Origin of the sequence: Pseudomonas haemolytica, assembly GCF_009659625.1 — a bacterium.
Classification (GTDB): Bacteria; Pseudomonadota; Gammaproteobacteria; order Pseudomonadales; family Pseudomonadaceae; genus Aquipseudomonas; species Aquipseudomonas haemolytica.
Genome location: NZ_VOIW01000007.1, coordinates 111740 through 169410, shown reverse-complemented (window position 1 = coordinate 169410; position 57671 = coordinate 111740). Strand labels below are relative to the sequence as shown.

Below are 57671 nucleotides of genomic sequence, written 5' to 3'. Positions count from 1 at the left end.
CGCGTTGCAGGCACTGGTCGCCGCGCTGTCCGTGGCAGTCCACGAGGAACATCACGCGCCGGTCGTTGCCACCACGCCTCGCTGGGCGAATACCGAAGCCAATGTGCTGCAAGGCGTATGCGCGGCACCGGGCCTGGTGTGCGGGCCGCTGTTCCGCCTGGCGGGTATCGAGCTGCCGGAAGACACCGGCACCCATAACGTCGACGAACAACTGCAACGCCTGGATGCGGCCCTTGAGCAAGTGCGCGGCGAAATCCGCAACACCCTGGACCACGCCCGCCGACGCAAGAACGTCGAGGAAGAAGAGATCTTCGCCGCCCACCTCGCCCTGCTGGAGGACCCGGCATTACTCGACGCGGCCACCGCGGCCATCGAACAGGGCAGCGCCGCCACCCACGCCTGGCGTGATGCGATCCAGGCCCAATGTGCCGTGCTGCTGGCGTTGGGCAAACCGCTGTTTGCCGAGCGCGCCAATGACCTGCGTGACCTGCAACAACGGGTGCTGCGTGCGTTGCTGGGTGAAGCCTGGCATTTCGAATTGCCGGCCGGTGCGATTGTCAGTGCCCACGAACTGACGCCCTCGGACTTGCTGCAACTGAGTGCGCAACGGGCGGCAGGTATTTGCATGGCCGAAGGCGGCGCGACCTCCCATGTGGCTATTTTGGCCCGGGGCAAAGGCTTGCCTTGTCTCGTCGCACTGGGCAGTGAAGTACTCGACGTGCCCCAAGGCCAACGGGTGGTGCTCGACGCCGCCAATGGTCGCCTTGAACTGGCCCCCAGCGACGCGCGCCACGCCGAAGTTCACCAGATTCGCGAAACGCAAAAACTACGGCGCCAGCAGCAACAAGCCCAAGCCCAGCAGCCGGCGCACACCACCGATGGCGTGAGTATCGAAGTCGCCGCCAATGTCGCCTCCAGCGCCGAAGCCCAGGTGGCGTTTGACAACGGCGCCGATGGCGTCGGCCTGCTGCGCACCGAATTCCTCTTCGTCGACCGCCGCACCGCGCCGGATGAGCAAGAGCAACGCCAGGCCTATCAAGCCGTGCTGGACGCCATGGGCGACAAGTCAGTGATCATCCGTACCATCGACGTGGGTGGCGACAAGCAGCTCGACTACCTACCGCTGCCCGTCGAGGCCAACCCGGTGCTGGGCCTGCGCGGTATTCGCATGGCCCAGGTACGCCCGGAACTGCTCGACCAGCAGCTGCGCGCCCTGCTGCAAGTCTCGCCGCTGGCGCGGTGCCGCATCCTGCTGCCGATGGTCAGCGAAGTGGATGAACTGCTGCAGATTCGCCAGCGCCTGGATGAACTGTGCGTGGAACTTGAGCTAACGCAGCGCCCCGAACTGGGCGTGATGATCGAAGTGCCCGCCGCCGCGCTGATGGCTGAGCAGTTGGCCAGGCACGCGGACTTTTTGTCCATCGGCACCAATGACCTGTCCCAGTACACCCTGGCCATGGACCGCGACCACGCCGGCCTGGCCGCCCGAGTCGACGCCCTGCACCCGGCGCTGCTGCGGCTGATCGCCCAGACCTGCATCGGAGCGGCCAAGCATGGCCGTTGGGTCGGTGTCTGTGGCGCCCTGGCGTCCGACCCACTGGCCACGCCGGTGCTGGTCGGCCTGGGCGTCAGCGAGCTGTCGGTGAGCCCGCCGCAGATCGGAGAAATCAAGGACCGCGTTCGCCACCTGGACGCGGCGCAATGCCGGCAACTGAGCCTGGAACTGCTCGACCTGAGCAGCGCCAAGGCGGTTCGCCAAGCCTGTCAACACCACTGGCCGCTGAGCTGAAAACAACAAGAATAGGGAGACACGCCATGTACCAACACTTTATCGAAGGCCTGCAACGCCTGGGCCGCGCACTGATGCTGCCGATTGCGATCCTGCCAATCGCCGGCCTGCTGCTGCGCCTGGGTGACACCGATTTGCTCAACATCGCGGTGATGCACGATGCCGGGCAAGCGATCTTCGCCAACCTGGCGCTGATCTTCGCCATTGGCATCGCCGTGGGCTTTGCCCGCGACAACAACGGCACGGCTGGCCTGGCCGGGGCGATTGGCTACCTGGTAATGGTATCCACCCTCAAGGTGATGGATACCTCCATCAACATGGGCATGCTCGCGGGCATCGTCAGCGGTTTGATGGCGGGCGGGCTGTATAACCGCTTCAAGGACATCAAGCTGCCGGAGTACCTGGCGTTCTTTGGTGGGCGACGCTTTGTGCCGATTGTCACCGGCTTCAGCGCAGTAGGTTTAGGCGTAATCTTCGGCCTGATCTGGCCACCGATCCAGCACGGCATCAACAGCTTCGGCGTGCTGCTGATGGAAAGCGGCAGCCTGGGCGCATTCGTATTCGGTGTATTCAACCGCCTGCTGATCGTCACTGGCCTGCACCATATCCTCAACAACATGGCGTGGTTTGTATTCGGCAGCTTCACCGACCCGGTAACCGGCGCAGTGGTGACGGGCGACCTGACCCGCTATTTCGCCGGCGACCCCAAAGGCGGCCAGTTCATGACCGGCATGTTCCCGGTGATGCTGTTCGGCCTGCCCGCTGCATGCCTGGCGATGTACCGCAACGCACTGCCGGAACGACGTAAGGTGATGGGCGGGATTTTCCTGTCGATGGCGCTGACGTCGTTCTTGACCGGGGTGACCGAGCCGATTGAATTTGCGTTCATGTTCCTGGCGCCATTCCTGTACCTCATCCATGCGGTGCTGACGGGCCTGTCGATGGCTGTCACCAATATGCTGGATATCCACCTCGGGTTTACCTTCTCCGGCGGGTTTATCGACATGGTGCTGGGTTGGGGCAAGTCCACCAACGGCTGGCTGGTGTTCCCGGTTGGCTTGGCTTACGCGCTGATCTACTACTCGGTCTTCACCTACTGCATCCGCCGCTTCAACCTGAAGACGCCGGGCCGTGAAGATATCCAAGTGGTACAGGCTGAAGCGATGAGCGATAACCAGCGCGCCACGGCTTATATCCAGGCCTTGGGTGGTGCGCAGAATCTGCTGAGTGTCGGTGCGTGCACCACGCGCCTGCGCTTGGATATGCTTGATCGCAACAAGGCAGTGGATGCTGAACTCAAAGCGCTGGGCGCCATGGCCATCGTGCGCCCGGGCAACGGCGGCAGTTTGCAGGTGGTGGTTGGGCCGATGGCGGACAGCATTGCCGATGAGATTCGCTTGGCGATGCCAGGGTTTGTTGCCGTAGCGCCTGTAGCGGTTGCACCTGTGGATAAGCCCGCGGCAGTGAATGTTCAAGAGGCCGAGAAATGGCTGAGTGCCCTGGGTGGCCGCGGGAATGTGCGCCATCTGGAAGCGGTAGCGATCACCCGGTTGCGGGTGGAGCTGGGGGATGATTCGGTGTTGTCTGAAGCTCAGCTCACTGCGCTCGGCTGCCAAGGTGTGAGCCAACTGGATAGCGGTGTTTGGCACCTATTGATTGGTGACAAGGCGTCCGGGTTAGGTGAGGCGCTGGAGCGGTTGGTCGGCGCTCAGCAGATCGGGGCGGGAGCTTAAAGCTTCATCGTTTGAAAAGGCCTCTTCGCGAGCAAGCCCGCTCCCACATTTTGAATGTATTCACAGATCAAAATGGGGGAGCGGGCTTGCTCTCACTCAGTACTGCCCACCGATGCTGATAGCCACTGCGTAGTGGTAGGGCTGACTGGCCGACGCGTGGGTAATCGCTGAGAAACAAAGCAACGGGGCCGCACCGGTGGAGACGATGGTGTGTTCTCTTTGAGCCACGGTATCCGGTGAAAAAGAGAAGGCTTGGTATTTTTTCCTCACTTTGAGCGAGGTGGAAAATTCAAAGGATTGGTTGCCACTTGTATAGGTAAAACTGTGCTTTGCCTCGGTCGACGCTCGCCCTCGGGCAAAGTAGGGTATTTCTGCCCGCAACACGAACGTCAGATAGCTCCACGGGTGTATGACGTATTCCTCTTGCACTGCGCCGATGTCCCAACTGGCAGCAGCGAGTTCAAATGTTTGTGCAGTGCCGTTCAGGAAGCACAGCGCAACATGGCTGTTGGAACTGACTTGTTGGACTTTATTCCAGATGGCGGTTTCGTCTTGCCTGGCCTCTTTAAGCGTTTCTTGAAAGTCACTTTCGCGATTGAGGTGTTCGGTATCGTCCATGAAGTTTGACTCAGCTTAACAATGATCCGACCAAGCTAATGGGGCTGCTTCCGAGCGGCAACCGCTGGCGGTTGTCGGAAAAAACCGAGGCGCCTGGGCGGGCGCCATCGGGGGCAAGCCTCTCCCATTGGCTGCATTCCAACGTTGGAACTCGGTCAACTGTGGGAGGGGGCTTGCTCCCGATGAGGCCCTTGCAGCCAACAAAAAACCCGCTGGCCAAACTGGCTCAGCGGGTTTCTTGTTAATGCAGTATGCGAATCAGAAATCCGCCAACTGCCACACCTCATACGCCGGTGTTTCGTACGGGTGACTCAGTTTGAGCGCAGCCACTACAGCCACCATCAACTCATCCGCCACCACCAACTCAACCTTCCATTCTTCAACCACTTCAACCTGGCCCACCTGCCCGATAAACGGCTGGCTGCCGTCCAACGCGCGGAACTGGCCCTGGCCCAGCACTTGCCAGGCGCAGTTGTCGTAGTCGCCGATGCGCCCGCCGCCGGCTGCGAAGACGGCGGTTTTCACCGTCTCCACATGGCTGTCGGGCACAAAGAAGGCGAGCTTGTACACGGCCTTAGTTCACCCACACACGAGCGTTGCGGAACATGCGCATCCAGGCGCCGTCTTCGCTCCACTCTTCCGGGCGCCACGAGTTTTGCACGGCGCGGAATACGCGCTCCGGGTGCGGCATCATGATGGTCACACGACCGTCGCGGCTGGTGAGGCCGGTGATCCCGCGTGGCGAGCCGTTCGGGTTGGCCGGGTAGCTCTCGGTGACCTTGCCGTGGTTATCGACGAAACGCAGTGCCACGGTGCCGGACAAGTCGGCTTCGAGCAGTGCTTCTTCGCTGGCGAACTCGGCGTGGCCTTCACCGTGGGCGATGGCGATAGGCATGCGCGAACCGGCCATGCCTTGCAGGAAGATCGAATTGGATTCCTGCACCTGCACCATGGCGACACGGGCTTCGAACTGCTCGGAACGGTTGCGCACAAAGTGCGGCCAGAACTCGCTGCCCGGAATCAGTTCGCTGAGGTTGGACATCATCTGGCAACCGTTGCACACGCCCAGGGTGAAGCTGTCGTTGCGCTCGAAGAAGCCCTGGAACGCGTCGCGGGCACGGCTGTTGAACAGGGCCGACTTGGCCCAGCCTTCACCGGCACCCAGCACGTCGCCGTAGGAGAAACCACCGCACGCTACGAGACCTTTGAACTCATTGAGGTCAACGCGACCGGCGAGGATGTCGCTCATGTGCACGTCGATCGCGTTAAAGCCGGCACGGTCGAAAGCCGCTGCCATTTCCACCTGGCCGTTGACGCCCTGCTCGCGCAGCACGGCAACCTGTGGGCGGATGCCTTTCTTGATGTAAGGCGCGGCGATGTCCTGGTTGACGTCGAAGCTGAGCTTGGTGCTCAGGCCCGGGTTGTCTTCTTCCAGGATCACGTCGAACTCCTGCTCGGCACAGTCGACGTTGTCACGCAGGCGTTGGATCTGGTAGCTGGTCTCGGCCCACTGGCGTTGCAGCAGGCGGCGCTGGCCGGCAAACACGGTGTCGCCGTTGAACGAGATGTTGATCTCGCCGTTGTTGATCGGCTGGCCGATCACGGCCACGCAGTCGTCCAGGCCGGCGGCGCTGAATTGTGCGAGCACGTCTGGCGTAGCGTCCTGGCGCACCTGGATCACGGCGCCCAACTCTTCGTTGAAGAGGATGCCGTTGATCTCGGCAGCATCCTCGGCAACGCTGTCGAGCACGATGTTCAGGCCGCAGTGACCGGCGAAGGCCATCTCGACAACGCTGGTCAGCAGGCCGCCGTCGGAGCGGTCGTGGTAAGCCAGCAGGTGGCCGTCGGCATTCAGGCCCTGGATCACGGCGAAGAAGGCTTTCAGGTCTTCGGCGTCATCCACGTCTGGCGCGTGCTTGCCGAGCTTGCCGTGGGTTTGCGCGAGGATCGAAGCGCCCATACGGTTCTGGCCACGGCCCAGGTCGATCAGGATCAGATCGGTGGTGCCCTTGTCCATGCGCAGTTGCGGGGTCAGGGTCTGACGGATGTCGGTGACCGGCGCAAAACCGGTGACGATCAGCGACAGCGGCGAAGTGACGCTCTTGTCAGTGCCGTCTTCGTTCCAGCGGGTGGCCATGGACATCGAGTCCTTGCCTACCGGAATGGTGATCCCCAGCTCAGGGCACAGCTCCATGCCGACAGCCTTGACGGTGTCGTACAGGCGCGCGTCTTCACCCGGGTGGCCGGCAGCCGACATCCAGTTGGCCGACAACTTGATGTCGGACAGCTTGCCGATGCGCGATGCGGCGATGTTGGTGAGGGTTTCACCAATGGCCATGCGGCCTGACGCCGGAGCGTCCAGCAGGGCCAGCGGCGTACGCTCGCCCATGGCCATGGCTTCACCGGTGTAGACGTCGAAGCTGGTGGCGGTGACGGCAACGTCAGCGACTGGAACCTGCCATGGGCCAACCATTTGGTCACGGGCCACCAGGCCGGTGATGGTGCGGTCGCCGATGGTGATCAGGAAGCTTTTGCTCGCTACGGCCGGGTGGTGCAGTACGCGTTCGATGCTGTCGGCCAGGTCCAGCGCGCTTGGGTCGAAATCATCGCCCAGTTCGGTTTCGCGTACGGCTGAACGGTGCATGCGCGGGGCTTTGCCCAGCAGCACTTCCAGTGGCATGTCCACCGGGCTGTTGCCGAAGTGGCTATCCGTGACAGTCAGCTGCGGCTCGGCAGTGGCTTCGCCGACTACGGCAAACGGGCAACGCTCACGTTCGCAGATGGCCTGGAAGCGTGCGAAGTCTTCAGGGCCAACAGCCAGTACGTAACGCTCCTGGGATTCGTTACTCCAGATTTCGTGCGGGGCCATGCCCGGCTCGTCGTTTGGAATGTTGCGCAGTTCGAAGCGGCCGCCACGGTCGCCATCGTTGACCAGTTCCGGGAAGGCGTTGGACAAACCACCGGCGCCGACGTCGTGGATGAAGCTGATCGGGTTCTTGTCACCCAACTGCCAGCAACGGTCGATGACTTCCTGGCAGCGGCGTTCCATCTCAGGGTTTTCACGCTGTACGGAAGCAAAATCCAGGTCTGCCGAGCTGGTGCCGGTCGCCATGGAGGAAGCCGCGCCGCCACCCAGGCCGATCAGCATCGCCGGGCCGCCGAGGACGATCAGCTTGGAGCCGACCAGGATCTCGCCTTTCTTGACGTGTTCTTCGCGGATGTTGCCCATGCCGCCGGCCAACATGATCGGCTTGTGGTAGCCGCGCACTTCATCGCCACGGGGAGTGGTGATGGATTGTTCGAAGGTACGGAAATAACCGGTCAGCGCCGGGCGCCCGAACTCGTTGTTGAACGCGGCGCCGCCCAGTGGGCCTTCGATCATGATGTCGAGTGCGGTGACGATGCGCTCGGGCTTGCCGTACGGCACTTCCCAAGGCTGTTCGAAGCCCGGGATCTGCAGGTTGGACACGGTGAAACCGGTCAGGCCCGCCTTTGGCTTGGCGCCACGGCCGGTAGCGCCTTCGTCACGGATTTCGCCGCCGGAACCGGTGGCTGCGCCCGGGAACGGGGCAATCGCGGTCGGGTGGTTGTGGGTTTCAACCTTCATCAGGATGTGCACCGGCTCCTGTACCGCGCCGTACTGGCGGGTTTCGGGGTCCGGGAAGAAGCGGCCGGCGACGGAGCCGACGATCACCGAGGCATTGTCTTTATAAGCCGACAGAACGCCTTCGCTGTGCATCACGTAGGTGTTCTTGATCATGCCGAACAGGCTTTTTTCCTGGCTTTCGCCGTCGATGTCCCAACTGGCGTTGAAGATCTTGTGACGGCAATGCTCGGAGTTGGCCTGGGCGAACATCATCAGTTCGATGTCGTGGGGGTTGCGCTTCAAACCGTTGAAGGCGTTGACCAGATAGTCGATCTCGTCTTCGGCCAGGGCCAGGCCCAGCTCGGTGTTGGCCTTCTCGAGGGCGGCGCGGCCACCGCCGAGCACGTCAATCGCGGTCAGCGGCTTGGGTTCGGCGTGGCTGAACAGGCCGGCAGCCTGTTCCAGCTGGCTGACGATGATCTGGGTCATGCGGTCGTGCAGGCTGCTGGCGATCAACTCGGCTTCGGCATCGCTGAACTGGCCGGCAACATAGAAAGCGATACCGCGCTCCAGGCGCTGGATTTTGTCCAGGCCACAGTTGCGGGCGATATCACTGGCCTTGCTCGACCAGGGCGAGATGGTGCCGAACCGCGGCAGAACCAGGAACAAGCGGCCGGTCGGCTCTTGAACAGGAACGCTTGGGCCGTACTTCAGAAGGCGTGCCAGCACTTGCTGTTCGTCGGCGGTCAAGACGCCGGTTACTTCGGCGAAGTGAGCAAATTCAGCGTACAGGCCTGTAACAGCTGGAACCTTTTGGCTCAGTTGCTCTAGGAGTTTGCTGTGGCGAAAGGCAGAAAGGGCAGGAGCGCCGCGCAGGATCAACATCTTCGGGACAGCCTCGGGAAGGGGTGTGCTTTGAGGCCGTGCATTCTAGCGTAAACCATCGCCAACGGCACCCGAAACGCTACCGGTGGCCGCTGCCGAACGTCAGTTGGCAAGGTTTGCACGCGATCAGGGTGTTATCCACGGTACTGGGCGCAGTTATTTTAACCGTCATAATCGCTCGCCAAGCCACGTTTCTGCGGGCTGCAGCACAGTTTAAGCGGCGCTAGCAGACAAGTCCGCCGCTGTCGAGATATGGCGCCATGGGCCGTTTGCGTATACTGCGCAGATGTTCTCCCCAACTGTTTTGCGCCCGCGATGGGTCAAATGGCTCATCGCCACCTCGCTCTTCCTGATGCTCAGTGCCTGTGTTGATAAGCCCAGCACACTCGAGCGAATCAAGGAGGATGGCGTATTGCGGGTGGTCACCCGGAACAGCCCGGCCACGTATTTCCAGGACCGCAACGGTGAAACCGGTTTCGAATACGAACTGGTCAAGCGCTTTGCCGACGAACTGGGCGTAAAGCTGGAAATCGAGACGGCCGATAACCTCGACGACCTGTTCAACCAACTGGGCAAGCCTAACGGCCCGGTGCTCGCCGCCGCCGGCCTGGTGAGCAGCGAACAGCGCCAGCAGCAGGTGCGCTTCTCCCACCCGTACCTGGAAGTGACCCCGCAGATCATCTATCGCAACGGCCAGTCACGCCCGACCAACGCGGCCGACCTGGTGGGCAAGAAGATCATGGTGCTCAAGGGCAGCACCCACGCCGAGCAACTGGCGGCGTTGAAAAAGCAGAATCCTGCAATCGAATACGAAGAATCCGACGCTGTTGAAGTGGTCGACCTGCTGCGCATGGTGGACGAGGGGCAGATCGACCTGACCCTGGTGGACTCCAACGAAGTGGCGATGAACCAGGTGTACTTCCCCAACGTGCGCGTGGCGTTCGACCTTGGCAATGCCAGCCACCAGAGCTGGGCCGTGGCCGCAGGCGTTGACAACAGCCTGCTCAATGAGATCAACGGTTACCTGGACAAGGTCGAGAAGAACGGCACGTTGCAGCGCCTGAAAGATCGCTATTACGGGCACGTCGATGTACTTGGCTATGTGGGCGCCTATACCTTCGCCCAGCATCTGCAACAACGCCTGCCCAAGTACGAGAAGCACTTTCGCGCCTATGCCAAGGCCGAAAAGGTCGATTGGCGGTTATTGGCAGCCATCGGCTATCAGGAATCGCTGTGGCAACCGACCGTCACCTCCAAGACCGGCGTGCGCGGCCTGATGATGCTGACCCAGAACACCGCCCAGGCCATGGGCGTGTCCAACCGCCTGGATGCCAGGCAGAGCATCATGGGCGGCGCCAAGTACCTGGCCAAGATCAAGGATGAGCTGGACGACAAGATCGCCGAGCCCGACCGCACCTGGTTCGCCCTCGCCGCCTATAACGTGGGCGGTGGCCATCTGGACGACGCACGCATCCTGGCGAAGAAAGAAGGCCTGAACCCGAACAAGTGGCTGGACGTAAAGAAGATGCTGCCGCGCCTGTCGCAGAAGCAGTGGTACAGCAAGACCCGCTACGGCTACGCCCGGGGCGGCGAGCCGGTGCACTTTGTGGCCAACATCCGGCGCTACTACGACATCCTCACCTGGGTGACCCAGCCGCAGCTGGAAGGCAACCAGGTGGTGGAAGGCAACCTGCATGTGCCGGGTGTGGACAAGACCAAGCCACCGCAGGACAGCCCGCAATTATAAGAACACTGAATACCAATGTGGGAGGGGGCTTGCTCCCGATAGCAGGGGGTCAGTCACTGCATGTGGTGACTGACATTCCGCCATCGGGAGCAAGCCCCCTCCCACATTTTGATCTCCGCTTGGCTTAGAGGCCGGTGAGCAGGTGGACTACGCCGCCCGACAACACCATCACGCCTGCTACACCCGCCGCCTTCAACGCCGCCTCATCCAACCGGCCTATATCCTGCAACTGCACCCGCACCCGCGTCAGTGCCACACGCTGCTGTGACTTGAGATTCTCGGCGCCGCCCAATGCACTCAGCACATCGGCCGACAGCAGGCCAGGTGTCGATGGCGCAACCGTTTCGGCAATCAGGTCCGGGGTCAGGGCTTTCCAGAATGCCCGCTGCAATTTCTCCAACATGCTCAGTGCTCCATGACACGTGAGGTTTCAACGGTGGCCGCGTGGTACAGGCGCAGGGCCTCACGCACTTGGTCGGCTTCTTCCAGGCCCAGCACCTGGCGAGCGATGATCTGGCAGTCAAGCAGGTCCAGTTCGCGCACGGTGGCCTTGATGGTCGGGATCAGCGGTACGCTGACCGACAGCTCATCCACGCCGAGCCCGATCAACATCGGCACCGCCAATGCTTCCGAAGCCAGCGCACCACACACCCCCACCCACTTGCCGTGGGCATGGGCGGCTTTGACCGTGGTATCGATCAGACGCAGCACTGCTGGGTGAAAACTGTCGGCCTGGCTGGCCAGGCGCGGATGGTCACGGTCCATGGCCAGGGTGTATTGGGTGAGGTCATTGGTACCGATGGAGAAGAAATCCACATGGGGCGCAAAGACATCCGCCATCAACGCGGCCGAAGGGACTTCAATCATGATGCCCAGCTTCGGTAACTCGGTCAGGCCGAGCGCCAACGCTTCTTCTTCGAGCATCGCGCGCGCCAGATGCAGCTCGGAGAGCAGGCTGACCATTGGCAGCATGATATGCAGCCGCGCTAAACCGGCACTGGTGAGGATGGCGCGCAATTGTTCACGCAGCAACTCGGGGCGCTCCAGACACAGGCGAATACCACGCAGGCCCAGGAACGGGTTGGTCTCGCTTTCCATCGGCACATAGGCCAAGGGTTTATCGCCCCCCACATCCAGGGTACGCACCACCAGATTGCGCTCGGTGCCAAGGGCGCGGGCGATGGCGCTGTAGGTACTGGCCTGCTCCTCGGGGCTCGGGGCGCGATTGCGGTCCAGGTAGAGAAACTCTGAACGCAGCAGGCCGACACCTTCACCGCCCAAGGCCAGGGCCTGCTCCACTTCCTGCAATGAGGCCACGTTGGCGGTGATCTCGACGTGATGGCCGTCACAGGTGACCGCGGCCAGTGCTGCCTGGGCCACTTCACGTTGGCGTCGCAGCAGTTGCTGTTGGCGAATCGCCTGCAGGTGTTCGATTTCAGCCAGGTTGGGTTCCAGATGCAGCTCGCCTTTGTCGGCATCGAGCAAGACCTGCCTGCCGTTGGGCAGCGCCAGTACTTGCGCCTGGACCCCGCAAATAGACGGCAGCCCGAGCGCGCGGGCGAGAATCGCAACGTGGCTGGTTGCACCGCCACCCACGGTGACGAAGCCGAGCACCTTACTGGTATCGAGCCCGGCGGTTTGCGAGGGTGTCAACTGCTCGGCGACCAGGATCGCGCACTCAGGCAAATCCCATGCGCAGTCCGGCACGCCCAGGATCAACTTGAGCACGCGCTGCCCGACGTCGGCCAAGTCCGCTGCGCGTTCGACGAGCAACGCTTTGCCCAAGCCTTCCAAGAGTTTTGCGGTCGCCAATGTGGCGCTGTTCCAGGCAAAGGCAGCGCTCTTGCCTTCGGCCAGCAAGCTGTGGGCGTGCTCAAGTAAGGTGGGGTCTTCGAGCAATTCCTGATGGGCGCGGAAAATTTCGACCTGGGCACCGCCGGCCGCCTTGGCTTGCAGGGTTTGCAGCGCCTGGGCTGCCGCCCGCAGGCCACGCGCCAATGCAGCACGCTCAAAGGCCTCTCCAGCACCGGCCTCGGGGATGTCGAGTTGCGGCTGCGCCACTTGGACAACCTGGCCAAACGCCGAGCCCGGCGACGCACACACACCCCGCAACACGGTCGGCGATAACACCGGTGCGGCTGGCTTGACCACCCCAGCCGCAGCTGCCAACGTTTCGCCACAGCCGTCTAGCAACAGCGTCACCAGCGCCTGGATCGCCGCCTCGGCATCCTCGCCCGCTGCACTCACTTGCAGGCTATCGCCCCGGGAGGTTTGCAGCGCCATGATCGCCACCAGCGACTTGGCATTCGCGCTCTGGGTTTGCTTGTGCAGGTAAATACTTGAACTGAACGCCTTCGCCGCCTGGGCAAACACCGCCGCAGGGCGAGCGTGCAAACCGTTGGAGTTTGGCAAGGTCAGTGGCTTTGAAAACAGCGCGTCGCCCTCCTCTTCATTCACCTCGGCGAGTGTGTCTGCGGGTGACAAGTGCAACAGCGGCTGGCCTGCCTTGACCCGCGCCTGTTCCGGCACCAGCAGCACAAATGGCTCGCCACTCACCACCAGCATCAAGGTCAGCAGGCTACGTGCATGGAGCGCCACATAGTCGGCGTCGAATTCGATCAGCGGCTGCCCGGCCTCCACCCGCTGGCCTTCCTCGACCAGGCGGGTGAAGCCCTGGCCCGCCAGGTTCACGGTGTCCAGGCCAATATGCAGCAGCACCTGCACACCGTTTTCGTCAGTGACACTCACCGCATGACCGCTGTCCTGGATGTTGCTGATCACCCCAGCCAGCGGCGCGCAGAGGCTCTGCGAGGTGGGATCGATACACAGGCCGTCGCCGATCACGCGGCTGGAAAACACTGGGTCGGGTACCTGATCCAGCGCGAGCAGCACCCCGGACAGGGGCGCCAGCAGTTCCAGGGGTTGAGATGTGGTCATGACGTCACCTGTTGTGTTGTTCTGTAAAAATCATTGGATGGATACAAAAGTTGCGGGATGACGAAAATCAAATGTGGGAGCGGGCTTGCTCGCGAAAGCGGTGTATCAGGTGATACACGTAGTGACTGACCCACCGTATTCGCGAGCAAGCCCGCTCCCACATTAGTCCGCAGTTATTTCCACCAGTATTCGACTTGCACACCCATGTTCGACCCATGCCGTGCCGTGCCATAAGCGCCGGTATCAGACAACGCCGAGCCCGCCGCCAACTCATTCGCGGCACGCTTGGCTGCTTCGTTCCAAGACGCATAGGTGTAATACAACCGCACTTCCGGCCGCGCCCAGAATTCCGGGCCTTTGGGTGACCAGGTCGGGGCGAAGGTAAATTTGCTCAGTTTGCGCGTACCGCCCGTGGCCTCGACCTGATCGTGCCCCAGTTCAGCGACCAGCTTGAATTGCTCGCTGATGGCGTACGCCGGGCGTACACCCAGGGAGATCCAGTTCTGGTCCTGTCGTCCCGGACGTACATCTTTCTGGTACACCGCCTCCACCTGCCCGCCGAAACGCGGGGTCACCTGCCAATCGAAGAACTCCACGGCACGGTAGCTTTTACTGCTCTTGTCCAACGCAGTATTGCCGGTGTAGCCCAGGCCGGTGCCGGGGCCTTCGCCGTACTGCAGGGCGAATTTATTCTTACCGCCCAGGAATGGCGTTTGCACGTGCTGCGCCGTCAACGCCCAACCACTGTTGGTGTCACGCCCACCAGCCTTTGCGATGTAGCTCAAGCCAAGCTCCAGCTCGCCGCCCGGGTTGGTGTTGAAACCTGCCACGTTGAAGTCGTGACGGGTGGCGTATTCCTTCTGGTACAGGTTGTCCTTGCGCGACAAGGCGTAGCTGTATTTCAAGCCGCCGATCAGCACGTCTTCGATCCCCCCACCGGTGGCGCTCTGGTTCCAGTAGTAGAAGTCGGAGATGTGAATGTCGTTACGCTTGTAGTAACGCCGCCCGGCCCACAGTGAGCCGCCATTGAGGCTGGGCAGGTTGGACCACTGCGCGTACATCTGCGGCATGCGCGCCGAGCCGTTGTTTTCGCCCTGGAACTTCAGGGCCCGATCGTACTTGTTGTAGAGCGAGGCCATCGCATCCACGCTGAGCACCGAGCCGTCGTCAAGGGTCAGCAGGTCCTGGCGCAGTTCCAGCTCAGCGTACTGCTCGCATTCGTTACCCAAGCGGTACTTGGTTTGCGCCCCCGGCAGCTGGAAACATTGCTGCTTGCCACTGCCCGTTGACGTGCCCGCGCCGCTGCGCAAGTAACCGGCGAACTCCAGCGCCTGGACGCCAAACGGCGCGGTGAGGCACGACGCAATGAGGCCCAGTTTTATTTTTGTTTTCATGAAGCACTCCTTTTATTTTTATTGTTTTTTCTTGCTTTCTTGCGTGATGCGATTGCCTGTAGGGCGGCTCAATCCTTGAGGTGCAGCACAAACGATTCATAAGGACGCAACACCACCGTGCTCGAACGCACCGGGCAGTCGGGGTAATTGCTGATCAACAGACGTTGCCCGCACATCGGGTTGATCACGTGGTCGGGCAGTTGGATTTCGCAAGCTGTGCCGTAGAAGTTGTTGAGTACCAGCAGCCGTTCGCCATGGCCTTCGCGCAGGTACGCCCAAACCTGAAGGTGGTCTTGCAGCAGTTGCTGGTAAACACCGTCCTGGATCAGCGGTTCGCGACGCCGCAGGGCGATCAAGGCGCGGTAGTGATGCAGCACCGAGTCCGGGTCATCCAGTTGGCTTTCGACGTTGATCTGTGCGGCGTTGGCCGGGATGCCAATCCATGGCTCGCCACGGCTGAAACCGGCATTGGCCTGGCTGTTCCATTGCATCGGCGTACGGCCGTTGTCGCGGGACTTCTGCATGATCGCCGCCATGCTCGACGCCTCGGACTCCCCGGCATCGCGCTTGAGTCGGAAGATATTCAGGGTTTCCACGTCGCGGTATTGCGAGATTGTGTCGAAGCCCGGATTGGTCATGCCCAACTCTTCGCCCTGATACACATACGGCGTGCCCTGGAGGAAGTGCAGCGCCGTGGCGAGCATCTTGGCCGAGACCACGCGGTATTCACCGTCGTCACCAAAACGCGAGACCACCCGTGGCTGATCGTGGTTACACCAGAACAACGCATTCCAACCGCCACCGGCCTGCATACCCATTTGCCAGTCAGAGAAAATCTGCTTGAGTTGGAGGAAATCGAAGTCGGCCTTCACCCACTTTTGCAGGTTGGGATAATCGACTTTGAGGTGATGAAAGTTGAAGGTCATCGACAGCTCTTTCGACTCCGGCCGCGAATAGCGGATGCAGTGTTCGAGGCTGGTGGACGACATCTCGCCAACGTTGATCAGGTCATGGCCTTCGAAGACTTCGCGGTGCATTTGCTGAAGGTATTGGTGCACGTTCGGGCCGTCGGTGTAGAAACGGCGGCCGTCGCTGTTGTCTTCGGGGAAGTCAGCGGGCTTGGAGATCAGGTTGATCACGTCCAGGCGGAAACCACCCACGCCTTTGTCGCGCCAGAAACGCATCAGCTTGAACACTTCGGCGCGCACCTTGGGGTTGTCCCAATTCAGGTCGGCCTGGGTGTGGTCGAACAGGTGCAGGTAGTACTGGCCGGTCTGCGCCTCGTACTCCCAGGCGGAGCCGCCGAACTTGGATTCCCAGTTATTCGGCTGGTCGCGCCAGATGTAGAAGTCGCGGTAGGGGTTATCGAGGCTGCTGCGCGCCTGCTGGAACCACTCGTGCTCGATGGAGGTGTGGTTGACCACGATATCGAGCATGAGCTTGATGCCGCGCTTGGCCGCTTCGCAGATCAGCAGGTCACAGTCGGCCATGGTCCCGTAGCTGGGGTCGATCGCGTAGTAGTCGCTGATGTCGTAGCCGTTGTCGCGCTGCGGCGAGCGCAGGAACGGGGTGATCCACAGGCAATCAACACCCAGCCACTTGAGGTAGTCGAGCTTGTCCACGATGCCCAGCAGGTCTCCGGTGGCGTTACCCGCGTGGCTGTGGAAGCTTTTGGGGTAGATCTGGTAGATCACCGAGTGTTGCCAGTTTTGCATGGTGGGTTCCTTCAGTAGAGTTATGGGCTGGCCTTGAGGGCCCCATCGGGGGCAAGCCCCCTCCCACATTTGAAATGCGTTCTCCCGTGGGAGCGGGCTTGCTCGCGAAGGCGGTGGATCAGGCGACCCGATATCCAGGCCGCACGATCTTCATGCTCAACACACAGGTCACGACAAACGGCACGACAATCGCGATGACCATCCCGATCACAAAGCTTGGAATGAACTGCGGAACGATCGAGATAAACCCGGGCAAGCCACCGACACCGATGGCCGAGGCCGTCACCTTGTTCAGCGACAGGAAAATGCTGCCCAGCGCCGAGCCCAGCAGCGCGGCGTAGAACGGAAACTTGAAGCGCAGGTTCACGCCGAACATCGCCGGTTCAGTGATGCCGAAGTAGGCAGAAACCGCCGAGGTCGAGGCCATGCTTTTGTCCCGCGCATTGCGGGTCATGTAGAACACCCCGAGTGCGGCGCTGCCCTGGGCCAGGTTGGACATGACGATCATCGGCCAGATAAAGGTGCCGCCCTGGGTAGAAATAAGCTGCAGGTCCACGGCGAGGAACATGTGGTGCATGCCGGTGATCACCAGCGGCGCATAAAGCAAACCGAAGATAGCCCCGCCGAGCATCGGCGCCAGGTCAAACAGGGTGACCACGCCTTCGGTGATGAGGATGCCGAGGTGGCGGGTTACCGGGCCGATGATCGCCAGGGCCAGCACGCCAGTGACGACGATGGTAGTGATCGGCACCACGAGCAGTTGGATCGCATTGGGCACCCGTGCCCGCAGCCATTTCTCGATGACGCTCATCACATAGGCCGCCAGCAGGATCGGCAGGATCTGCCCCTGGTAGCCGACCTTCTCAATCTGGAACCAGCCAAAAATATCGAAGTACGGCAAGCTCTGGCCGTCGAGGCCGGCGACCGCCTTGCCGTAGTTCCAGGCATTGAGCAGGTCGGGGTGCACCAGCATCAGGCCGAGCACGATGCCGAGGATTTCACTGCCGCCGAAACGCTTGGCCGCCGACCAGCCCACCAGTGCCGGCAGGAACACGAACGAGGTGTTGGCCATCAGGTTGATCAGGCTCCACAGGCCATCCAGGTTCGGGTAGGCCTCCAGCAGCGTCTTGCCCTCGATGAACATGCCCTGGGCGCCCATCAGGTTGTTCACGCCCATCAACAGGCCGGCAATGATCAGCGCGGGCAGGATCGGCATGAACACATCGGAGAACACCCGCACCAGACGCTGCATGGCGTTGGTCTTGTCGGCGCCTTTCTTTTTGACGTCGGCAATAGTGGCGGCGGCAAGGCCGGTCTGTTCGCGCAGGGCGGCGTAGACCTTTTCCACTTCGCCTGGGCCGATCACCACCTGGAACAGGCCGCCGGTAAAGAACGAGCCCTTGACCAGATCGACCTGGTTCAACGCACTGCTGTTGACCAGGTTCGGGTCTTTGAGCGCCAGGCGCAGGCGGGTCACGCAATGGGCGGCTTGCTCAAGATTGTCGCTGCCCCCGAGGTGCTCGAGAATCTCGCGGGCGATAGTCGAATAGTCGTGGCTCATGATCGTTTTCCACTGTGATTGTTTTTATGGGTGGCAGTCATTGGCAGCACGCCGAGGGGAAAAGTACTCGTCTGTACGAGTTAAATCAACAACTCGTCTGTACGAGTTACACTTTTGCTTAATATTGCGAACTGCCCGTCAGATTTTTCCCCAGGCTGCACGGGTGCCCAATGGACAAACCCCACCTGTGCCACTAAGGTTCCTGCCTTGAATGCAAGCCAGGCACAGAGCCATCTCATGAGCAAATACAACCAGATCTATACGGATCTGCTTGCCAGCATCACCACAGAACGCCTGCAACGCGGTACGCGCCTTCCCTCCGAAACCGAACTGATGGACGCCTACCAAGCCAGCCGTGGCACCGTGCGGCGCGCCATCGAGCAGTTGCAGGAGCGTGGCTTTGCACAAAAGATCCATGGCAAGGGCACCTTCGTGCTGTCACCCAACCCGATTGAGTTTCAACTGGGCGGTATCGTCAGCTTCCACGAGACCCACGCCGACCTGGGCGAAGACGTACGCACCGACGTGGTCGAATTCACCCAGCTCCCGCTGGAAGGCTCACTGCTGCAACACATCGAGGCCGAACCCGGCACGCTGATCACCCGCGTCAAACGGGTGCGGCGCATCGGCGGCAAACGGGTGATCCTCGACATCAACCACTTCGTCGCCGACCTGATCCCCGGCCTGGATCGCGAGATCGCCGAACAGTCGATCTACGCGTTTATCGAACAGACGTTGCAGCTGCAAATCAGCTTTGCGCAGCGCACCATCGAAGCCCTGCCGCGCAGCAAAGACGACCAGGCGCATCTGGATCTTGATGGGCAAAGCCATGTGATCGTGGTGAGTAACCAGACGTTCTTGCAGGACGGGCGGCAGTTCGAGTACACCGAGTCGCGGCATACGCTGGATAAGTTCTACTTTTCGGATATTGCGCGGCGATGAGCGCTGGGCATCACGATCATTCGCTAACTATGTAATGCACGAAACAGCAGGGGCCGAGGGAATCTCAACGTTCATTTTGAAGGATGAGCAACCCCATGAACCCGAGTACTCCCCCTGCACTGCCCAATGCGGCCGACAAGGCCGCTTTGAAAGAACTGGCCACTCGCCTGATCCAGGCGTGCCCCAGCCTGCATGACAGCGCCCATCAGACCGCCTGTGAAATTCTGAAAAGGTACGGCGTAGAAGGCCTGGACCCTGACCAGATCTACTACCACCGATTCAAGGCAGCCCAGAGCAGCACCAAGACCTTTACCGGCTGGGAGCATATTCTGGAGAAGCCTTACGAATCGACCACGCTGACCCAACTGGTGATTCATCGATTTCGAGTCACCGACTACGACAACGCCGACCTGCTCGACCTGTATGGTGGGTTCTATACCGCAGGCCCGGAGTTTGGCGACTTCAATGAAACCAACGAAGTGCGCCTGCATGGCAACGAGGTGCTGAAGTACTTTTGGCGTCTGAAGTTCGACCTTCTCTACACGCAAAAACTGGATGATTTCTGGCACACCTTTGCCGACGACTTTCGTACCCTGGCCAAGTGCAGCTTCCTCAGCCAGGCCGTCCAGGCCCTTGAGCTCAAAAAACTGACTGCCGATGATTTCCAGACCTGCCTCAACGCCGTCGCGCCCAACCTGAGCTGGCCCGTCACCCGGCAGATGCTGCAAACCGAAACCACACCCAGCAACGGCGTGCAGGTTTATGCGCTGGATGTGGACGGCCATGTCGCGATCAATCTGTTGCGCATCGTCGATGCAAAGGGTCGGCAGATTCTCTACACACCCGGCGACACTCCGGCGTTCGAGGTGCTCGATACCCCTGCGAACCTGCATTGGTGGGTCCTGGACAAGATGAACGAGGAAAAAAACCGCAGCACCTTCCTCTGCCGCTTTCCTCTGTCCGACCGCCAGGCCATGACCGATAACATCACCGACCTCATGAACCGCCTGGTCGCCACCTGGGGCAAGTCGGACCATCACCTGATCAACCGGACAAACCAGGCCATCACCACCGATGCCTTTTCCTGGCTGAGGGACCGGACCCGCTGGTCGATGTATGACGAAGCCCAACAGCTACTGACCACTCAAAAAGCGCTGAAAAAGAAGCTCTGGATAGGCTACCTGACCGTAGGTTTGAAAATTTTTGGCCCGCTGGCGGTGGTCGGCTGGCCAGTGGCCCTGCCCGTATTGGGCGCCAGCATCGCCAACCTGGCGCTGAATATTGATCAGGCGGTCAATGGCCGTACCAGCGAGGAACGCAAGGCCGGCGTGATAGGTGCGGTGCTCAGCGGCATCGATACGCTGTTCAATCTGGTGGCGCTGCACGGCCCTGGTCCGATCGTGGAACTGGGCCCGGAAGTGGAGGCCGCAGAAGCGGCCGAGATGGCCAAATTCAAAGCAGCCACAACGCCTGTCGACGAGCCGGTGGTGATACCTGCGCCCACCGAAACGCCCGCGCTGCCCGCTGAATCGCAACCGCTCACGCCAGCCCCCGCCCAGCCGGAAATACCGGCCGGCTGGAAGCGTCAAAATGGCCTGGAAGGCGCCACTGCGATGAACGAAGGCGGCCGTTATCAAGGTATCTACACCGTCAACTCAAACCCTTCGACCGTCATCAAGTTCAAAGACGCCGTGTATTACGTGCGCTACGAAGCGGATGCCAATGGCAAGGGCACCTGGGCCATCATCGACCCGGCCCACCCTCATGAATTCTTCGGCTCACGTGCGGTACGCCTGAACGCCGAAGGTGAATGGGAATATGCCTTGCAGCCAACGGACGCGGTCAGGGGAGGAAGCCCGATAGAACCGGCTACCCCCCATCAGGCGGCCGCCGCTTCACCAGCAACCGAAGCTGAACAGCGCCCCCCCACTTCCTATGGGCCTGCGGGCTATCAGAACGCCCCATCCAGCCTGACTACCCCGTACGACCTCAACAATATGGACAGCTTTCAGATCGAGCTTGCGATGTCTGGCGGCCCCGATTACGCCAAGGTGATCCCTAACGCTGACGGCAGCACCCGCCATTTTTATACGTCTGATTACTTTATCAATCCCGCCCGCTCCAGAATCCTGGCCGATGCGCGTCGCTTTTACTCGCGCCCCTTCTTCATCCGCAGCCTTCCGGAACGCGCTGTGCTGCCGGCGATCACGTCTGAACTGTCATCCACTGGGTTCGTCGAAAGCGTCCTGGAAAACGGGGCAAACCTGGTTGTGGCCGAAAGCCCAAAACGCGTCGCCAGCCTGTACTTGCTGATTAAAAACTTGCCCGCGCTGGCGCGCAAAGGCGTCAAGACGCTCTACCTGAACCGCCTGTGCAACGACCTTCATCAACTCGACCTAGACAGGTTCGCGGCTACCGGGGAAATGTCCGCAAACCTGAAAGCCTACCTCCAGGAACTGGATAGCAACTTGCCTGTGCGCTTCAACACAATGGAACTGCTCAACGCCGCCCGCAGCAACAACATACGTGTACAGGCCACGGGCAGCCTGGCCCACTATCGGCCGTACCCGATTGCCGTGGATGACCAGATGGCCAATAACTTTTTGACCAGCGAAATCATCCGCCTGGACCAACTCAAGAATGGGCCCGGTCAATGGGTGGCACTGACCGATGCGCAGCACACCAACACATTCCGCGGGGTGGCTGGGATCAGTGAGATAAATGGAAGCACCAGCGTGCGGGTCAGCGAGGTGCTCAATGGCGAACCCCCGCAGGTCAAAATTGATTACGGCCCCAAAGTAAGCAATACCCCCATCGGTAACCGGACACGCCCCAATCCGACGCTGCTGGACACTGACTTCACCCTGTTGGTACCGATGAGGGAGCAAGAATTCGCAAACCCACACATCTTCAGCTCGCAAAGTGTCGATGAATTGCTCAAGGCTCCCGGCGACTACCTTCTGGAGCAGACGCAAACAGAACTGACACTGATCCACCGCAACCGGCTCAACACGCTGGTACGCAACACCGTCCAGCGTACGGCCAACCATGGTTACTTTCTCGACCCGGGCAACTTTCCTCGACTTAAGGGAACCGTCTACCCCTCATTGACAGATCTGTGCCAAGCGCTGGATGCACAGGGGCTCAACGCCAAAGGCTTGCCTCTGGTCAAGCGCTGGGTGCCAGCGCCGCAAATCGAAGTTGAGCCCGTACAGGCGTCGGTGCAGGCTGACGTCGAGTCAGGTGCAGCGATCGCACCACAGGCAAATCCGACGACCGTAGTTGAAGCAGATACAACTCCACCCATTCCGCCCTCGTGGGAAGCCAACGAAATCCTCGAAGGCATGGAATCGGTCAGTGAACCCGGCAGGGATCAAGGCATCTATCGACTGAACTCCAACCCATCCGCCGCCATTCTGTATAAAGACACTCCGTACTACGTCCGCTATATCAACGACGTCAACGGCGACGGTCATTGGGCAATCATCGACCCGCAAAATCCTTATGCACTGTCAGAGAACATCCCAGTGCGCTTCAACGCCCAAGGCGAATGGGAGGTGGTCCCTAAGCCCGGCCTGAGAGGAGGCGGAGGGCAACTGCTCAACAGGCTGCTTGGCCACACGCCCTTGGTGGAGGCTCAAAGCCCGGCCGTCGCCTACGAAATACCGCCTGACTTACGCTCCCCTTTGGAGAACGCCGCCGCCGGACCGCTCCCTGAGCGCTATGCCTTGAGCGACGAAGGCATCATGACCTGGCCTGAGGAACTCGACCCCTATGCGCCGTTCAAGGCCAGAAGGCAGCGTTTGTTCAAGGACGCCGTGGCATTCCTGAGTAAGTTCACCGTGAAAAATCGGCCACCCGTGCCAGCGTTACCTGCCAAGGCGCCAACCGCCACCTGGCTCAAGGGGCTCCTCAAGGACGTGCGCGCAATAGTGGTCGGCGAGGCTCACAACAGCGTGGGAAGCAAGCAACTGCTGATCGAGCATATGGAGTTATTAGCCCAAGAGAACGTCAAAACCCTGTATTGCGAACACCTGCTCAGAGACTTTCACCAGGCTGCCCTGGATACGTTCGCCGAAACCGGTGAAATGCCCGAGAAACTCAGGCGCTACCTTCAGTCATTGGACACAGGCCAAGGTACAGACCCCCTGGGGCAATACAACTTCATGGAACTGGTTAACGCCGCCCAAGCCAACAAAATCCGGATCCAGGCCATTGATTGCCTGGCCAGTTATCGAACTGATGGCTTCACCGCCGCCGTGAGCGACAGTCTCGTCCCCACCGGTGCGGAGCGCCATGCCCTGATGAACTACTACGCGAGCACCGTGATTCGTGCCGACCAGGCAGCGCAAGGTGCGCATAAATGGGCGGCACTGGTGGGCAATACCCACGTCAGCGACTACAAGGGGGTTGCTGGGCTGAGCGAACTGGAAGAAGTGTATGGCCTGAGGGTGGAAGATGTTGCACCCGGGCAATCCCAAGGCATCATACCGGACCCCGGTATCCCGGCGGTCGGCAATGAAGGCGCGGTGAAAAGCGATCTGTTGTTTCAGGCACAGATACCCCGAAAGCCTTCAACCCGGGAGGCATTCGAGGCCCTGCTGCAGCGCTCCGGGGCGTTCACAGTCGACTCATCATTGTCGCCAATCCTGAAACATCGCAGCAAACTGGGGGAGTTGGTTTCCACGGATATCCGTAACCAGAACGGCTATTTCTTCATCGAGCGCCCCAGCTGGCCGAGTGTGAGCGGCAAACGCTTTGGCAGCCTCAAAGCATTGTTTGCCGCGCTTGAGGATATGGGTATGGTGATGGTTGGCAAGCCGGCACCGCTATGACCCATACAACACTCAGCTACGGCACACGCTGGCCACGTTCTACTGCCCAGAGATTACACGACGCTGAAACAAGGAAATGAGAGCACTGTGAATATCCCGAACAAATGGCGCGAGCAGTATCCCCATGCGCTGATTGAACAACAGGCCATTGGCGAATCGCGGGCCGACGTCTTTCGCCTGCGCCAGGATGACGGTACAGATCTGTTCCTGAAGTCCGAGCCCCTCGAGGAACTGGGTGAGCTTGCAGACGAAGTCGATCGACTTAGGTGGCTGCAGCAAATGGACCTGCCTGCGCCTGCTGTCCTGGATGAAATCACAGAAAACCATCGCCACTGGTTGCTGATGACCACCGTACCAGGACAGGACTTGGCCAGCGCCAACGAGCTTTCTGCCGGGCAAATCATCAACATCCTGGCGACAGCGCTGCGCACTCTGCACCAGCTACCCGTCGAACTCTGCCCCTTCGATCACTCCCTTGAGCAGCGTATCGCACGGGCACAGCAACACCTCAGCGCCGGCCTGGTGGACCCGACGGATTTCGACGACGAACGACTCGGGCAAAGCGCTGAGGAGGTGTTTGCTGAACTGGTGGCGACTCAGCCAGGCACTCATGATCTGGTAGTGACCCACGGCGACGCCTGCCTGCCGAACTTCATGGCGGCAGACGCTCGCTTCAGTGGCTTCATCGACTGCGGTCGCCTGGGAATCAGTGACCGTTATCAAGACCTGGCCCTGGCAGCACGAAGTATTGAACGCAACCTGGGGCAGGCATGGGTGAAGCCATTTTTTGAGGTTTATGGTGTTGAGCCCGATGAGCAGCGTATGAAGTTCTATTGTGTGCTGGATGAGTTTTTCTGATCCAGCCTGCAGCCTGAAACACAAAACCCCGGCACCAGGCCGGGGTTTTGTTATTCAGCGCTCACCTGCCAGTGCAGGATCATTCCCACTCAATGGTCGCCGGCGGCTTGCTCGACACGTCATAAGTAACGCGCGAAATACCTTCGATCTCATTGATGATACGGCCGCTGACAGTTTCCAGCAGTTCGTACGGCAGGTGTGCCCAACGGGCGGTCATGAAGTCTATGGTCTCTACGGCACGCAGGGCCACGACCCACGCGTAACGACGGCCATCGCCTACAACACCAACCGATTTCACCGGCTGGAACACCACGAAAGCCTGGCTGACTTTGTGGTACCAGTCGGCCTTGCGCAGTTCTTCGATGAAGATGTGGTCGGCGCGACGCAGCAGGTCGGCGTATTCCTTCTTCACTTCACCGAGGATACGCACGCCCAGGCCCGGGCCTGGGAATGGGTGGCGGTAGACCATGTCGTACGGCAGGCCCAGTTCCAGGCCCAGACGGCGGACTTCGTCCTTGAACAGTTCGCGCAGCGGCTCTACCAGCTTGAGGTTCATTTCCTCAGGCAAGCCACCCACGTTGTGGTGGGACTTGATCACGTGGGCCTTGCCGCTCTTGGCGCCGGCCGACTCGATCACGTCGGGGTAGATGGTGCCCTGGGCAAGGTACTTGATGTTGTCCAGTTTGTTGGACTGGGCATCGAATACGTCGATGAAGGTACGACCGATGATCTTGCGCTTCTTCTCCGGGTCGGACTCGCCGGCCAGGTTGTTCAGGAACTGGTCTTCAGCGTTGGCGCGGATGACCTTGACGCCCATGTTCTCGGCGAACATGGCCATCACTTGCTCACCTTCGTGCAGGCGCAGCAGGCCGTTGTCGACGAAGACGCAGGTGAGCTGGTCGCCAATGGCCTTGTGCAACAGCGCGGCAACCACGGAGGAGTCAACGCCGCCGGACAGGCCGAGCAGCACGTTGTCGGTTCCGACCTGGGCACGCACGTTGGCGATGGCGTCTTCAGCGATCTTCGACGGGGTCCACAGGGCTTCGCACTGGCAGATGTCGAGGATGAAGCGCGACAGGATGCGCCCGCCTTGCTTGGTGTGGGTCACTTCCGGGTGGAACTGCACGCCGTAGTAGCCGCGCTCGTCGTTGAACATACCGGCGATCGGGCAGCTTGGGGTGCTGGCCAGAATGTGGAAGTCTTCCGGCATCTTGGTGACTTTGTCACCGTGGCTCATCCACACGTCGAGGCCGAACAGGCCGTCGGCGTCGATATGGTCTTCAATGCCGTCCAGCAGGCGGCTCTTGCCGACCACGTCTACACGGGCATAACCGAATTCACGCAGCTCGGAACCTTCAACCTTGCCGCCCAGTTGCTCGGCCATGGTCTGCATGCCGTAGCAGATACCGAAGACCGGCACGCCCAGGTCGAATACGGCTTGCGGGCAGCGCGGGCTGTTGGCTTCGTGCACGGACTCGGGGCCACCGGCGAGGATGACGCCTTTAGGGGCGAATTCGCGGATCGCTTCGTCATCCATGTCGAACGGGTGCAGTTCGCAGTACACGCCGATTTCACGCACGCGGCGGGCGATCAGTTGGGTGTACTGGGAACCGAAGTCGAGGATCAGGATGCGGTGGGCGTGAATGTCGAGGGCCATGAAGTCAGTCTCGTCTAATGAATCAGAAACAACTCGGGGCTGAATAAAACAGCCCCGGTTACTTAACGTTTTGCTGGAAGCCTCAACCTACGCGGTAGTTTGGCGCTTCCTTGGTGATCTGCACGTCGTGGACATGGGATTCAGCCATGCCGGCGCCGGTGATCCGTACGAACTCTGGCTTGGTGCGCATTTCTTCGATGTCGGCGCTGCCGGTGTAGCCCATCGAGGAACGCAGGCCGCCCATCAGTTGATGGATGATCGCGCTCAGGGTGCCTTTGTACGGCACACGGCCTTCGATGCCTTCCGGTACGAGTTTCTCGGCACCTGCCGAAGAATCCTGGAAGTAACGGTCGGAAGAGCCTTGCGCCTGGGACATGGCGCCCAGCGAACCCATGCCGCGGTAAGCCTTGTACGAACGGCCCTGGAACAGTTCGATCTCGCCTGGCGCTTCTTCAGTACCGGCGAACATCGAGCCCATCATCACGCAGGAAGCACCGGCTACGATGGCCTTGGACAGGTCACCGGAGAAACGGATGCCGCCGTCGGCGATCAACGGCACGCCAGTGCCTTCAAGGGCGGCGGCGACGTTGGCGATGGCGCTGATTTGCGGCACACCCACACCGGCGACGATACGCGTGGTGCAGATCGAGCCTGGGCCGATACCGACCTTGACCGCATCGGCGCCGGCTTCGGCCAGGGCCTTGGCGGCAGCGCCGGTGGCAATGTTGCCGCCGATCACTTGAACGTCAGGGAAGTTCTGCTTGACCCAGCGCACGCGGTCGATCACGCCTTTGGAGTGACCGTGGGCAGTGTCGACCACTACCACGTCAACACCGGCAGCAACCAGCGCCGAAACGCGGTCGCCCGTGTCTTTACCGGTGCCGACCGCAGCGCCAACACGCAGACGACCTTGGTCATCCTTGCTGGCCAGCGGGTAAGCCTTGGCTTTCTCGATGTCGTTGACGGTCATCATGCCTTTGAGGGCGAATTTGTCGTCGACGATCAGCACGCGCTCGATGCGGTGCTTGTGCAGCAGTTCGCGCACATCGTTCTTGTCGGCGCCTTCCTTGACAGTAACGAGGCGCTCTTTAGGCGTCATCACTTCGCGGACGGTGACTTCAAGACGGTTCTCGAAACGCACGTCACGGGAAGTGACGATGCCGACCAGGTCGCCATCGTGCAGTACCGGAACGCCGGAGATGTTGTGCAGGCGGGTCAGGTCGAACAGGTCACGCACGGTAGCGTCGGCTTCGATGGTGATTGGATCTTTCACCACACCGGCTTCGTAACGCTTGACCTTGCGCACTTCGGCAGCTTGCTGCTCGATGGTCATGTTCTTGTGGATGATGCCGATGCCGCCTTCCTGAGCCATGGCGATGGCCAGACGGGCTTCAGTGACGGTGTCCATGGCAGCGGAAACCAGGGGAATATTCAGCTCGATGCCACGGGTTAGGCGGGTCTTGAGACTGACTTCGTTAGGAAGCACCTCGGAATAACCGGGCACTAGGAGAATGTCGTCGAATGTCAGAGCTTCTTGGCTGATACGCAGCATCGCGGGGGCTCCCGAGCGGGAAAATGGAAGCGCGCCATTATATACATGCACCCTGTCGGGCTCAATGTAAAACTCTGACAAACTTGGTAATACTGATAGAAGGATTAAAGCTCGACTTTGACCCAGCTCATTTTCTGGTCCAACCAATCGGCAAATTCGTCGATAAAGCTCTGCTTGAACCCCGCCTCCGCCCAGTTGTTGAAGATGAAACCCAGGTTGGAGAACCCGCATTCCTGCAGGAACAGGAAGCCGTTGATGTCGTCTTCATGCCCACACAGCGGGCAGGTGAAGTTGTCGGTGTGGCCGGGCATCCAGTCTTCCAGGCTTTCGAACAGCGCCTCGCCGACTTCCTTGAGGCATTCCGGGCAACCCGCCTCTTCGAGGAAACCCTTGGCCGGGGTGTAGATGCAGCGTTTGTAGATGATCTCCAGGCCATTGACCGGCTCATTGAACGGCAGCGCCTCGGGGTGCAGCACCACGGCCCGGGCGCCATCGGCCAGGGCATAGCCCATGCGGTTGCCGGTACGGCCGCAGGTGGTCAATTCCTCCTTGACGATGTTCTTGCGCACCAGCCAGCGCACGATCGCCCGGGCGCGGGGTTCGTGGACGGGCAAGGTGGAGATTTTCGGGACGAGGATGCTTTGGGAGTTCATGGGAGTCCTGCGGTGTGGCGTCTGGCGCCTTCGCGAGCAACCCCGCTCCCACATTCGACTGCATTCCTACAGGAGAAATGCGATCGAATGTGGGAGCGGGCTTGCTCGCGAAGAGGCCCTGAAGGCTGGCAGCTTAATCCCTGAATAAATCAGGTCAAGCGCTCAAGTAGCGCCCGATCAAAGCAATACCGCTCGCCAGCACCAACCACGTCACCAACCGCACAAAGGCCTCACGTGACATACGCATCGTCAACCTGCGCCCACACCACAACCCCAACGCCATCGCCGGCAACAGGCAAACCGCCAACATCAACAACGGCAAATCCGCATACACCCCGGCAATCAGGAACAGACTCAGGCGCACCACCGTACTGCAACTGATCAACGCGCTTTGCGTGGCCCGCGCCGCATCCTTGGGCAAACGACTGTTCAAATAGATCGCATATAAAAAGCCCCCACTGCCAAACAACGCGCCGAACAAGCCACCTACTGTGCCCATGGGAATCGACCACCCCGCCGCCAGCTGCGTCGGTCGGGCTTTCACCGCCAGGCTATAAATGGCGTAGGCGCTGATAAACAACCCCATCAACAGCAGCAACAGATCCGAATGCAGGTTGAGCAAAAACACCACGCCCAGGGTGCAACCAATCGCCATGCACGGCAGCAGTCGCAACAACTCCCCCGTGTTCACATCACGTCGTGATTGCAGCAGGTTGCCAAACGCCGCGACGAAATCCAGCAGCACCAGCAGCGGGATGATCTTCGACAGCGGCATAAACACAATCAGGACCGGCCCCGCGACCAATGCCGTGCCGAACCCGGCAATCCCGAACACCACATAGGCCACCACCACACTCAGGCCAATCACCAGCCAATCCACACCGCTGAACGACCACTGACTCATCCACTCAACCGCGCTCATGGGTTATTCCTTGAAAGACCTGGCCTTCACTTTAGCCATCGGCGAGTGTTGCGACTAATATCTTCAAAGCCATTCACCCATCTCGAAAAGGCATGACCCGTGATCTCAACCCGGCAACTGCGTTATTTCGTCGAAATTGCCGACAGCGGTAGCTTCAGTGCCGCCGCCGAGCGCCTGTTCGTGGCGCAATCGGCCTTGAGCCGCCAGATCAAAGAGCTTGAAAACCAACTGCAGACCGCATTGTTCGAGCGTACCGCACGCCAACCGCGGCTAACGGCCGCCGGTGAGGCGTTTTATCCACGGGCGCGCAACCTGCTGGCTGAATTACTCAAGGCCAGCGAGATGGCGACGCAAGTGGGCAATGGCCAACTCGGCACCTTGCGCCTGAGTCACTCGAGCACCGTGCCGATGAGCGGTGTGTTGCTGCAAGGGATCGGTACCTGGCTGGAGCTCTGCCCAGGCGTGTCGATGGATATCGTCAAACTGTCCTCCGAAGCCCAGCTGGAAGAAATCGCCGACGGCCGCCTGGACGTCGGCCTGTTGCGCTTGCCGGTGCTGCGTCAGCGCGAAGGCGTGCGGGTGCTGCCTTTGTATACTGAGCCGTTGGTGTTGGCGGTACCGACGAATCATCCATTGGCACACAGCGATACGGCGGTGGAACTGGCCCGGCTCAAGGATGAAGCGTTTATCTCGATCCCTCATCCTCAACGCGGCGGGCTGAGTTATCTGTCGGCCGAGTTATGCATGCGTGCCGGGTTTTTCCCCAAGGCAGCGCGGGTGATGTCACGCAAGACCACGCAGCTGCAATTGATCCAGGCCGGCTTCGGAATTGCTTTGTTACCAAAATCCATGCAAGACATCGCCCCAGCAAACCTGCACTTTTTGCCTCTGGCCGACCCGGATTGCCATAGCACCGTTGCCCTCGCCTGCGCGCAAGCACCGAGCGCGCTGGTAGAGCAGTTCTGTCAAACCCTGCACAAATGCCTATAAACTGCCGCCCATGATTAAAGATCCTTTTGCCCGTCTGGGCCTGGACCGCGAAGTCCTGACTGTCAGCCAGCTCAACGGCCGTGCGCGGGTGTTGCTGGAAGACGTGTTCACCAATATCTGGGTCGAAGGCGAAATCTCCAACCTCGCCCGCCCGGCCTCCGGCCACGTGTATTTCACGCTCAAGGACAGCGGCGCCCAAGTGCGTTGCGCGCTGTTTCGCAATAATGCCGCGCGCGTGCGCCAGGCGCTGAAGGATGGCCTGGCGGTCAAGGTGCGTGGCAAGGTCTCGCTGTTCGAAGGCCGTGGCGACTACCAACTGATTCTCGACACCGTGGAGCCCGCCGGGGATGGCGCGCTGCGCCTGGCCTTCGATGCGTTGAAAGAGAAGCTCAGTGCTGAAGGGTTATTCAGCGCCGAACGCAAAGTCCCGTTGCCGGCGCATCCACAGAAGATCGGTATTATCAGTTCGCCGACCGGTGCGGTGATCCGCGACATCATCAGCGTGTTCCGTCGTCGGGCGCCGCAAGTGCAATTGACGTTGATCCCCACAGCCGTGCAGGGCCGCGAAGCGATCCCGCAGATTGTACGGGCGCTGAAACTGGCTGACGCCCGAGGCTTTGACGCGCTGATCCTGGCCCGTGGCGGCGGCTCACTGGAAGACCTCTGGTGCTTCAACGAAGAGGCCGTGGCCCGCGCAGTAGATGCCTGCGTTACACCCATCGTCAGTGCGGTCGGGCATGAAACCGATGTGTCGATCAGCGACTTCGTGGCAGACGTGCGCGCCCCAACCCCCTCCGCCGCTGCTGAACTGCTTGCCCCCGATGCCAGCAACCTGGTGCGCCAGGTCGACAGCCTGCACCGGCGCCTGGTGATGCTGATGCGCAACCGGTTGACCCACGACCGTCTGCGCCTGGAAGGCCTGGCCCGGCGCCTGCGTCACCCTGGCGAGCGTTTGCGCCAGCAGGCCCAGCGCCTGGATGACCTGGACATGCGTATGCGCCGCGCCTTCGAGCGCAGCCTCAATACCCGCCGCGAACGCCTGATCCGCCTGGAAACCCGCCTCGCCGGCCAGCATCCGGGGCGCCAATTGGCTCTGCTGCGCCAGCGCCTGGACAGCCTCGCCGAACGCCTGCCCCGTGCCATGCGCGAAGGCCTCAAGGCGCGGCGCCTGCAACTGCAAAGCCAGGTGCAGACGCTGCAGATAGTCAGCCCATTGGCGACCCTGGGCCGTGGCTACAGCATCCTGCTGGACGAGCGCGGCCAGGCGATTCGCAATGCGGCACAAACTCACACGGGCCAACGCCTGACGGCGCGTCTCGGTGAAGGTCAATTGCAAGTACGGGTGGAAGACAACCACCTGACACCCGTCACCCTTTCGTTACTGGATTGATTGATGCCACGTCTATTTAGCCTGTTGATGCTGCTGTGCCTTGCCGTTAACGCCCACGCGGACAGCTATATCACTCGCACCTTGAACAAACCGGTGCCGGGCGGTGTAGCCGTTGTCGAACTGGGCCCATCCGCTACGGCGCCGAAAGCTACCTACCAAAGCAAGCCGGTGTTGGTGGTCAAGGAACAGGACAACTGGCTGGCGATTGTCGGTATCCCGTTGACGGTCAAGCCTGGCAATGAGCGCATCAGCAGCGGCGGGCGCAGCCTGCCGTTTATCGTCGGCTACAAGAAGTATCCGGAACAGCGCATCACCTTGAAAAACAAAAGCCAGGTCAACCCCGACCCGGCGCAGCTCAAGCGCATCGAAGGTGAATTGGCGGTGCAGCTCAAGGCTTACCGCAGCTTCAGCCCCAACCTGCCGAGTAATCTGGTGTTGGACAAACCGGTGAACGGGCCGCTGTCGAGCAAGTTCGGTGTGCGCCGCTTCTTTAACGGTGAGGAACGCAACCCGCATTCGGGCCTGGATTTCGCCGTGCCGGCCGGTACGCCCATCAAGACCCCGGCCAACGGCAAGGTGATCCTGGTCGGCAACTACTTCTTCAACGGCAATACCGTGTTCGTCGACCATGGCCAAGGCTTTATCAGCATGTTCTGCCATATGTCGAAGATCGATGTGAAGGTGGGCCAGCAACTGGGCCGCGGTACGGTGGTGGGCAAGGTCGGCGCGACCGGCCGGGCGACTGGACCGCATATGCATTGGAACGTCAGCTTGAACGATGCTCGAGTGGACCCGGCGATTTTTATCGGCGCGTTTCAGCCCTGACACTGCGACGGTACGCGGGCGTCGGTGAAATTAACGCACCCACGCCTGAAATGCCGGCGTTTGAGGGTCATGCACTGTCATCTTCTTACACTTTTGCCGTGAACCATCCGAAACCCGAGACTCACTCAACCAGCGACTTACACGGACGTAATGAGCAGGACCTGAGCATTGGATATCCAATTCCCGTGAGACTCACTGTATGCCCCTTACCCCAGCACTGTCCGAGCACCACCCGCAACGCCCCCTGACCCACTCCCTTCCCACCAACCCAACTACGCCCCCCATCCTCCTCCAGCAGCCAACCTCCCCCCCGCTAACCGCCGCTCCAAGCTACGCCCCCGACAATCCAGCTGCTCCCACCGCGTTCGGCATCGCCCCCGCCAGAATGCGCTACCAGCAACTTTTGAAGCAATTCAAACCGACCCAACAATTAGCGTTCACCGTTGAACACGCGCTTCTGACTGAAGACATGCAACGCCTGCACAGCCGGCAACCCAGCTTCAAAGCCTTTGTACAGGCGCAACTTGAAGCGGCGTTCCCCGCTATCAGGCCGCTCAATGCCGAACAGATAAGTTTCAATCGATACCGTGTCGACGATGACGGCGAATCGCTGGCGTCTGCAGAACCCTTGATGACCGCGCTGGCGCGGATGATTCGTGATATCCAGGCCAGCCCGAATACGCTGAGACGCCCAGAGCGCGGCATACGCACCGAATTCAGTCACGCACAAACGCCGGCCGTCACCGAAGGCTCGTTGCACTCCATTGCCCGCAACATAGCCACGCAATACCCGCAGGCCCTTGAAGAATACTGGAGCACGCAGCAGCCGGTTGAGAATCAACCTTCGGTGCAAATGTCGCCGCAAAGCCAATTATTGACCCTGCACAAACAGCAGCTGTCGATCCTGGCGGCACTGCGTGTGAGCGATGGCACCCTGAGTGCGGCCGGCAAAGAGCTGATCGACAATGCGCTGCGCTATCCCACCCTGGAAGCCCGGGAAAAAAAATTCGCCGATGGCGACCGCCTGGGTGTGTATCCCATCACCGTCGATGACAAAACGGAACGCGGCGCCATGCTGCCGGGTGCGTTTCTCATCACTCGTCAAGACGGCTCAAGTGCCACGCCACCCACCTGGCCGAAGGGCCGCACCCTTGAGCTCAACGATAAGAATGGCCCCGTGGTGATCTACACGCCAAGCGAAGGGTTCGAGGAGTTCGCAACGCCCGCACAGGCGCTCCAGGCATTGGCCAATAGCCTGAATCAAGGCGCAACCAGGGCCAAGTTGTTAGTGCAGGCTCTGTCACCTCACCTGCAGAACGGACCTGACCCCATCACTGGGCAAGACCTGATGTCCAGTGTCGAACCGTCTTCCGGGGATGTATTGGCAGAAGCCATGTCCTGGATGCTCAGGCGCCAACATGCAGATATCAACACCCACCTGAGCACAGCGCTGAAGCCAGCCGACACCGTAAACCCACTGCTCGACAGCACGTCACTCCAAGGCATCGATAATGCAGCCGATTGGTCGTACCTGCTCGATGGCAGCAATGCCATGCTGGCCCGGGACGCCAAGCTGGTCGACAAAAACCAGCCCGAGTGGTTAAAAAACCTGACCCCCATTCAAGAAGCTGTATTTATGCAGCTGGAGCAAACGCAGGAAAGTAGCCTGGATACGCTGGCGCCATTGCTTGAAAAAATTCCGTCCCTGGGTAGTTTCTCCCGCGACCGTTTGAATGCCGCCATCAAGAAGCGATACCCGAACGCGCAAGTCGATGCAGACAAACTCATGGTGCAGGTTCACACCCGCACCGGTGTACATGGCGGACGGGGAACTGGCCAACCTCTCTATTCCCGACAAGATCCTGTGTCCCTGACCGACCTGGCCTTGAAGAACCCAACGGGTTTTCCAGCCAACGAGAGGGGCACGTTCACTGATATAAAAATGACCCTGGCGCTGGTCGACACGCAAGGCAGGCCCGTCCTGGACCCGAGCGGCGAACCGGTCTCCCTGGACACTGACACCCTTAAACAGCTGGTCAATGCCGCCGATGTCGGGGGTGAATACACCAAGCTGCTGAAACAGGAGACGGACCCCGACGCCGTATCGGGTAGCGCTGCGCAATTGCGCACAGCGTGGAAGGCCAACCTGAGAGATGCCATGGAGCAAGAAGCCTATCTGGCAGAGCTCAACCCGGATGCCTACAAAGAACAAGCCACCGAAAACCCCACCACCAAACGTGCGGCCCTATTGGTTGACGCGGTGCTCAGTAACCCCGACCCTGCCACCCGCTCCCAGGTGGAGGGCAAGACAGTGGTTGCCCACAGCCTTATCCATCGAGGGCTAGCGGTACAGGGCGTGATGGTGATCGGCAATCAGACGGACTCGTCGCTGGCGCTATATACCCCCAAAGCCCCCGATGGCATCACCTTTCGCGAAGTGGCGGACCATAAAGCGCTTGATGCCCTGCTGGGTAAAGAAGGATGGGCAGCCTATATTGCGAAAAGAAAGTCGCCGGTCAGCAAGGACGATGTGGCTGAGTTCAAGGACGCGATTAAAAGCAACCTTTTCAACCCGATGAAGCTGTTGTCCTCCGAAGTGCTAGTTTCATCGGTCAAGCTACTGGGTGGTGCTACAAGCCTTAAGCCAATAGAGGGAAATGTTCAGGATCACTTGTACAAACAACACGTACAGATGGTGATCGACCGAGCTGATCACCAGTCCGTGAGCAGTGCCGAAGTTGCACGGCAATCGACCCTCAACAAAATCGAGTTCGGCGTTGAAGTGGCCTTGATCTTTGCAGACCTGATCCCTGTGCTCGGCAAAGGCGTTTCAACCGGTGTTCGCCTGGGCAAAGCCGGCGTTACCGCGCTGCGCGCCCATAGTCGAATCTTGCCGCACCTGATCAAAAAACCTGGCCTGGCACGCGCCATCTATAGTGATTTCACCCTGGCTGCATCGGGCATCTCCAATGTTCGCGCCGCGCCAATGCGCCCGGTATTCAAATCGTCAACGGTCGGCGCGCTGACACCACGCCCAGGGCCCAGAGCGTTACCGGCGCCTGATAGTCTGCCCCCGGCGATCGCCTCAACCAGTACGGGTGCCAGCGCTGTCGCCACGCCCCGCTTGACCAATCTCACCCCCCCAACCCGCGATCTCAGCGCCTACGCCGTATCCGAAGAAATAATCAGCGGCCAGCCCTTACGGTCGAACGGTACCTATAACGTCGACGGCAATTCGTACATCCGCTTTACCGACAGTACCCTTGTGAGCAGGGTTTATCAGATCGATTCGGCCTTTCACGCACGCAGCGGCTGGGTCAATATCCTGGACCCCACTATCCCGTCGACTGCGCCCAGAAGCAGCAGAATCGTGGCGTCTGTGCAACACGCAGGAAAGGGTGAGTGGCGACTGAATCAACTGCCGGGCGGTATGCCGACACGGGTAGCGGTGCCAGGAGCGCCCTCGGCGGGGGCAGAAGCACCCGCCGGGAAAAGATTACCCGACGCCGAGTATCTCAGCATCAATAACGGTCGGTTGGTCGAGGCTGACTTCACCACGAAAAACTTGCCAGTGGCCAGGGCTTGGTTCAGGCGGGATCTTCATCGTTTTTACCAAAATATGATCACAGGAGGGCAGATGCCGCCACGCCCGCCTCGGCTGGAGATCGCCCCGGGTACATCGCCCGGCGACCTTTTGCGTAGGGCCTATGAAATCAGCGACGTCGTCGTAATGGGCGAGTCCCACAACGAAATCGCCAGTTTCCAGATGATCAAAGAGAATATGCAGGCCCTTAAAGAGGCCGGTGTGACCACGTTCTATATCGAAAACACCGAAACCAACGCCACCGGCCAACTTCGAGATGCCGGCATGGGCGCTTACCGACCATCGGGCGCGTCTCCCACGCTCTCGGAGCTGGTTCAACTCGCCAAGGCCAATGGCATAACCGTCAGGTCCCTTGAACATCGCTATTTGACACGGCACGCAGATATGCCTGACTTCCTCAAGGGTGTCGGCGACAACGACAGGGGCATTACACGCCTGCAGGAAGTCAACTACTACGCAACCCGTATCCTGCAAAACCGCAAGCCAGGCGAAAAAGTACTGGTGCTGGCAGGCAGGGCCCATATGAACACAACTCGAAACGTTCCTGGCCTGGCCGAACTCAATGGTGGCGTTGGGATAGGCGTTTACCCGGACACTGCATTCAACAAGAGTGTTGCCATCAGCGGCCCCTCAGTCCGACGGGATCCCGGCGCAGTCGTAACAGGAAGCCACACGGCAGGGGATTATCAGGTGTTCCAGAAAGTGACTTGAGTGCACCCAGTCGTTCGTTGCTTACGCAATGGTGAGCCAGACACCATTGCGTCCACACTCCCTGAACCTCACTTTAACCCCGGCCAATGAGATTGCGCACCTCACGACACACGCGCAACAATAATCACCAAAAATAGAAAAAACAGCAATAATCGCTCTTAAAACCTGACTTACTCAGAAAATCTATCAATTTTTCCTGAGCTCTTGCCATCTCCCCTGCCCACGGTTAGGGTTGGGCTTATGAAAACCTCTCACACCCTCATTCAGCTTCGCCAGCACCGCAGCCTGTGCCTCGTCAGCGCACGACTGCCAGGCTGAATCGTTCTGCCTCGTCCCTACGCTTTATCCCTAAAAACAGTTCTACGGCAGGCCGCCTTTTCTCGGCCCTTACAACAAAGGATTTCCCGATGAGCATGCTCAAAGACCCGTCTTCGAAGTACCGCGCGTTCCCGACCATCGATATCCCGGACCGCACCTGGCCATCGAAGACCATCACCACCGCGCCGATCTGGTGCAGCTCCGACCTGCGTGATGGCAACCAGTCGCTGATCGAGCCAATGGACGCCGCGAAAAAGCTGCGCTTCTGGAAGACCCTGGTTGCCGTTGGCGTGAAGGAAATCGAAGCCTCGTTCCCGGCCGCGTCGCAAACCGACTTCGACTTCGTGCGCACCCTGATCGAAGACAACCACATCCCCGAGGACACCACCATCCAGGTGCTGACCCAGGGCCGTGAAGACTTGATCGCGCGTACCTTCGAATCCCTGCGCGGTGCCAAGAAAGCCATCGTGCACTTGTACAACGCCACGTCGCCGTCGTTCCGCCGCATCGTGTTCAACCAGGACAAGGACGGCATCAAGGCCATCGCGGTCAACGCGGCCAAGCTGTTCGTCAAATATGCTGCCCAGCAGCCGGAAACCCAGTGGACCTTCGAATACTCCCCGGAGACCTTCAGCGCCACTGAGCTGGAATTCGCCAAGGAAGTCTGCGATGCCGTAATCGAGGTATGGAACCCGACGCCTGAGCACAAGATGATCCTCAACCTGCCGGCTACGGTTGAATGCGCCACGCCGAACATCTATGCCGACCAGATCGAGTGGTTCGGTCGCCATATCAACCGTCGCGACAGCGTGATCATCAGCCTGCACACCCACAACGACCGTGGCACCGGCGTAGCCGCCACCGAGTTGGGCCTGATGGCCGGCGCCGACCGCGTCGAAGGCTGCCTGTTCGGTAACGGCGAGCGCACCGGTAACGTCGACCTCGTCACTGTGGCGCTGAACATGTACACCCAGGGTCTGGACCCGCAGCTGGATTTCTCCGATATCGACGGCGTGCGCAAAGTTGTCGAAGAGTGCAACCAGATCCAGGTGCACCCACGTCACCCGTATGTGGGCGACCTGGTCCACACGGCGTTCTCCGGCTCTCACCAGGACGCAATCCGCAAGGGCTTCTCCCAGCAGAAAGACGACGCGCTGTGGGAAGTACCCTACTTGCCGATCGACCCGGCCGACATTGGCCGCAGCTACGAAGCGGTGATTCGTGTGAACAGCCAGTCGGGCAAAGGCGGCATCGCCTACCTGCTGGAACAGGAATACGACATCAGCTTGCCGCGTCGCATGCAGATCGAATTCAGCCAAGTGGTACAGGCCGAAACCGACCGCGTCGGCCTGGAGATGACTGCACCGCAGATCTACGCCTTGTTGCAGCGTGAATACCTGCAAGCCAACACGCCGTACGCGCTGGTCAGCCACCGCCTGCAGGAAGAGAACGGCAATAGCTTCGTCGAGGTGGAAGTCTCCGGCAAGGGCCAGGGCGAAACCAACCTGCACTGGAAAGGCAAAGGCAACGGTGCGCTGGAAGCACTGGTGGCGGGCTTGCCGATTGGTGTGGAGATCATGGACTACAACGAGCATGCGATCGGCGCGGGCACCAACGCCAAGGCGGCGGCCTACATCGAACTGCGCGTGAACGGTGAGCGTCCGGTGCATGGCGTGGGCATTGATGAAAACATCACCACCGCCAGCTTCAAAGCACTGTTCAGTGCGCTGAACCGCTCGTTGAGCCAGTTGGAAGCGAAAGCGGCGTAACCGGCCTGCTTAAATGCGAAAGGCCCCTGGGTGTAAATCCAGGGGCCTTTTTACTAGGTTTTTTGGTGTTGCTGATGGCCTCTTCGCGAGAAAGCGGTCTATCAGACAAACTGAAAGCTATCGGCATCCAGGTTCGCCGGAAACCTAGTGCGATAAGCAGCCAACTCCGCCGCATCCAGGATCACCTGAAACACCCCGTCCGCCTCCCCGGCACTCAGCAAGGTCTCGCCCTGGAAATCCAGTACCTGACTATCCCCGGTATAGGCAAAGCCCTTGCCATCCGTGCCCACCCGATTCACCGCCGCCACATAACACAGGTTTTCAATCGCCCGCGCTGGCAGTAAGCGGTTCCAATGCTGACGCCGCGCACCGGGCCAATTGGCGGTGTACAACAGCAGATCGGTGTCCTGGGCGTCACGGCTCCACACCGGAAAGCGCAGGTCGTAGCAAATCAACGGGCGAATACGCCATCCCTTCAACTCAAACTGCACCTGGCGCTCGCCGGGGGTGTAGTGATCGTGTTCGCCGGCCATGCGGAACAGGTGGCGCTTGTCGTAATGCAGCACCTCGCCATCCGGCCTGGCCCACAGCAGGCGGTTGCGATGGCTGCCATCGGCGGCCTGGATAATCACACTTCCAGTGATCACCGCGTTGTATTTCGCCGCCTGCGCCTGGAGCCAATGATGGGTCGGGCCGTTTTCCGGCTCGGCCAGAGAGGCCGATTCCATGGAGAAACCGGTGGTGAACATCTCCGGCAGCACGATCAGGTCGGCGCCGCTGGCTTGCTCCAGCAGCAGTTCAAAATGCTCGAAATTGGCCTGGCGGTCATGCCACGCCAGGCTGGTCTGGATCAGGGCGATATTCAGGTTCGGTAGTGCACTCAAATCACGCATAGTTTTTCCGCTGCTCGTTGCAGCGTCTCCTCGCGTTTGGCAAAGCACAAGCGCACCAGGCGCTGGCCTTGGGGTGGGTGCTGGTAGAACACCGAGACCGGTATCGTCGCCACGCCGTGCTCGCGGGTCATCCACAGGGACATGGCGACGTCATCCAGGTCCGGGCGAATCTGCGAGTAATCCACCAGTTGGAAGTAAGTACCGCTCACCCGGGTAAAGCTGAAGCGGGACTGCGCCAGCAGGTCGCAGAACAGGTCGCGCTTGGCTTGGTAAAAAGCCGGCAGTTCTTCCACATGCTCCGGGTGTTCGGCCATGAAGTCAGCCAAAGCGTACTGCAAAGGGGTTACGCCGCAGAAGTTGACATATTGATGCACCTTGCGCAGTTCGGCGCTGAGGGCCGGTGGGGCGACCACGTAGCCGGTTTTCCAGCCAGTCACGTGATAGGTCTTGCCGAAGGAGCTGACCACGAACGCGCGCTGATACAGCTCCTGATGGGCAAGTACGCTGATGTGGGGCACGCCGTCGAATACCAGGTGTTCGTAGACCTCATCGCTGATCAGGTAGATATCGCGGTCGCGGATCAGTTCGGCCAACTGGTCCAGCTCGGCGCGGCTGATCAATGCGCCGGTAGGGTTGTGCGGGGTGTTGAGGATGATCATCCGCGTACGCGGTGAGAGCGCAGCCTTGATCTTCTCGAAGTCCAGGGCGAAGCCTTGCAGGCTCAACTGCACATGCACGCAACGGCCACCGGCCAGTTCGACAGAAGGCTCATAGCTGTCGTAACAGGGATCGAACACGATAACTTCATCGCCGTTGCGAATCACCGCCTGAATGGCGCAGAAGATCGCCTCAGTGGCCCCAGGGGTGATGGTCACTTCGCTGTCGGCATCCACCGTGGCGCCATAGCTGCGCGCGATCTTCGCCGCCACTTGTTGACGCAGCACCGGCAGGCCCGTCATCGGCGCGTACTGGTTATGACCGAGGGCAATATGCTTGCCCACCGCATCGAGCAAAGCTTGCGGGCCATTGAAGTCGGGAAACCCCTGGGACAGGTTGAGTGCGCCAGTTTCGGCCGCAAGTTGCGACATGGTGGTGAAAATGGTCGTGCCGACGTTCGGCAGCTTACTGGTGATCATGGGAGCCCCCTTCGGCTGAGCTGCAAGTTTTAAGCTGCAAGCTGCAAGCAGGTCAAGCGACAAACTAACGCGCACAAAAAAGGGCTCCAAAGGAGCCCTCTCTTGCAGCGTGTCGCTTACAACTTGAAGCGGCTGCTATTTCTTGTCGCGGCGCTTCTTGTCGGCCTTCTTGTGGTGAGTCATCAAACGACGCTTCTTGTTCACCTGACGGTCAGTCAATGTGTTCTTGTTGCCTTCGTATGGGTTCTCGCCACCCTTGAACTCGATACGGATCGGCGTACCGACCAGTTTCAAGACACGGCGGTAGGTGTTTTCCAGGTAACGCACGTAGGACTTAGGCACCTTCTCGATCTGGTTACCGTGGATCACGATAATCGGCGGGTTGGCACCACCCAAGTGGGCGTAACGCAGCTTGATCCGACGGTTGTTAACCATCGGAGGGGCGTGCTCGCCCACTGCGTCTTCGAGGATCTGGGTCAGGCGGTTGGTTGGCCAGCGGGTGACCGCAGACTTGAACGAGTTCTGTACGGACGCATAGAGGTTGCCTACGCCGGTACCGTGCAGTGCCGAGATAAAGTGGATATCGGCGAACTCAACGAAGAACAACCGACGCTGCAGCTCGATCTTGACGAAATCGCGCTCGCTCGGCGTCATGCCGTCCCACTTGTTGATCGCGATCACCAGGGCCCGGCCAGCTTCCAGGGCAAAGCCCAGCAAGTTGAGGTCGTGGTCTACCACGCCCTCGCGGGCGTCCATCACGAAGATCACCACGTTGGCGTCTTTGATCGCCTGCAGGGTTTTGACCACGGAGAACTTTTCAACTTCTTCGTGGATCTTGCCGCGCTTGCGCACACCTGCGGTGTCGATCAGCGTGTACTTCTCGTCGTTACGCTCGAACGGGATGTAGATACTGTCACGGGTGGTACCGGGTTCGTCGTAGACGATAACGCGGTCTTCACCGAGCATACGGTTGACCAGGGTCGACTTGCCGACGTTCGGGCGACCGATGATGGCGATCTTGATACCGTCTTTTTCGCTCGGGCCAGGAATGCGCTTGGCTTCCTCACCTTCGGCAACGATCTCATCGATGCCCTCTTCTTCCTCGACGTCATCCTTGGGGAAGTCGCGCAGGGCGATTTCCAGCATTTGGGTGATGCCACGACCGTGGGCACCGGCGACCGGGATCGCGTCGCCCAGGCCCATCGGGCTGAATTCGGCACGGGCCGCCTCAGGATCGATGTTATCGATCTTGTTGGCAACCAGATAGGAACGCTTGTTGCGCTTGCGCAGGTGCTCGCCAATCATCTGGTCGGCAGCGGTGTAGCCCGCACGGGCGTCTACCAGGAACAACACGACATCAGCTTCTTCAATGGCCAGCAGCGACTGCTCGGCCATCTTTTCGTCCATGCCGTGTTCGTCACCGGAAATACCACCGGTGTCGACAATAATGTAGGAGCGCCCTTGCCACTTTGCCTCACCGTATTGGCGATCACGGGTCAGACCGGACAAGTCGCCGACGATGGCGTCGCGAGTCCTGGTCAGGCGGTTGAACAAGGTGGACTTGCCGACGTTAGGTCGGCCCACCAGGGCGATTACGGGAACCATGCGGCTCTCCACTTCGTTATTTCAGAAAATACAAAAGCCGCTGCAAGGCAGCGGCTGGTGCTCGGGGCGGCATTTGAATGCCACATGCCCTGCTCTGGCGCCTGCAGCAGCAGGCATTGAAACAGGGCCGCCTGGGGGGTTACCCCAAGCATAGTCAAAGCTTTACTTGATGGTCAGGGCTTCCAGCGTGCCGCCGTTGCCATACACATAAAGCATGTTACCTACCACCAGCGGACGCGCACGCAGGCCGTCGCTGTCGATACGTTGGCGGCCTACAAAGCGGCCGTCCACCTGGCTCAGCAGGTGCAGGTAACCTTCGAAGTCACCTACCGCTACGTAGCTGGAGAAAACTTCCGGTGCCGACAGTTGACGGCGCGCCAGGGAGTCGTTGCTCCACAGTGCCGTGGTGGAACGCTCATCGACGCTTTCAACAGTGCCGGATGCCAGGCTGACATAGACGCTGCCAAACCCTTGGGCGACACCCGCATAGCTGGAAGCATCACGCTGCCAGTTGATGCGACCGCTTTGCAGGTCCAACGCGGCAACACGGCCCTGGTAGGTGGCCACATAGAGGGTTTCACCCGACAGCAGCAAGCCACCGTCGATGTCCACAACGCGATCCAGCTCGGAACGACCTTGTGGGATAGCCACACGGGTTTCCCAGGCCGGCACGCCGTTCTGGGTATTCAGGGCGACCACTTTACCGGTCGACAGGCCAGCAACGGCGAGGTTGTTGGTCACAATCGGACCACTGGTACCACGCAGGGTCAACACCGCAGGGGTGCTGTCGTACAACCAGCGCTGGTTGCCGGTAGAGGCATCCAGGCCAATCACGCGGTCATCCTGGGTTTGCACCACGACGATATCGCCGTTGGTCGCCGGCGCCGAGAGCACTTCACTGGTCACGCGAGCGCGCCATTTCTCTTCACCGTTGCTGGAGTCCAGTGCGACCACGTCACCTTTGAGCGTGCCGATCAGCACCATGCCGTAGCCGACGCCCACACCACCGGAAACCGGCAGTTCGAGGTCTTTTTTCCACTTCACGTCGCCATTCATGCGATCCATGGCAATGACTACGCCAGTGGAGTCGGTGGCCACGATGTTGTCGCCGTCGATTGCCGGCTGCAACAGGTTGTAGAGGTCGCCCTGACCATCACCAACGGAGCGGCTCCACTGCTTTTGCAGGACCACTTCTTCCTTGAAGCTGGTCAGCTCGGCAGGCGGCAGTTCTTTTTTGCTGTTGCTGCTGCAACCCGCGGCCAAAACGGCCAGAGCCAGCAATGCTGCATGTTTCCAACGGATCACGTCACGCATCCCCTTTGGCCAAGTCGTCGAGCTTGATTTGTAAGCCACCGACCGCCGCTTCATCAGACAGCGCCGCCTTGGCTTTTTGGTACGCAGCATGGGCTTCGTCGGTACGACCCAATTGGACCAACAGGTCGCCCTTGAGCTCTTCGCGAGTGGCCACGAATGCCTTGTCAGCATCGCCGTCGAGCAGTTTGAGTGCTTCGTCAGCCTTGTTCTGTGCCGCCAATACCTGCGCCAGGCGCTGACGTGCGATTTCACCCAGGGTCGGGTTGGTCGGCTTGTCGGCGATGGCCTTCAGTTCGGTGGCGGCGTCATCCAGCTTGCCGGTGTCGACCGCGACTTTCGCGACGAACAGGCTGCCGTACTGGGCGTAGGTGCTACCGCCGAATTCGTTCTTCAGCTTGCCGGCCAGGTCTGCAACCTGCGCAGGATCAGGCTTGCCGTCCGGCGTCAGGGTAGTTTCCAGCAATTGCTGATAAACGATCGAGGCGCCTTGGGACTGGTTGGCCTGATACTTGGTCCAGGCTTGCCAGCCGAACACCACCACTAAAGCCAGCAGGCCGCCAGTAACCAGGGGCTTGCCGTTACGCTGCCACCAGTCCTTGAACTCGGCCAGTTGCTCATCATCAGTACTCGACACCCCAATACTCCTTAATCGCTAAATTCGGCTGTTCGACAGCTTCAACCCTGCACGACGCAGGTGGCCAAGTGCGCAGCAAGCGCATCAAAGGCAATGTTCTGTTGTTCGCCCTGGCCACGCAGGGGTTTGAAACCTATCACTTGCTGGGCCAACTCGTCATCGCCGAGGATCAGTGCATACAGCGCACCGCTCTTGTCGGCCTTCTTGAACTGGCTCTTGAAGCTACCGGCGCCGGCATTGATCTGCAGGCGCAGGTTCGGCAACTGGTCGCGCACTTTTTCGCTCAAGGCCAGGGCAGCCAGTTCGGCGGCCTCGCCAAAGGCGCACAGGTACACGTCCACCTGACGAGAAATTTCTTCCGGAACCTGCTCCAGGGTTTCCAGCAGCAGGATCAACCGCTCGATACCCATGGCAAAACCTACGCCCGTGGTCGGCTTGCCGCCCATCTGCTCGACCAGGCCGTCGTAACGACCACCGGCACACACGGTGCCCTGGGCACCCAGTTTGTCGGTGACCCACTCGAACACGGTCTTGCTGTAGTAGTCGAGGCCGCGCACCAGTTTCGGGTTGATCACGTACGGAATACCGGCCGCATCCAGGCGAGCCTTAAGGCCCTCGAAGTGCGTGCGCGATTCGTCGTCCAGGTAGTCGGCCATTTTCGGCGCGTCGACCAATACAGCCTGGGTGTCGGCGTTCTTGGTATCAAGGACGCGCAACGGGTTGGTTTTCAGGCGGCGCTGGCTGTCTTCGTCCAACTTGTCCAGGTGGGCAGACAGGTACTCGACCAGGGCTTCGCGGTAGCGGCCCCGGGACTCGCTGGTGCCCAGGCTGTTGAGTTCGAGCTTGACCGCATCGCGGATGCCCAGTTGGCCCCACAGGCGCCAGGTCAGCACGATCAGCTCGGCGTCGATGTCCGGGCCGTCAAGGTTGAAGACTTCGCAACCGATCTGGTGGAATTGGCGGTAACGGCCTTTCTGCGGGCGCTCGTGGCGATACATCGGGCCGATGTACCACATTTTCTGGGTCTGGCCACCACCGGTGATGCCATGTTCCAGAACGGCGCGCACGCATGCGGCAGTGCCTTCCGGACGCAGGGTCAGAGAGTCGCCGTTGCGGTCTTCAAAGGTGTACATCTCTTTTTCGACGATGTCGGTCACTTCACCGATGGAGCGCTTGAACAGCTCGGTGAACTCGACGATCGGCGTGCGGATCTGCTTGTAACCGTAGTTATCACACAGACGCGCGACCGTGCTTTCGAAGTAGCGCCACAGTGGCGTCTGCTCCGGCAGGATGTCGTTCATGCCACGAATGGCTTGCAGAGACTTGCTCACATCAAATCCTTAAATTCGTTCAATCAGCCGCGAGCGATCAGCGCTGCGTCAGCGGCGACCTTCTCGGCCGCTTTCTCGCGGATCAGCTTTTCCAGCTGATCCACCAGATTGTCATTCGTTAGCTTCTGCGACGGCTTGCCGTCGATGTAAATCAGGTTCGGCGTACCGCCAGTCAGGCCCACATGGGCTTCCTTGGCTTCGCCCGGCCCGTTGACCACACAACCGATCACCGCGACATCCAGCGGCACCAGCAGGTCTTCGAGGCGCAACTCCAGGTCGTTCATGGTTTTCACCACGTCGAAGTTCTGCCGCGAGCAGCTCGGGCAGGCAATGAAGTTGATGCCACGGGAACGCAAACGCAGGGATTTGAGAATGTCGTAGCCGACTTTCACTTCCTCTACGGGGTCTGCCGCCAGGGAGATGCGGATAGTATCGCCAATCCCTTCGGCGAGCAGCATACCGAGACCCACGGCAGATTTCACTGTGCCTGAACGCAAACCGCCCGCTTCAGTGATACCCAGGTGCAGCGGTTGCACGATTTCCTTGGCCAACAGGCGGTAGGCCTCTACTGCCATGAACACATCGGAGGCCTTTACGCTGACCTTGAAGTCCTGGAAATTCAGGCGTTCGAGGTGTTCGACGTGGCGCAGGGCCGACTCGACCAACGCCGCCGGCGTCGGCTCACCGTATTTTTTCTGCAGGTCTTTTTCCAGCGAACCGGCGTTGACGCCGATGCGGATCGGGATACCGCGATCACGGGCCGCATCCACCACGGCACGCACACGGTCTTCGCGACCAATGTTGCCCGGGTTGATACGCAAGCAGTCCACACCCAGCTCGGCGACGCGCAACGCGATCTTGTAGTCGAAGTGAATGTCGGCAACCAGCGGCACCTTCACCAACTGTTTGATGCGTCCGAAGGCCTCGGCTGCATCCATATCCGGTACGGAAACCCGCACGATGTCCACGCCGGCCGCTTCCAGACGGTTGATCTGGGCCACGGTGGCGGCCACATCGTTGGTGTCGCTGTTGGTCATGCTTTGCACTGCGATGGGGGCATCGCCACCCACCGGCACCGAGCCGACCCAGATCTTGCGCGATACGCGACGTTTGATTGGAGATTCGCCGTGCATGACTATTGTCCCAACTTGAGGCGAGCAGTCTCGCCACTGGTGAACGGCGCCACGTCTACAGGCTGGCCGTTGTAGGCCACTTGCGCGCCACGGGCAAAGCCCAGACGCAGCGTCAAAGGAGGCTTGCCGCCCTGGTCCAGCGTATCTCCCTTACGCTTCAAACCGCTGAACAGCACTTTGCCGTTGCCATCGGTGACCTGCGTCCAGCAGTCAGCGATGAAGGTAATCTGTACGCGCCCGTCACCGGCGATCAACGCTGGGGTGGTGGGAGGCGACATCGCCGGTGCGGCTGGCGCGGTGGCCGGTGGCGCAGCCGCAGGTGTCGCTGCGGCTGGAGCCTGGGCCACAGGCGCTGTCGTAGTGGCTGGAGCCGCCGGTACCGCTGCAGTCGCAGCCGGTGCCGGTGCCGTGCCGGTTTCTGGCACTGGCTGCTCAGCAGTGGCCGGCGCTTCTGGCGTTGTTTGCCCTTCTGCAACGGCCTGGTCTTCCGGCTCATCCAGCGGATGAATCTGGGTGGTGCCATCGGCGCTTTCGACTTCGACGTGCTCCAGGGCGTTGCTGGTCAGGTCTTTGCTGCGCTGGGAGGCCTGGTCTTGCCACCAGACAAAACCGCCGCCGATCACAGCGATGAGTAGCAACAGGCTGACAATCCGCAAAATCGTGTGGGAAACCCGCGTCGGCTCTTCGATCCGGCCCAGGCCATGGACATTACTGCCCTGGGAGTCGGTACCGGTGAACTGGTCGAACTCCTGCACCAGCACGGTCTGGTCGATACCCAGCAACTTGGCATAGGCGCGAATATAGCCGCGGGCAAACGTGTGCCCAGGCAGCTTGTCGAACGCGCCGGCTTCCAGGTTGGCCAGGGACGTGCTGGTCAAATTGAGCTTGAGGGCCACTTCCGCCAGCGACCAACCATTGCTTTCGCGGGCCTGACGCAAGGTTTCGCCTGGGTTTACGCGATTAGCTGCTACATCTTCCGGGTGCGCGGCTTTCATCATTGCTCCGACAGGTATTGCTGATATTCCGGCGTACCGGGATAGAGTCGTTCGAGTTGCTGGCCAAAACGTGCGGCCGTGTCGTGTTCTTCATGAACCGTCGCCAGGCGCACACCGAGCAATAGACTACGTGCATTTTGCCCACTGAGCAGGCTAAAACGCTCGTAATAGTCTCGTGCAGGCACATAATGCCTGTCTTCGTAAGACAACTCAGCCATTTCGAGCAATGCCCGGGGTTGGCGGTTGTTCAGGTGCAGGGCTTTTTCCAGTTGCTGACGCGCGCTGTTGCGCTGGCCGAGGCGCAGCGAGGTCACCCCGAGGTTCTCGAACACCCGCGAACGCTCTGGGTAGAGGGTATCGGTGGTAGCTTGCTGGAAATAACGCGACGCCAGGTCATAGCGTTTCTGCTCGAACAGGAAACTGCCGTAGTTGTTCAGCAGCCGCGGGTCGGCAGGACGGGAGGCCAGGGCCTTGTGGAAATAACGGTCGGCCAGTTCAGGCTCGGCCTGGGCCTGGAACACGAGGGCCAGTGCGGCATTGGCGTCAGCATCATCGCGGTCCAGCTCAAGGGCTTTTTTCAATGGCACCTTGGCCTGCTCGCTCATGCCTTGGCGCAGGTAACCCAAACCCAGTTGCACATAGGCAACTCGCGCCTCATCACGGCCTTTATCCGTTTGCAAAGGGCTATCATGGCCCGATGAAACGCAACCGGCCACGAGGCCGGTAACCAGTAAAAGCAGCGCAAGGCGCAAGGGCATAGAGATCCTCTCTCAGATTCGATTCACAGCAATTTGCGGCAAATCTTCAGCGGCGTTAAGTTCGCGCACGGCGATATAACGTTCGCTGCGGCGGGTGCGGTCCATCACCTGCCCTACCAATTGACCACAGGCGGCGTCGATGTCTTCACCACGGGTGGTGCGCACGGTGACGTTGTAGCCGGCCTGGTGCAGTTGATCCTGGAAACGGCGGATGGCGTTGTTGCTCGGCCGCTCGTAGCCAGAATGAGGAAACGGGTTGAACGGAATCAAGTTGATCTTGCACGGGGTGTTCTTGAGCAATTCGATCATCTCGACCGCGTGCTCGACCTTGTCGTTGATGTCCTTGAGCATGGTGTACTCAATGGTCAGCACCCGCTTCTCACCCAGGGTCGCCATGTAGCGCTGGCAAGATTCGAGCAACATCTTAAGCGGATACTTCTTGTTGATCGGCACCAATTGGTTACGCAATGCGTCATTGGGTGCGTGCAGTGACAACGCCAGGGAGACGTCGATGTGCTTGGCCAGCTCATCGATCATCGGTACCACGCCGGAGGTCGACAGAGTCACACGGCGCTTGGAGATGCCGTAGCCCAGGTCGTCCATCATCAGGTGCATGGCCGCAATCACGTTGTCGAAGTTCAGCAGCGGCTCACCCATGCCCATCATCACCACGTTGGTGATGGCACGGTCGACGGTCGCCGGGACGCTGCCAAAGGATTTGTTGGCAATCCACACCTGGCCGATGACTTCGGCGGCGGTAAGGTTGCTATTGAAGCCTTGCTTGCCGGTGGAGCAGAAACTGCAATCCAGGGCACAGCCTGCCTGGGACGAAACGCACAAGGTGCCGCGTTTGCCCTGGGGAATGTACACGGTCTCGACGCAGCTGCCGGACGCCACGCGCACCACCCACTTACGGGTGCCGTCGCTGGAAATGTCCTCGCTGACAACCTCGGGACCACGTACCTCGGCAATGGCCTTGAGCTTGTCGCGCAGGGCCTTGCTGACGTTCGTCATGGCGTCGAAATCGTCGACGCCAAAGTGGTGAATCCACTTCATTACCTGACCGGCACGGAAACGCTTCTCCCCGATTGAGTCGAAGAATTTCTCCATTTCCGGCTGAGTCAGACCCAGCAGGTTGGTTTTAACAGTCGATGTAGTCATGGATTCACCCTCACTCTTTAAGCCGATGCTTAGCGAGCGGTTACTTCAGTAGCAGCGAAAAAGTACGAGATTTCGCGAGCAGCAGCGGCTTCGGAGTCCGAACCGTGAACAGCGTTGGCGTCGATGGACTCAGCGAAGTCAGCACGGATGGTGCCGGCAGCGGCTTCTTTAGGGTTGGTAGCGCCCATCAGCTCACGGTTCAGAGCGATAGCGTTTTCGCCTTCCAGAACCTGGACAACAACAGGACCGGAGATCATGAAGGCAACCAGGTCGCCGAAGAAGCCACGAGCGCTGTGCTCAGCGTAGAAGCCTTCAGCTTCAGCCTTGGACAGTTGCTTGAGTTTCGAAGCTACAACCTTCAGGCCGGCTTTTTCGAAACGAGTGGTGATCTCGCCGATGACGTTTTTTGCAACTGCGTCAGGCTTGATGATGGAGAAAGTACGTTGAACAGCCATGGTGTAACTCCAGAAACGGTAATTTACGAAAAATTAAACCCGCGAATTATACGCGGGTTATTGGGTATTGCCTAACTGCGTAAAAAGGCGGCTCAGTCTGCTTCTTCGATCCACAGGCCTTGAATCGCCTCCAGAACCTTTTCGCCACCCCGGTCAGGGATGTCGTCGAAGTCCGGCAGCTCCATCACCAGATTGCGCAGCTTGACGAAGTTCACAGTAAGAGGATTGACCTCAGGATGAGCTTCAGCAAGTTGTATAGCGATTTCTTGTACATCAACCCATTTCAGGCTCATGACATTTCCTTGAATCAATGCGGCGCTTCGGCCGCATGGTTGAGCGAATATTTCGGAATTTCGACGGTGAGGTCTTCAGTCCCCACTTTCGCCTGACAACTCAGACGCGACGTCGGCTCCAGGCCCCACGCCCTATCAAGATAGTCTTCTTCCAGATCATCGGCCTCGTTGAGGCTATCGAAACCTTTACGAATGACGCAGTGACACGTGGTGCAGGCATTAACGCCGCCACAGGCACTTTCGATCTCGATGTGGTGGTCATGCGCGACTTCGAGGATGGACTTGCCGGTCTCAGCCTCCACGACCATGCCTTCCGGGCAATGTTCGGCGTGCGGTAGAAAAGTGACCTGCGGCATCAGTTATTCCTCAATTTCATTCAGGTTGCGCCCCGCCAGCGCGGCTTTCACCGTCTGATCCATGCGGCGGGCGGCAAAGGCATCAGTCACTTGCGACAGACGCTTGGTCTGCTGCTCGATGGCATAGCCATCGTTGCCTTTCATCAATTCGGCCAGTTCCTGCATCTGCAGGTCGATGACCATGCGTTCTTCAGCATCGAGCAGACGCTCACCATCGGCTTCAAGGGCGCCCTGCACCGCTTCGAGCAGGCGCTGGGCATCCACTTGCTGTTCACGCAGTACGCGGGCGACCTTGTCGTCACCGGCGTACTGGAACGAATCCTTAAGCATCTTGGCGATTTCACCGTCGGTCAGGCCGTAGGACGGCTTGACCTGAATGCTGGCTTCAACACCCGAAGCCAGCTCACGAGCAGCCACGCTGAGCAGGCCATCGGCATCGACCTGGAAGGTCACGCGAATCTTCGCCGCACCCGCGACCATGGCCGGGATACCGCGCAATTCAAAGCGCGCCAGGGAGCGGCAGTCGCTGATCAGCTCACGCTCGCCTTGCAGCACATGAATCATCATGGCCGTCTGGCCGTCTTTGTAAGTGGTGAAATCCTGGGCGCGGGCGACGGGGATGGTGGTGTTGCGTGGAATCACCTTCTCCATCAAGCCGCCCATGGTTTCCAGCCCCAGGGACAGCGGGATCACGTCGAGCAGCAGCAATTCGCCACCATCGCGCTTGTTGCCGGCCAAGGTATCGGCCTGGATCGCGGCACCGATGGCGACGACTTGATCCGGGTCGATTTCAGTCAGCGGCTGGCGACCAAAGGCTTCGGCCACGGCTTCGCGAACCCGTGGGACGCGGGTCGAACCGCCGACCATGACCACAGCGGCCACGTCTTCCAGTTCGACACCGGAGTCACGCACGGCACGACGACACGCCTTGAGGCTGCGAGCGACCATCGGCTCGATCAGCGTATCGAAAGCTTCGCGAGTCAGCTGGGCCGACCAGCTACCGTAGGAAACCTCAGCAGAAGCGGCATCGGTAAGTGCTTCTTTGGCCGCACAGGCAGTTTGCAGCAGATTACGCTGCGCGCCCGGGTCCAGGTCGGCAGACAAACCGGCGCTGGTGATGATCCAGCCGGCAATCGCGTGGTCGAAGTCATCGCCGCCCAGGGCAGTATCGCCACCGGTGGCCAGCACTTCGAACACACCGCCGGTCAGGCGCAGAATCGAGATATCAAAGGTGCCACCGCCCAGGTCATAGATAGCAACCAGGCCTTCTGCGTGCTGATCCAAGCCATAGGCCACAGCGGCGGCAGTAGGCTCGTTCAGCAGGCGCAGCACGTTCAGACCGGCGAGTTTCGCCGCATCCTTGGTGGCTTGACGCTGAGCATCGTCGAAATACGCAGGAACAGTGATCACCGCGCCGACCAGTTCACCGCCCAAGGTAGTTTCCGCACGCTGGCGTAGCACCTTGAGGATATCGGCCGACACTTCCACCGGGCTTTTAGGCCCCTGGATGGTGTCGATGAACGGCATATGGGACTCACCGCCCACAAAGCGGTACGGCAGCTGATCGCCCAACTGCTTGACGTCGGACAGACCACGACCCATCAAGCGCTTGACCGATAGCACGGTATTGAGGGGGTCCGAGGACGCTGCCAGCTTGGCCGACTCGCCGACTTCGGTACGATCAGCGTGATAGCGCACAGCAGACGGCAGGATCACCTGGCCATCGGCGTCGGGCAGTGGCTCGGACAGGCCGCTGCGCAAGGCGGCGACCAGGGAATTGGTGGTGCCCAGGTCAATCCCGACCGCCAGGCGACGCTGGTGCGGTTGAGGGCTTTGGCCGGGTTCGGCGATTTGCAGTAGGGCCATGGTAATCAGGTCTTATCTGTCTATCAGGCGTGCATCACGGGCAGCACTGGGTTAATCGTCGAGGCGCTCTTCTAGCTGGCGCACTTCGTAGGTGAGCTTGTCGAGGAACTGCATGCGCCGCATCAGGCGTTCGGCCTGTTCGCGTTGCACAGCATCATCCCAACAGGCTGCGAAGCTTTCGTTGAGCTCATCCTGGGCGTTTTTCAGACGGCGCTTGAAGACCGCGACGCCAGCCACATCGGCTTCGTCCTGCAAATCTTCGAGCTCTTCGCGCCACTGCATCTGCTGCATGAGGAAGTCAGGATCGTGCACCGTGACTTCCAACGGCAACTCACCACCGTTCATCGCGAGCAGGTAGCGCGCGCGTTTCGCAGGGCTTTTGAGCGTCTGATAGGCTTCGTTGAGGCTGGCCGATTGCTCCAGGGCCAGGCGTTGCTCACGCTCGGAAGCGTCAGCGAAGCGGTCCGGATGCACCCCGCGCGCCAATTCTCGGTAGCGCGTGGCAAGCTGCTCGAGGTCCAGCCGAAAGCTCGGCTGCAGCTCGAATAAAGCGAAATGACAAGGAGTACCCACAAGTAGCCTCAGATGTTGAAGCTTTCGCCGCAGCCACATTCACCGCGTACGTTGGGGTTGTTGAACTTGAAGCCTTCGTTCAACCCTTCCTTGACGAAATCGAGTTCGGTGCCGTCCAGGTAGGTCAGGCTCTTAGGGTCGATGATCACTTTTTCGCCGTGACTTTCGAACACCTGGTCTTCCGCAACCACCTCGTCGACAAACTCCAGCACGTAGGCAAGGCCGGAACAGCCTGTGGTGCGAACACCCAGACGAATCCCCTCACCTTTACCGCGCCCATTCAGGGAGCGGCGAATGTGCTGCGCAGCCGCTTCTGTCATGCTGATAGCCATCGTTGACTCCTAAATGCTTAGATCAAGCCTTTCTTCTGCTTGTAGTCGCGAACGGCCGCCTTGATGGCGTCTTCCGCGAGTACGGAGCAGTGGATTTTCACTGGCGGCAAGGCCAGTTCTTCGGCCAGCTGGGTGTTGCTGATCGTCACAGCCTCATCCAGGGTCTTGCCTTTCATCCACTCGGTAGCGAGGGAGCTTGAGGCAATGGCGGAACCGCAGCCGTAGGTTTTGAATTTGGCGTCTTCGATAACGCCAGCATCGTTGACCTTGATCTGCAGGCGCATAACGTCGCCGCACGCCGGAGCGCCGACCATGCCGGTGCCAACATCAGGGTCTTCCGCGTTCATCTTGCCGACGTTGCGCGGGTTTTCGTAGTGGTCGATGACCTTTTCGCTGTAAGCCATGGTACTGAATCCTCACTCATCAGGGCCGCTCTGGAACCCTGTAAAAACGCCTGCGTTTTCCGCCACGTTCCTACAGAGCTTGGGTGGCGGCTTCTATATTTAGTGTGCCGCCCACTCGATCTTGGAAATATCGACACCGTCTTTGTACATGTCCCACAGCGGCGACAGAACGCGCAGCTTGTTGACGGCTTCGCAGACTTTCTGCGCGGCGTAGTCGACTTGCTCTTCGGTGGTGAAGCGGCCAAATGTAAAGCGGATCGAGCTGTGGGCCAGTTCGTCGTTGCGGCCCAGGGCGCGCAGAACGTACGAAGGCTCAAGCGAGGCCGAGGTGCAGGCCGAACCGGAAGAAACCGCCAGGTCCTTGAGCGCCATGATCAGCGACTCGCCTTCGACGTAGTTGAAGCTCAAATTCAGGTTGTGCGGTACACGGGCGGTCATGCTGCCGTTGATGTACAGCTCTTCAAGGTTCTCGACCTGTTTGTAGAAGCGGTCGCTCAGGGCCTTGATACGCACGTTCTCGGCAGCCATGTCTTCCTTGGCTACGCGAAAGGCTTCGCCCATGCCGACAATCTGGTGGGTCGCCAGGGTGCCCGAACGCATGCCGCGCTCGTGACCGCCGCCGTGCATGGTGGCTTCGATACGCACGCGTGGCTTGCGGCTCACGTACAGCGCGCCGATGCCCTTAGGGCCGTAGGTCTTGTGGGCAGAGAACGACATCAGGTCGACTTTCAGCTTGGCCAGGTCGATATCAACCTTGCCGGTGGACTGAGCAGCGTCGACGTGCAGCAACACACCTTTGGAGCGGGTCAGCTCGCCGATGGCCGCGATGTCGTTGATGGTGCCGATTTCGTTGTTCACGTGGATCACGGAAACCAGGATGGTGTCTTCACGCATCGCAGCTTCGATCATGGCCGGGGTGACGATACCGTCGGTGGTCGGCTCGAGGTAGGTGACCTCGAAACCCTCACGCTCCAGTTGGCGCATGGTGTCGAGGACAGCCTTGTGCTCGATCTTGGTGGTGATCAGGTGCTTGCCTTTGGTCGCGTAGAAATGCGCCGCGCCCTTGATAGCCAGGTTGTCGGACTCGGTAGCACCGGAGGTCCAGACGATTTCACGGGGGTCGGCATTGACCAGGTCAGCGACCTGGCGACGAGCGTTCTCGACCGCTTCCTCGGCTTTCCAGCCGAATACGTGGGAACGGGAGGCCGGGTTGCCAAAGTTTCCGTCAACCAACAGGCATTCGCTCATCTTTTGCGCGACACGCGGATCAACCGGGGTGGTCGCTGAGTAATCAAGGTAAATCGGCAATTTCATGGACTTTCTCCTAAATCAGGCTGGCTGGCGTGCCGTTAGCTCTGCGGCTGTCACTCGACGGCGGACGCTTCGATCTTGTCCAGGCGCGGCGCCTTGGTGTTGCAACGGCGCTGGTCCTGACGCTGGGCTACTTCTTGCACCTCACGGCGAGTCACAAGATCAGCCAAGCTGATACCACTCAAAAACTCATGGATCTGCAGGCTCAAGTCACACCACAAGTGGTGCGTCAGGCAGGTATCGCCGGCGTGGCAATCACCCAAACCCTGGCATTTGGTGGCATCGACGGATTCGTTGACCGCGTCGATTACCTGGGCTACCTGGATGCCCTGCATATCGCGGGACAATTGATAACCACCACCTGGACCGCGAACGCTGGAAACCAGATTGCTACGGCGCAATTTGGCGAACAGCTGCTCGAGGTAGGACAGGGAAATGCCTTGGCGCTCGGAGATATCGGCCAGGGACACCGGCCCAGTTTGCGCGTGCAAGGCCAAGTCGAGCATGGCGGTTACCGCGTATCGGCCTTTTGTAGTCAGTCTCATGGACAAGTACCAAGGTGTTTCAGAATGGGAGCAAGTATGCGATTCCCGAGTATTTAAGTCAACTATAAGACCTAGTACTTTAGTCAGGATTACCCGTAAAAAGGGCGCGCGAATCATAGCAGGATGGGGTGGGGACGAACAGCAGGAACAGGACCTGGGCTTAGTCTCAAGACCAATGGAGATCAAATGCAGGAGCTGGCTTGCCTGCGATTACAATGGATCAGCAGCTCAAGGGGTGACCGGCAGACCGCTATCGCAGGCAAGCCAGCCCCCACAGGAGATTGTTATCGGGCTTAAGATCTAGCCAGCCTTGGTGGCAGCACCTTCGCTCTTGATTTCGGCAAAGTCCTCTTCACGCAGCTCAGGCAGGTCTTTGGCACTGTAGCTGCTGCCCAACTCCTTCAGCGCACCGCACATACCGTCCAGCTTGCCGTCGACAGCCTGCAGATGATCGAGCAACTGGCCGATAGCGCGAGCCACGGGGTCAGGCATGTCCTCGCTGACACCATAGGCATCAAAACCAATTTTCTCGGCCATAGCCTTACGCTTGGCTTCTTGCTCATCGCCAACTTCCGGCTTGACGATGATTCGGCCCGGAATACCCACAACCGTTGCGCCAGGCGGCACAGCCTTGGTCACCACCGCATTGGAGCCAACCTTGGCACCGGCACCAACGGTGAACGGTCCCAGCACCTTGGCGCCCGCCCCTACCACCACGCCATCACCCAGCGTCGGGTGGCGCTTGCCTTTATTCCAGGTGGTTCCGCCCAAGGTCACGCCCTGGTAAAGGGTCACGTCATCGCCAATTTCAGCTGTCTCACCGATCACAATGCCCATGCCATGATCTATAAAGAACCGACGACCAACCTTGGCCCCCGGATGGATCTCGATCCCGGTCAACCAGCGCCCGAAGTTCGATACCAGCCGCGCCAGCCATTTCCAGCCCATGCCCCACAGGGCACCAGACAGGCGATGAATCCAGATCGCGTGCATACCCGGGTAGCAGGTCAGCACTTCAAAGGCGTTGCGCGCCGCCGGGTCACGGTGGAAAACACTCTGGATATCTTCTCGCAAACGCTCGAACATTTTTAATCCTTCCGCTTTAGAAGCTCACCACGGGCCGCTTTCTGGGTCTCCGTGAGGATGCCCCGCAATATGTTCATTTCCGCTCGGCTCACCGAGCTTCGGCCGTACAGGCGGCGCAGGCGCGCCATCAAATGCCGTGGTTTTTCAGGATCAAGAAACTCGATGGCTACCAGGGTTTGCTCGAGGTGCTCATAGAACCGCTCCAGCTCGTCCATGGTGGCCAACTCGCCACTCTTGGTCGATGCGACCTCATCCTTTTCCATCTTGCTCGGCTGGCCGGCAGCGGCCAGCCAGGCCATGCGCACTTCGTATGTCAGCACCTGCACCGCCGCCCCGAGGTTCAGCGAGCTGAACTCAGGGTCTGATGGAATGTGCACGTGGTAATGACATCGCTGCAGCTCTTCATTGGTCAGGCCGGAGTCTTCACGACCGAATACCAAGGCGATTTCAGCGCCGCCGGCAGCCTCTTCCACCACTTTGGTGCCGCACTCGCGCGGAT

At 60.0% G+C, this 57671-nt stretch carries 44 protein-coding genes (2 of these 44 running past the window's edge); 11 read left to right on the top strand and 33 right to left on the bottom strand.

All coding sequences use genetic code 11. From position 1 onward, the window contains the following. Both ptsP (FRT59_RS22480) and nagE read left to right on the top strand, forming a co-directional pair. Positions 1-1789, top strand: the 3' portion of a protein-coding gene (ptsP, locus tag FRT59_RS22480; RefSeq protein ID WP_153872538.1) for a phosphoenolpyruvate--protein phosphotransferase. The gene continues 725 nt to the left of window position 1, outside the view; 1789 of the gene's 2514 nt are visible here — the last part of the coding sequence; the start codon falls outside the window, past its left edge; its stop codon occupies positions 1787-1789. 26 nt (positions 1790-1815) lie between these two features. Further along, positions 1816-3522: an N-acetylglucosamine-specific PTS transporter subunit IIBC gene (nagE, locus tag FRT59_RS22475; protein WP_153872437.1), complete on the top strand. Its 1707-nt coding sequence runs from the start codon at positions 1816-1818 to the stop codon at positions 3520-3522. Positions 3523-3618: 96 nt separating this feature from the next. On the opposite strand, the gene FRT59_RS22470 is transcribed toward nagE, so the two are convergent. The 3 genes from FRT59_RS22470 to purL form a co-directional block, all read right to left on the bottom strand. Further along, positions 3619-4140 (bottom strand): hypothetical protein, encoded by a 522-nt coding sequence (locus FRT59_RS22470; protein ID WP_153872436.1) that lies wholly within the window; start codon positions 4138-4140, stop codon positions 3619-3621. A gap of 258 nt (positions 4141-4398) precedes the next feature. Then, positions 4399-4710 carry a YqfO family protein gene (locus tag FRT59_RS22465; RefSeq protein WP_198809835.1) on the bottom strand — a complete coding sequence of 104 codons (312 nt, stop codon included), beginning with the start codon at positions 4708-4710 and terminating at the stop codon, positions 4399-4401. 4 nt (positions 4711-4714) lie between these two features. Continuing rightward, entirely contained in the window at positions 4715-8611 is a 3897-nt protein-coding gene (purL, locus tag FRT59_RS22460) for a phosphoribosylformylglycinamidine synthase (protein ID WP_153872435.1), read from the bottom strand. A 286-nt stretch (positions 8612-8897) separates the two neighbouring features. On the opposite strand from purL, the gene mltF reads away from it, so the two are divergent. Then, a complete protein-coding gene (gene mltF, locus FRT59_RS22455) occupies positions 8898-10358 on the top strand; it encodes a membrane-bound lytic murein transglycosylase MltF (protein ID WP_034115870.1) in 1461 nt (486 codons plus the stop codon). Positions 10359-10482: 124 nt separating this feature from the next. Here mltF and FRT59_RS22450 read toward each other — a convergent pair whose 3' ends face one another. The 5 genes from FRT59_RS22450 to treP all read right to left on the bottom strand — a co-directional run bounded on the left by FRT59_RS22450 (position 10483) and on the right by treP (position 17965). Continuing rightward, a complete protein-coding gene (locus FRT59_RS22450; RefSeq protein WP_153839129.1) occupies positions 10483-10761 on the bottom strand; it encodes a PTS sugar transporter subunit IIB in 279 nt (92 codons plus the stop codon). 2 nt (positions 10762-10763) lie between these two features. Beyond that, positions 10764-13295 carry a phosphoenolpyruvate--protein phosphotransferase gene (gene ptsP / locus FRT59_RS22445; protein ID WP_153872434.1) on the bottom strand — a complete coding sequence of 844 codons (2532 nt, stop codon included), beginning with the start codon at positions 13293-13295 and terminating at the stop codon, positions 10764-10766. Positions 13296-13468: 173 nt separating this feature from the next. Next, the gene (locus FRT59_RS22440; protein WP_153872433.1) at positions 13469-14689 is read right to left on the bottom strand and encodes a maltoporin; all 1221 of its coding nucleotides are present in this window, start codon (positions 14687-14689) and stop codon (positions 13469-13471) included. A 68-nt stretch (positions 14690-14757) separates the two neighbouring features. Then, positions 14758-16404: an alpha,alpha-phosphotrehalase gene (treC, locus tag FRT59_RS22435; protein ID WP_153872432.1), complete on the bottom strand. Its 1647-nt coding sequence runs from the start codon at positions 16402-16404 to the stop codon at positions 14758-14760. Positions 16405-16522: 118 nt separating this feature from the next. Further along, positions 16523-17965 carry a PTS system trehalose-specific EIIBC component gene (treP, locus tag FRT59_RS22430; protein WP_034115875.1) on the bottom strand — a complete coding sequence of 481 codons (1443 nt, stop codon included), beginning with the start codon at positions 17963-17965 and terminating at the stop codon, positions 16523-16525. Positions 17966-18202: 237 nt separating this feature from the next. On the opposite strand from treP, the gene treR reads away from it, so the two are divergent. From treR to FRT59_RS22415, 3 genes are all read left to right on the top strand, one after another. Continuing rightward, a complete protein-coding gene (gene treR / locus FRT59_RS22425) occupies positions 18203-18907 on the top strand; it encodes a trehalose operon repressor (protein ID WP_034115876.1) in 705 nt (234 codons plus the stop codon). A 95-nt stretch (positions 18908-19002) separates the two neighbouring features. Then, on the top strand, positions 19003-23742 hold the full coding sequence (locus FRT59_RS22420) for a membrane-targeted effector domain-containing toxin (RefSeq protein WP_167524305.1): 4740 nt from the start codon (positions 19003-19005) through the stop codon (positions 23740-23742). A gap of 87 nt (positions 23743-23829) precedes the next feature. Next, positions 23830-24600 (top strand): APH(3')-II family aminoglycoside O-phosphotransferase, encoded by a 771-nt coding sequence (locus FRT59_RS22415; RefSeq protein WP_198809836.1) that lies wholly within the window; start codon positions 23830-23832, stop codon positions 24598-24600. A gap of 79 nt (positions 24601-24679) precedes the next feature. Here FRT59_RS22415 and guaA read toward each other — a convergent pair whose 3' ends face one another. From guaA to FRT59_RS22395, 4 genes are all read right to left on the bottom strand, one after another. Further along, positions 24680-26257, bottom strand: a complete 1578-nt coding sequence (guaA, locus tag FRT59_RS22410; RefSeq protein ID WP_017134673.1) for a glutamine-hydrolyzing GMP synthase — start codon at positions 26255-26257, stop codon at positions 24680-24682. Positions 26258-26339: 82 nt separating this feature from the next. After that, positions 26340-27809 carry an IMP dehydrogenase gene (gene guaB / locus FRT59_RS22405; protein ID WP_016977684.1) on the bottom strand — a complete coding sequence of 490 codons (1470 nt, stop codon included), beginning with the start codon at positions 27807-27809 and terminating at the stop codon, positions 26340-26342. Positions 27810-27913: 104 nt separating this feature from the next. Then, positions 27914-28462, bottom strand: coding sequence for a hypothetical protein (locus FRT59_RS22400; RefSeq protein ID WP_034115879.1), 549 nt, complete (start codon positions 28460-28462; stop codon positions 27914-27916). Positions 28463-28616: 154 nt separating this feature from the next. Next, positions 28617-29384, bottom strand: coding sequence for a sulfite exporter TauE/SafE family protein (locus tag FRT59_RS22395; protein ID WP_153872429.1), 768 nt, complete (start codon positions 29382-29384; stop codon positions 28617-28619). A gap of 99 nt (positions 29385-29483) precedes the next feature. On the opposite strand from FRT59_RS22395, the gene FRT59_RS22390 reads away from it, so the two are divergent. From FRT59_RS22390 to leuA, 5 genes are all read left to right on the top strand, one after another. Then, positions 29484-30374 (top strand): LysR family transcriptional regulator, encoded by an 891-nt coding sequence (locus FRT59_RS22390; protein WP_198809837.1) that lies wholly within the window; start codon positions 29484-29486, stop codon positions 30372-30374. Between the two features lie 10 nt (positions 30375-30384). Beyond that, on the top strand, positions 30385-31764 hold the full coding sequence (gene xseA / locus FRT59_RS22385; protein WP_034115882.1) for an exodeoxyribonuclease VII large subunit: 1380 nt from the start codon (positions 30385-30387) through the stop codon (positions 31762-31764). Between the two features lie 3 nt (positions 31765-31767). Beyond that, the gene (locus FRT59_RS22380; RefSeq protein WP_153872428.1) at positions 31768-32589 is read left to right on the top strand and encodes a M23 family metallopeptidase; all 822 of its coding nucleotides are present in this window, start codon (positions 31768-31770) and stop codon (positions 32587-32589) included. 385 nt (positions 32590-32974) lie between these two features. Next, entirely contained in the window at positions 32975-36904 is a 3930-nt protein-coding gene (locus FRT59_RS22375; RefSeq protein ID WP_200657644.1) for a membrane-targeted effector domain-containing toxin, read from the top strand. Positions 36905-37311: 407 nt separating this feature from the next. Next, positions 37312-38991, top strand: a complete 1680-nt coding sequence (gene leuA, locus FRT59_RS22370; protein ID WP_005791164.1) for a 2-isopropylmalate synthase — start codon at positions 37312-37314, stop codon at positions 38989-38991. 101 nt (positions 38992-39092) lie between these two features. Here the strand turns inward: leuA and FRT59_RS22365 are convergent, their stop codons facing one another. The 21 genes from FRT59_RS22365 to trmJ form a co-directional block, all read right to left on the bottom strand. Further along, positions 39093-39884: an amidohydrolase gene (locus FRT59_RS22365; protein WP_034115884.1), complete on the bottom strand. Its 792-nt coding sequence runs from the start codon at positions 39882-39884 to the stop codon at positions 39093-39095. Continuing rightward, positions 39872-41020, bottom strand: a complete 1149-nt coding sequence (locus FRT59_RS22360; protein ID WP_153872427.1) for a pyridoxal phosphate-dependent aminotransferase — start codon at positions 41018-41020, stop codon at positions 39872-39874. The genes FRT59_RS22365 and FRT59_RS22360 overlap by 13 nt, the downstream gene beginning before the upstream one ends. Before the next feature lie 135 nt (positions 41021-41155). Then, entirely contained in the window at positions 41156-42625 is a 1470-nt protein-coding gene (der, locus tag FRT59_RS22355) for a ribosome biogenesis GTPase Der (protein WP_034115886.1), read from the bottom strand. A gap of 162 nt (positions 42626-42787) precedes the next feature. Next, entirely contained in the window at positions 42788-43939 is a 1152-nt protein-coding gene (bamB, locus tag FRT59_RS22350; RefSeq protein ID WP_034115887.1) for an outer membrane protein assembly factor BamB, read from the bottom strand. Beyond that, a complete protein-coding gene (locus FRT59_RS22345) occupies positions 43932-44573 on the bottom strand; it encodes a YfgM family protein (protein WP_003194010.1) in 642 nt (213 codons plus the stop codon). Before FRT59_RS22345 ends, bamB begins: the two co-directional genes overlap by 8 nt. Positions 44574-44614: 41 nt before the next feature. After that, positions 44615-45904, bottom strand: a complete 1290-nt coding sequence (gene hisS / locus FRT59_RS22340) for a histidine--tRNA ligase (protein WP_198809858.1) — start codon at positions 45902-45904, stop codon at positions 44615-44617. Between the two features lie 23 nt (positions 45905-45927). After that, a complete protein-coding gene (gene ispG / locus FRT59_RS22335) occupies positions 45928-47037 on the bottom strand; it encodes a flavodoxin-dependent (E)-4-hydroxy-3-methylbut-2-enyl-diphosphate synthase (RefSeq protein ID WP_034115889.1) in 1110 nt (369 codons plus the stop codon). Between the two features lie 2 nt (positions 47038-47039). Continuing rightward, on the bottom strand, positions 47040-48032 hold the full coding sequence (locus FRT59_RS22330; RefSeq protein WP_153839138.1) for a RodZ domain-containing protein: 993 nt from the start codon (positions 48030-48032) through the stop codon (positions 47040-47042). Beyond that, positions 48032-48790 carry a type IV pilus biogenesis/stability protein PilW gene (gene pilW / locus FRT59_RS22325; RefSeq protein WP_153839139.1) on the bottom strand — a complete coding sequence of 253 codons (759 nt, stop codon included), beginning with the start codon at positions 48788-48790 and terminating at the stop codon, positions 48032-48034. The genes FRT59_RS22330 and pilW overlap by 1 nt, the downstream gene beginning before the upstream one ends. A gap of 12 nt (positions 48791-48802) precedes the next feature. Beyond that, a complete protein-coding gene (rlmN, locus tag FRT59_RS22320; RefSeq protein ID WP_005791178.1) occupies positions 48803-49951 on the bottom strand; it encodes a dual-specificity RNA methyltransferase RlmN in 1149 nt (382 codons plus the stop codon). 29 nt (positions 49952-49980) lie between these two features. Beyond that, positions 49981-50406: a nucleoside-diphosphate kinase gene (gene ndk, locus FRT59_RS22315; RefSeq protein WP_003175956.1), complete on the bottom strand. Its 426-nt coding sequence runs from the start codon at positions 50404-50406 to the stop codon at positions 49981-49983. 92 nt (positions 50407-50498) lie between these two features. Further along, positions 50499-50699 (bottom strand): Fe-S cluster assembly protein IscX, encoded by a 201-nt coding sequence (gene iscX / locus FRT59_RS22310; RefSeq protein ID WP_003238461.1) that lies wholly within the window; start codon positions 50697-50699, stop codon positions 50499-50501. A gap of 14 nt (positions 50700-50713) precedes the next feature. Next, the gene (gene fdx, locus FRT59_RS22305) at positions 50714-51055 is read right to left on the bottom strand and encodes an ISC system 2Fe-2S type ferredoxin (protein WP_034115893.1); all 342 of its coding nucleotides are present in this window, start codon (positions 51053-51055) and stop codon (positions 50714-50716) included. 3 nt (positions 51056-51058) lie between these two features. Next, complete coding sequence (gene hscA, locus FRT59_RS22300; RefSeq protein WP_034115894.1) at positions 51059-52921, bottom strand: Fe-S protein assembly chaperone HscA; 1863 nt, start codon at positions 52919-52921, stop codon at positions 51059-51061. Between the two features lie 51 nt (positions 52922-52972). Beyond that, positions 52973-53494 (bottom strand): co-chaperone HscB, encoded by a 522-nt coding sequence (hscB, locus tag FRT59_RS22295; RefSeq protein WP_034115895.1) that lies wholly within the window; start codon positions 53492-53494, stop codon positions 52973-52975. Positions 53495-53502: 8 nt separating this feature from the next. Further along, positions 53503-53826 carry an iron-sulfur cluster assembly protein IscA gene (gene iscA, locus FRT59_RS22290; RefSeq protein WP_003175963.1) on the bottom strand — a complete coding sequence of 108 codons (324 nt, stop codon included), beginning with the start codon at positions 53824-53826 and terminating at the stop codon, positions 53503-53505. 17 nt (positions 53827-53843) lie between these two features. Beyond that, entirely contained in the window at positions 53844-54230 is a 387-nt protein-coding gene (gene iscU, locus FRT59_RS22285) for a Fe-S cluster assembly scaffold IscU (protein WP_003175965.1), read from the bottom strand. Between the two features lie 99 nt (positions 54231-54329). Continuing rightward, the gene (locus FRT59_RS22280; protein ID WP_034115896.1) at positions 54330-55544 is read right to left on the bottom strand and encodes an IscS subfamily cysteine desulfurase; all 1215 of its coding nucleotides are present in this window, start codon (positions 55542-55544) and stop codon (positions 54330-54332) included. 50 nt (positions 55545-55594) lie between these two features. After that, positions 55595-56086, bottom strand: coding sequence for a Fe-S cluster assembly transcriptional regulator IscR (gene iscR / locus FRT59_RS22275; RefSeq protein WP_003194020.1), 492 nt, complete (start codon positions 56084-56086; stop codon positions 55595-55597). A 300-nt stretch (positions 56087-56386) separates the two neighbouring features. Next, on the bottom strand, positions 56387-57172 hold the full coding sequence (cysE, locus tag FRT59_RS22270; RefSeq protein WP_034115897.1) for a serine O-acetyltransferase: 786 nt from the start codon (positions 57170-57172) through the stop codon (positions 56387-56389). Positions 57173-57174: 2 nt separating this feature from the next. Next, positions 57175-57671, bottom strand: partial view of a tRNA (cytosine(32)/uridine(32)-2'-O)-methyltransferase TrmJ gene (gene trmJ, locus FRT59_RS22265; RefSeq protein ID WP_153839141.1) — the 3' portion only. Its footprint extends 274 nt past the window's final position; the window shows 497 of its 771 coding nt (coding positions 275-771); its start codon lies beyond the right edge, outside the window — the gene reads right to left on this strand; the stop codon is at positions 57175-57177.

Excerpts from the sequence above, each read along its gene's own strand:
- nagE (WP_153872437.1), top strand. The coding sequence starts at position 1,816 with ATGTACCAACACTTTATCGAAGGCCTGCAACGCCTGGGCCGCGCACTG.
- FRT59_RS22470 (WP_153872436.1), bottom strand. The coding sequence starts at position 4,140 with ATGGACGATACCGAACACCTCAATCGCGAAAGTGACTTTCAAGAAACG.
- purL (WP_153872435.1), bottom strand. The coding sequence starts at position 8,611 with ATGTTGATCCTGCGCGGCGCTCCTGCCCTTTCTGCCTTTCGCCACAGC.
- mltF (WP_034115870.1), top strand. The coding sequence starts at position 8,898 with ATGTTCTCCCCAACTGTTTTGCGCCCGCGATGGGTCAAATGGCTCATC.
- FRT59_RS22450 (WP_153839129.1), bottom strand. The coding sequence starts at position 10,761 with ATGTTGGAGAAATTGCAGCGGGCATTCTGGAAAGCCCTGACCCCGGAC.
- ptsP (WP_153872434.1), bottom strand. The coding sequence starts at position 13,295 with ATGACCACATCTCAACCCCTGGAACTGCTGGCGCCCCTGTCCGGGGTG.
- FRT59_RS22440 (WP_153872433.1), bottom strand. The coding sequence starts at position 14,689 with ATGAAAACAAAAATAAAACTGGGCCTCATTGCGTCGTGCCTCACCGCG.
- treC (WP_153872432.1), bottom strand. The coding sequence starts at position 16,404 with ATGCAAAACTGGCAACACTCGGTGATCTACCAGATCTACCCCAAAAGC.
- treP (WP_034115875.1), bottom strand. The coding sequence starts at position 17,965 with ATGAGCCACGACTATTCGACTATCGCCCGCGAGATTCTCGAGCACCTC.
- treR (WP_034115876.1), top strand. The coding sequence starts at position 18,203 with ATGAGCAAATACAACCAGATCTATACGGATCTGCTTGCCAGCATCACC.
- FRT59_RS22420 (WP_167524305.1), top strand. The coding sequence starts at position 19,003 with ATGAACCCGAGTACTCCCCCTGCACTGCCCAATGCGGCCGACAAGGCC.
- guaA (WP_017134673.1), bottom strand. The coding sequence starts at position 26,257 with ATGGCCCTCGACATTCACGCCCACCGCATCCTGATCCTCGACTTCGGT.
- guaB (WP_016977684.1), bottom strand. The coding sequence starts at position 27,809 with ATGCTGCGTATCAGCCAAGAAGCTCTGACATTCGACGACATTCTCCTA.
- FRT59_RS22400 (WP_034115879.1), bottom strand. The coding sequence starts at position 28,462 with ATGAACTCCCAAAGCATCCTCGTCCCGAAAATCTCCACCTTGCCCGTC.
- FRT59_RS22395 (WP_153872429.1), bottom strand. The coding sequence starts at position 29,384 with ATGAGCGCGGTTGAGTGGATGAGTCAGTGGTCGTTCAGCGGTGTGGAT.
- xseA (WP_034115882.1), top strand. The coding sequence starts at position 30,385 with ATGATTAAAGATCCTTTTGCCCGTCTGGGCCTGGACCGCGAAGTCCTG.
- FRT59_RS22380 (WP_153872428.1), top strand. The coding sequence starts at position 31,768 with ATGCCACGTCTATTTAGCCTGTTGATGCTGCTGTGCCTTGCCGTTAAC.
- FRT59_RS22375 (WP_200657644.1), top strand. The coding sequence starts at position 32,975 with ATGCGCTACCAGCAACTTTTGAAGCAATTCAAACCGACCCAACAATTA.
- leuA (WP_005791164.1), top strand. The coding sequence starts at position 37,312 with ATGAGCATGCTCAAAGACCCGTCTTCGAAGTACCGCGCGTTCCCGACC.
- FRT59_RS22365 (WP_034115884.1), bottom strand. The coding sequence starts at position 39,884 with ATGCGTGATTTGAGTGCACTACCGAACCTGAATATCGCCCTGATCCAG.
- FRT59_RS22360 (WP_153872427.1), bottom strand. The coding sequence starts at position 41,020 with ATGATCACCAGTAAGCTGCCGAACGTCGGCACGACCATTTTCACCACC.
- der (WP_034115886.1), bottom strand. The coding sequence starts at position 42,625 with ATGGTTCCCGTAATCGCCCTGGTGGGCCGACCTAACGTCGGCAAGTCC.
- bamB (WP_034115887.1), bottom strand. The coding sequence starts at position 43,939 with ATGCGTGACGTGATCCGTTGGAAACATGCAGCATTGCTGGCTCTGGCC.
- ispG (WP_034115889.1), bottom strand. The coding sequence starts at position 47,037 with ATGCACGGCGAATCTCCAATCAAACGTCGCGTATCGCGCAAGATCTGG.
- FRT59_RS22330 (WP_153839138.1), bottom strand. The coding sequence starts at position 48,032 with ATGAAAGCCGCGCACCCGGAAGATGTAGCAGCTAATCGCGTAAACCCA.
- pilW (WP_153839139.1), bottom strand. The coding sequence starts at position 48,790 with ATGCCCTTGCGCCTTGCGCTGCTTTTACTGGTTACCGGCCTCGTGGCC.
- rlmN (WP_005791178.1), bottom strand. The coding sequence starts at position 49,951 with ATGACTACATCGACTGTTAAAACCAACCTGCTGGGTCTGACTCAGCCG.
- ndk (WP_003175956.1), bottom strand. The coding sequence starts at position 50,406 with ATGGCTGTTCAACGTACTTTCTCCATCATCAAGCCTGACGCAGTTGCA.
- iscX (WP_003238461.1), bottom strand. The coding sequence starts at position 50,699 with ATGAGCCTGAAATGGGTTGATGTACAAGAAATCGCTATACAACTTGCT.
- fdx (WP_034115893.1), bottom strand. The coding sequence starts at position 51,055 with ATGCCGCAGGTCACTTTTCTACCGCACGCCGAACATTGCCCGGAAGGC.
- hscA (WP_034115894.1), bottom strand. The coding sequence starts at position 52,921 with ATGGCCCTACTGCAAATCGCCGAACCCGGCCAAAGCCCTCAACCGCAC.
- iscA (WP_003175963.1), bottom strand. The coding sequence starts at position 53,826 with ATGGCTATCAGCATGACAGAAGCGGCTGCGCAGCACATTCGCCGCTCC.
- iscU (WP_003175965.1), bottom strand. The coding sequence starts at position 54,230 with ATGGCTTACAGCGAAAAGGTCATCGACCACTACGAAAACCCGCGCAAC.
- FRT59_RS22280 (WP_034115896.1), bottom strand. The coding sequence starts at position 55,544 with ATGAAATTGCCGATTTACCTTGATTACTCAGCGACCACCCCGGTTGAT.
- iscR (WP_003194020.1), bottom strand. The coding sequence starts at position 56,086 with ATGAGACTGACTACAAAAGGCCGATACGCGGTAACCGCCATGCTCGAC.
- cysE (WP_034115897.1), bottom strand. The coding sequence starts at position 57,172 with ATGTTCGAGCGTTTGCGAGAAGATATCCAGAGTGTTTTCCACCGTGAC.